The sequence below is a fragment of the Nocardia sp. bgisy118 genome (genome assembly GCF_057708605.1).
In genome coordinates this window covers 1-55,964 of record NZ_JBYISM010000008.1, presented here as the reverse complement: position 1 = coordinate 55,964, position 55,964 = coordinate 1, and the positions used below count along the sequence as shown (strand labels likewise).

Below are 55,964 nucleotides of genomic sequence, written 5' to 3'. Positions count from 1 at the left end.
GCCAGCGCGAGCAGAATGCCCCAGCCGCAGAAGATGAACCCGATCGCGTAGGTGCCCATGTCCAGCGGGAAAGGGGTGTAGGCGAGCAGGGTGAAGAAGCCGAAGTTGTAGAGCAGCGCGGTGATGCTGACGGTGAGCAGGCCGCGGTGGCGCAGCGCCTGGAACGGCGCGGCGAGCGACGTGCGGTGCGCGGGCTTCGGGCCCTCGGGCAGCAGGACGACGAGGCAGACGAACGCGATGGCCATCAGCACCGAGACGCCGAAGAACGGGCCGCGCCAGCTGATTCCGCCGAGCACGCCGCCGACCAGCGGGCCGGTCGCGATGCCGATGCCGAGCGCCGCCTCGTACAGGATGATGGCGCGTGCGACGCCGCCGCTGGCCGCGCCGACGATGGTGGCCAGCGCGGTGGCGATGAACAGCGCGTTGCCGAGGCCCCAGCCCGCGCGGAAGCCGACGATCTGCGCGACAGTGTCGGACATGCCCGCCAGCGCGGCGAACACCACGATGATGGCCAAGCCCGCCAGCAGTGTCTTCTTCGCGCCGAACCGGCTGGAGACCACGCCGGTCGTCAGCATCGCCACGCCCGTCACCAGCATGTAGCTGGTGAACAGCAGCGACACCTGCGACGGTGAGGCGTGCAGCTGTTCGCCGATCGGCTCGAGGATCGGGTCGACCAGGCCGATGCCCATGAAGGCGATGACGCTGGCGAAGGCGACCGCCCAGACCGCTTTGGGCTGTTTGGTCGACGCTGGCGCGCCGGTGGCGGCGCCGGTGTCCACTAGGGTGTTCATCGGTTTTCCCTCGACGGATAGTGCTGGGGCGCACTCTTTTTCAGCGCTTCCAGCAGTTCGTTCAGATCGGTTTCCATTCGCGCGAGTCGTTCGACGTCGAATTCGGCGAGCCGGGAGGCCATGGCCGTGCCGTAGGCGGCGCGCGCCTGTGCCAGTCGCTCGCGTCCGGCCGGGGTCAGGTCGACGACGACCGCCCTCGAGTCCTCGGGGTCCTTGGTCCTTGTCGCGAATCCGTCCTCGACGAGCCTGCCGAGCAGCGCCGTTGCCGCCGGTTGGGAGCATCGGTCGATCCTGGCGAATTCGCTGACCCGCACCGCGCCACGCTCGTCGAGAACGGCAAGGGCCCGCAGGACGGCGCGCGGCAGATCGTCGTCGCCGATCACCCCGGCCAGCCGGGTCAGCCTGCCCGCGGTGACGAGAAGATCGACCACGATGTCTGAAGTCGTCACGGGAGCATGCTGCACGGAAATATTATTACATAAGCTAACTATCTATTTCCCGTGAGATAGCCCACCGTCGCCGACACACCGGTCTCGCGCGGGTTTCGTACACGGACAGTGCCTGTGCGAACCGATGTGAGCAGCCACTGGGAATGACAAAGGCCCCGGCGGACAGCCGGGGCCTTCGGGATTGGTTCAGTTGCTGTGGGTGAGGGGGCGGTGGGGCGTGCCGAAGAGCTGGGCGTCGCCGTGCGCGCGTTTGAAGAACAGGTGCGCGTCGTGCTCCCAGGTGATGGCGATGCCGCCGTGCAATTGCACGGTCTCGGACACGATCTCGGTGAGCGCCTCCGAGCACTGCACCCGCGCGACCCACACGTCCTCGGCGGCCGATGGCAGGTCGGCGGCCACCGCGGCGGTGGCGGCGTAGGACGCGGACTTGGCCGACTCCAGCAGCACGTACATATCGGCCATCCGGTGCTTGAGCGCCTGGAAACTGCCGATCACTCGCCCGAACTGCACCCGGGACTTGGTGTATTCGACCGTCGTCTCCAGGCACTGCTCCGCCGCGCCGACCTGCTCGGCGGCCACTGCGGCCCACCCGATCTCGCGCAGCCGCGCCGCGACGGCATCCGGATCGTTCGTGCCGAGCTTGTGTGCGACCACACCGTCGAAGCCGATCTCGGTGAGCTTGCGCGTCGGGTCCATGGTCGCGACCGGACGCCGGGTAATGCCCGCCGCGGTGGCCTCGACCTCGAACAACCCGGTCGGCGTGAGCACGATCAGCGTGTCCGCGTGCGCGCCGTCGAGCACGTAATGCGCCGTGCCGGAAAGAGACTCGCCCTCGGCGTGGACGCCAGGCGTATCCCAGCCGGTCGCGTTCGCCCAGCAGACCGCCAGCGTGGTCGTGCCTTCCGCGACGCCGGGCAGCAACCGGGCGCAGGCTTCCTCGTCACCGGAGAGCAGCACGGCCTGCGCGCCGAGCACGGCCGAACCGAGCATCGGCACACCCGCCAGCGTCCGGCCCAATTCGCCCACCACGAGCAGGGATTCGACGAGCGACGCGCCGAAGCCGCCGTACTCCTCCGGCACGGCCAGCGCCGCGACGCCGATCTGCTCGCAGAGCAGCCGCCAGAGTTTCGGGTCATAGCCCAGTTCGGTGTCCATCGCGGCGCGCACCGCGTCGCGTCCCGCGTGCTTGGTGAGCAGCGCGCGTACCGAGGCGGCGAATTCCTGGTGTTCGGCGGCGGTCATGCGGTGCCTCGCAGCGCACGGTCGCGGACGGCCTCGTCGCGCAGGGCGCGGGCGATCCTGGCGCGGTGCAGATCCGGCGCTCCCCACGCGGCGCGCAGCGCGGTGACCTTGGTCAGCCACAGCGACAGGTCGTACTCGGCGGTGTAGCCGATCGCCCCGTGCACCTGCAACGCGGCGCGCGCGGCGGTGTGCGCGGCGTCGCCGCAGGCCAGTATCGCGGCGGACACGTCACGGCTGCGGGTCGGCTCGCCCATGGTGAGCGCGGCGCGGTAGAGCAGCGGCTCGGCCAGGTCGAGCGCGATGAGCACATCGGCGAGCTTCTGCTTCACGGCCTGGAATTCGCCGATCGGCTTGCCGAACTGCTTGCGCTGCTTGGCGTATTCGGTCGCCGCGTGCAGCAGCGCCCGGCCCGCGCCGAGCAGCTGGGCGGCGGCGGCGAGCGCGCCGGTGTCGAACGCGACCGCGCCCGCCTCCAGCACCCGGTCGTCGGTGGCGACGAGCTCGGCGGCCGTCACCGCGAACAACTTCCGCGCGGGGTCGACCGAGCGGATCGCCGCGCCGCGCTCACCGAGGAACACCTGCCCGCCGTCGACGAGCAGCGTCACATCGGCGGCGTCGGCGTCGAGCGCGACCGGATCGAGTCCAGGGGTGGCGAAGGCGACCGTGCCGAGCGCGGTGCCCTCGGCGAGCCCGGGCAGCCAGCGCTCGGCCGCGTCGGATTTCGGAAGCGACTGGAGCAGAACGGGAATCGCGGCGGCGGTCTCGACCAACGGTCCCGGCGCGGCGGACCGGCCGATCTCCACGAACGCGACCACGAGGTCGATCGGATCGGCGCCGACACCGCCGTACGCCTCGTCGACCGCGAGGCCGAGCACGCCCGCGCCCGCTAGCTGCCCGATCAGCGCGCGGCCTGGCCGCGAATCGCCGCTCGCCCAGGCGCGCACCGCGGTCGGCGTGCGCCCGGCGTCCAGCAGCTTGCGCAGGCTTGCGGCGAAATCGGTCTGTTCCGGACTCAGCGCGAATCTCATCGGCCGTTCCTGTGTTCGATGGCGCCGCCTTCGGCGGCGCGTCGTGGCCCTCGGGTGGCTCGGCGTTCGGCCACCGCCGCTTGCTCCTTCGTCGCGTACGCGGCGGCAGCCGAACGCCGAGCCGGGCCACGAACGGCGATGCTCGGTCTCGCTTCGCTCGAAACCAAACGTTGGGCGTACCCGCGGTGTCGCAATGCGAGGGATGTCACCTGCATGATCATGCTCATTTCTCCCGCCGGGCTTCGCGGGGTAGGCCGAGGATGCGCTCGGCGATGATGTTGCGCTGGATCTCGTTGGTGCCCGCGTAGATCGGGCCGGACAGCGAGAACAGGTAGCCGTCGGTCCACGGTCCGGACCGCTCGGCCGCCGGGCCGAGCACGTCGAGCGCGGTCTCGTGCATGGCGATGTCGAGTTCGGACCAGAACACCTTGGTGATCGAGGATTCCGCGCCGAGCTTGCCGCCCTCGTTCAACCGGGTGACGGTGCCGAAGGTGTGCAAGCGGTAGGCCTCGCTGCGGATCCACGCGTCGACCACGGCATCGCGCTGGGCGGTGTTGGTGCGATCGCCGCTGTCCAGCCACAGGTCGGCGAGCCGTCGCGCGGTCGCGGTGAACCGGCCGGGACTGCGCAGCGAGAGACCGCGTTCGTTGCTCGAGGTGCTCATGGCCACCCGCCAGCCCTCGCCGGGCGCGCCGATCACGTCGCGGTCCGGCACGAAGACGTCGTCGAGGAAGATCTCGGCGAAGCCGGGCTCACCGTCCAGCTGCGGGATCGGCCGCACCGAGACGCCGTCGGCGGTGAGCGGGAACATCACGTACGTGAGGCCCTTGTGCCGCTCCGCCTCGGGATCGCTGCGGAACAGGCCGAAGGCCCAGTCCGCGAACGCCGCTCGCGAGCTCCACGTCTTCTGGCCGCTCAGCAGCCAGCCGCCCTCGGTGCGGCGCGCCGTCGACCGGATGCCCGCCAGGTCGCTGCCCGCCTCGGGCTCCGACCAGGCCTGCGCCCAGATGTCGTCGCCGCGCGCCATCCGCGGCATGATGCGGTCGAGCTGCTCGGCGGTGCCGTGCTCGAACAACGTCGGCGCCAGCAGGAAGATGCCGTTCTGGCTGACCCGCCCCGGCGCACCTGCGGCGTAGTACTCCTCCTCGAACAGCACCCACTCCAGCAGCGAGGCGTCGCGCCCGCCGTACTCCTGCGGCCAGGAGACCACCGAAAGCCGCGCGTCGGCCAGGGTGCGCTCCCAGTCGCGGTGCGCCTCGAACCCGGCCTTCGTGTCCATCGAAGGCAGCGGCGCCGAGGGTTTCGCGGCGGCCAGGAATTCGCGGACCTCCCGCTGGAATTCCTGGGTCGCCTGGTCCAGATCCAGATCCACTACGTCGTCCCGTTCTGTTCGGCCGTGCTCGCACTGGCCTTCATCGTCTTGGCGTTCATGCCGCCCAGTGAGTCCGCGCCGACCTCGGCGTTGTGCGCGTGCGCGAAGTGGTGCAGCCCGAAGACCGAGTCCATGCCGGTGCGCATGCCCATCAGGTCCTCGGCCTGGTTGACCGCCTTCTTGGTGAGCGCGAGGCCGAAACGCGGCATGGCGGAGATCTTCTCGGCCAGCGCCATGGTCTCGGCCTCCAGTTCGGCGCGCGGGACCACCCGGTTGACCATGCCCCACTCCTTGGCCTGCGCCGCGCCGAAGCGATCGCCGGTGAAGAGGAACTCCTTGGCCGCGCGCGGGCCCATCACCCACGGGTGCGCGAAGTACTCGACGCCGGGAATGCCCATGCGCACCACGGGATCGGAGAAGAACGCGTCGTCGGAGGCGACGATCAGATCGCACACCCACGCCAGCATCAGCCCGCCCGCGATGCAGGCGCCCTGCACCATGGCGATGGTCGGCTTGGGGATCTCCCGCCAGCGACGGCACATGCCGAGGTACACCTCGGACTCCCTGGCGAACCGCTGGTCGCCGCCTTGCTTGTCGACGTGGTCCCACCACAGGACGGCCTTGTTGTCGTAGCGCACGTGGTGGTCGCGGCCCGGTGTGCCGATGTCGTGCCCGGCGCTGAAGTGTTTGCCGTTGCCCGCCAACACGATCACGCCGACCTCGTCGTCCTCGACGGCGCGTTGGAAGGCGGCGTCGAGCGCGTAGGTCATCACCGAGTTCTGCGCGTTGCGGTAGTCGGGCCGGTTCATCGTGACGATCGCGACCCGGCCGCGGCGCTCGTAGGTGACGACCTCGCCTTCGTCCGGCACGGCGCCGTTCTCCGGTTGGTCTGACATTACGACTTCTCCTCACGTAGTTGACGCTTGAGCACTTTCCCGGCGGCGCTGTAGGGCAGCTGGTCGCGGAATTCGACGAAGCGCGGCACCTTGAAGTTGGCCAGCACGGTGGTGGCGTGAGCGAGCACCTGGTCCTCGGTGAGCGACGAGCCCGACTTGCGCACCACGTAGGCCTTGCCCACCTCGCCCATCCTGGTATCGGGCACGCCGACGACCGCCGACTCGGCCACGCCGTCGAGCCGGGCGAGCGCCTGCTCGATCTCGGCCGGATAGACGTTGAAGCCGCCGGAGATGTACATGTCCTTGAGCCGGTCGGTGATCCTGAGGTATCCGCGTTCGTCGAGCGTGCCGATGTCGCCGGTGTGCAGCCAGCCCTCGGCATCGATGGTCTCGGCGGTGCTCTGCGGATCGTCGAGGTAGCCGAGCATGACGTTCGAGCCGCGCAGCAGTACCTCGCCCGCCTCGCTGAGCTTCAGCTCGAAGCCCGCGATGGGCCTGCCGCAGGTGTTGGCTACGGTCTCGGCGTCGTCGTCGGCGCGGCACATGGTGCCGAACCCGGCCGCCTCCGACAGGCCGTAACCGGTGATGACGACGGCGAATTCGAGCTCGGACCGCATCCGCTCGACCAGCACCACCGGCACCGTCGCGGCGCCGGTGACGGCCACCCGCAGCGTGCTCAGGTCGTAGGAGCCGCGGTCGGGGAAGTCCAGGATGGTCTGGTAGATCGTCGGCGGGCCGGGTAGCACGGTGATCTTCTCCCGGCCGACCAGCCGCATCGTCTGCGGCACGTCGAAGGTGGCCTGCGGGATGATCGCCGCGCCGGTGACCAGGCAGGCGAGGATGCCTGCCTTGTAGCCGAAGTTGTGGAAGAACGGGCTGACGACGAGGTAGCGGTCGTCGCTGTGCAAGGTGGTGCACTCGGCCCAGGCGCGCACCACCGACAGCGCCTGCCGGTGCGCGACGAGCGTGCCCTTGCTGCGGCCGGTGGTGCCCGAGGTGAACAGGATGTCGGAGATGTCCTCGGCGTCGACGGCGGCGGCGCGCTTCTCGGCGTCCTCGACCGGGACGGTCTCGGTGATCACCGCGAGATCCGACCAGTTCAGCACGCTCGGATCGGTGCTCGTCGTCTCGCCGCCCGGTTCGACGGGGATCACCACGATCGTCGGAATCGCCAATTCCGGCGCGGCGGCGCGCAGTTCGGCCAGCCGGTCGCGGCCGAGGAAGGCGCCCGCGATGAACAGCGCCTTCGCGTCGACTCTCGACAGCACGTCCGCGGCCTCGTCGGCGACGTAGCGGGTGTTCAGCGGTACCAGCGCCGCGCCGGCGTAGTGCGCGGCCAGCGCGGCGACCACCCAGTGGTGGGTGTTCGGCGCCCACATGGCCACCCGGTCGCCGGACTGCACGCCGCGGGCGATCAGCGCACGCGCCGTCTGCTGGACCACGGCCAGCAGCTGGGTCCAGTCGAGACGGACGTCGCCGTCGGCGAGCGCCGGGGCGGCACCGAACGTCCGAGCGGCATCGTGCAGGGCCATCGGTGTCGTTTGTGCAGGGGTTGTCACGGGCGTTCCTCACCGTTCACGCGAGTACTTATGCATGCACTCTACAAAGCAAGTGCTTGGTAGGTTATCCTACCGTCGTGGTTGCGATCCAGACCTCAGATTCCGACACTGCCGCGCAGGACGCACGGTTTTCCGCCGAAGTGCGGGAATGGCTGGCCGAGAATCTCGACGGAGAATTCCGCGAACTGCGCGGACTAGGCGGTCCAGGCCGCGAACACGAGGCGTTCGACGAGCGCCTGGCCTGGGACCGGCACCTGGCCGCCTCCGGGTGGACCTGCCTCGGCTGGCCCAAGGAGTACGGCGGTCGCGAGGCCACCGTGCGTCAGCAGGTGATCTTCCACGAGGAATACGCCAAGGCGAACGCGCCCGCGCGGGTCTCGCACGTGGGGGAGGAGCTGCTCGGCCCGACCCTGCTCGCCTTCGGCACCCAGGCACAGAAGGACCGTTTCCTGCCCGGCATCCGCAACGTCACCGAGCTGTGGTGCCAGGGCTACTCGGAACCGGGTGCGGGCTCGGACCTGGCCGCCATCAGCACCGCCGCGCACCTCGACGGCGACGAATGGTCCATCAACGGCCAGAAGATCTGGACCTCGCTGGCCCACGTGGCCGACTGGTGCTTCGTGGTGGCGCGCACCGAGAAGGGCTCGTCCCGCCACAAGGGCCTGTCGTACCTGCTCGTTCCCATGAAGCAGCCGGGTATCGAGGTGCGCCCGATCATCCAGCTCACCGGGACCTCGGAATTCAACGAGGTCTTCTTCGACGACGCGCGCACCGCCGCCGACCTGGTCGTCGGCGCGCCGGGCGACGGCTGGCGCATCGCGATGGGCACACTGACCTTCGAACGCGGCATCTCCACCCTCGGCCAGCAGATCCGCTTCGCCAGGGAACTGGCCGACATCGAGGCGCTGGCCCGCCGCATCGGCGTAGCCGACGACCCGCTCATCGCCGACCGGATCGACCGGGCCTGGGTGGGTCTGCGGGTGCTGCGCGCGCACGCGCTGCGCACCATGGAAGGCACCGGCGTCGACGACGGCGGACAGGCCTCGGTCGCCAAGCTGCTCTGGGCCAATTGGCACCGCGGCCTCGGCGAACTGGCCATGGCCGTGCTCGGCGCGCGCGGCCTGGTGGCCGACGAGGACGACGATCTCAACGAATGGCAGCGGCTGTATCTGTTCACCCGCGCCGACACCATCTACGGAGGTTCGAACGAAGTGCAGCGCAACATCATCTCCGAGCGCGTGCTCGGTCTGCCGCGCGAGGCCCGGCCGTGACGGCGCGGCCCCTTTCGGTCGCCCCTGAGCCCGTCGCCGGGCACGGCCTGCTGACCGGACGCGTCGCCGTCGTCACCGCGGCCGCCGGGACCGGCATCGGCTCGGCGACCGCGCGCAGGCTGCTCGCCGAGGGCGCCGACGTGGTCGTCTCCGATTGGCACGAGCGCAGGCTCGCCGAGACCGAGGTCGAGCTGAAGGGCGAGTTCCCGGATCGCCGGGTCGCCGCGATCGCCTGCGATGTGCAGAGCACCGAGCAGGTGGACGCGCTGGTGCGCGGCGCGGCGGAAGTGCTCGGCCGCATCGACATCATGGTCAACAACGCGGGCCTCGGCGGTGAGACGCCGGTGGTCGACATGACCGACGAGCAGTGGGACCGCGTCTTGGACATCACGCTCAACGGCACCTTCCGGTGCACCCGCGCCGCGCTGGCCTACTTCCGTTCGGCGGGCCACGGCGGCGTCATCGTGAACAACGCCAGCGTCCTCGGCTGGCGCGCGCAGTACGGGCAGGCGCACTACGCCGCGGCCAAGGCCGGTGTGATGGCGCTGACCCGGTGCAGCGCGGTCGAGGCCGCCGAGCTCGGCGTGCGGATCAACGCCGTCTCGCCGAGCATCGCGCGGCACGCGTTCCTCGACAAGGTCAGCTCGACGGAGCTGCTGGATCAGCTCTCCGAACAGGAGGCTTTCGGCCGCGCGGCCGAGCCGTGGGAGGTGGCCGCGACCATCGCCATGCTGGCCAGCGATTACACCAGCTACCTCACCGGCGAGGTCGTTTCGGTGAGCAGTCAGCGGGCCTGAGGCGCCCGATTGAGATCGCCTTCGGGCGTCCGCTTCCCTCCCCGGAAATGGGCGCCCGATCAGGTGAAAAAGGGTGGCGCGCGCGGGGCTGGGGTGTGCCATGCTGGGGAAGGACGGATCCCGCAATTTCGTAAGGGGCGTTGGCTATGGGCCCGGATCGCCCACCTGCCCGCGAACAACTAGAACTCGATGTCGTACGCGAGGTCGTGTTGGCCAGGCGCAGGCTGGACAGCATGGTTCTCGCTGCCCTGACGCTCGGCGCCGAGCTCATGAACCACGAGTCCGCGCGGGCGACGGCGTGCCGGGCCGCGCAGATTCTCGAGCGGTTCGCGATCGACGAGAGCGAAGTCGAACGAGACCCGAGAGCCGCGTTGCGCGCCGACATGGTGCGCGACAACGCTCGCGCCAGCCGGATCGGACTGCGGTCTCCCGCCGGGGTTCCCTCGGACCAGGATCGGCGGCGGCAGCGCCAGACCGCGCTGCTGCGCGAGGTCCGCGCCGATCTGATCGAGGTGCTGCGCCGCTGCCGCAAACATCACTTCGACCGCGGCGCCGTCGCCGACGAGATCGCGCAGGGTCTGTGCGCGGCCACCGACAAACTGGTGGTCGGCGCCGATATGGACGCCTACCACGCCTGGCAGCGCGGCATGGTGCTGAAGCTCATCGAGGAACCGGTCCCGTACGGCCCGCCCAGGGTGATGGCGACCGTCGACGCGGGCCCCGGCCGCGGGCCCCTGACCGTCGAATGGGACACGCCGGAGCGAAGATTGGCGCTAGTCGCCCGCATGGCCCGCGCCGGCATCTCCCCGGTCGTCATCTGCGACCGCCTCCTCGCCGACCTCTCGGTCTCCTCCCCGATCCGCTACTCCCTGCGCTAGCGCACCACCGAAACCCGCCGAATCAGGATGTGCCGTTGCCTACTACCACCAAGCAAATGCTTGGTTGTATTATGGCCTTCGTGACCGCACCTGACGCCTCGAAATCCGCACGACGCAACGAACTGCTCGCGCTGGCGGCCGACCTGTTCGCCCAGCGTGGACTGCGCGCGACCACGGTGCGCGATATCGCCGACGCGGCGGGGATTCTATCCGGGAGCCTCTACCACCACTTCGATTCCAAGGAGTCGATGGTGGACGAGATCCTGCGCGGCTTCCTGGACGACCTGTTCGGCCGCTACCGCGAGATCGTCGGCTCCGGCCTCAGCTCGCGAGACACCTTGGAAGCCTTGGTGATCGCGTCCTACGAGTCGTTCGACCGCTTCCACGCCGCGGTCGCGATCTACCAGGCCGAGGCCAAACGCCTGCGCGACGCGGAGCGTTTCGCCTACATCGCGGAGTACAACCGCGAGTTCCGCGAGCTCTGGCACCGGGTGCTGACCAACGGTGTCGAGGACGGCAGCTTCCGTCCCGAGCTCGACGTCGAACTGGCCTATCGCTTCCTGCGCGACACCGTCTGGGTCGCCGTGCGCTGGTACCAGCCGGGCGGCGCCATCACCGTCGAAAACCTCGCAAAGCAGTACCTCACCATCGTGCTCGACGGGCTCACCGCCTCGCAGCACACCGACTAGGAGACCCCATGTCTGCACCTTCCGCCCGCCGCGCTGGGCCTACCCGCCCCGCCGTCTCCGCAGGCTCCGACGACTACCGTCCCCCTTACACCCCGCTGCGGGACGCCTACGTGATCGACGCGGTGCGCACCCCCGTCGGCAAGCGCGGAGGTGCGCTGGCCGGTGTGCATCCGGCCGATCTGGGTGCGGCCGCGCTGCGCGGACTGCTCGACCGCAACCCGATCGACCCGATCAATGTCGATGACGTGATCGTCGGCTGCGTCGACAACGTCGGTCCGCAGGCGGGCAACATCGGCCGCACCATGTGGCTGGCCGCGGGCTACCCGGAGGAAGTCCCCGGCGTCACCGTCGACCGGCAGTGCGGATCTTCCCAGCAGGCCATCAATTTCGGCGCGCAGGCCATCATGAGCGGCACCGCCGAGGTGATCGTCGCAGGCGGCGTCCAGAACATGAGCGCCATCCCGATCTCGGCGGCCATGCTGGCGGGCAAGGAGTACGGCTTCGAGTCGCCGTTCGTCGGCGCGCAGGGCTGGGACCACCGGTACGGCACCGACGAGGTCTCCCAGTTCCGCGGCGCGCAGCTGATCGCCGAGAAGTGGGGTATCAGCCGCCAGGACATGGAGCAGTGGGCGCTGCGCAGCCACGAGCGCGCCCGCCAGGCCATCAAGGAAGGCAAGTTCGACAAGGAGATCGTCCCGGTCGGCGATTTCTGGATCGACCAGGGCCCGCGCGAGACCTCGCTGGAGAAGATGGCCTCGCTGCCCGCGCTCGCCGAGGGCAGCCCGCTCACCGCCGCGGTGGCCAGCCAGATCTCCGACGGCGCCAGCGCCACCCTGCTCGCCTCGGAGTGGGCGGTGCAGGAATACGGCCTGACCCCGCGCGCCCGCATCCACCACGTCAGCGCGCGCGGCGCCGACCCGATCTTCATGCTCACCGCGCCCATCCCGGCCACCAAGTGGGCGCTGGCGAAGACCGGTCTCACCATCGACGACATCGACGTGGTGGAGATCAACGAGGCCTTCGCTCCCGTCGTGCTCGCCTGGCTGAAGGAGACCGGCGCCGAGCCGGAGAAGGTCAACGTCAACGGCGGCGCCATCGCGCTGGGCCACCCGCTCGGCGCCACCGGAGCCAAGCTCTTCGCCACCCTGCTCAACGAGCTGGAGCGCCGCAACGGCCGCTACGGCCTGCTGACCATCTGCGAGGGCGGCGGCACCGCCAACGCCACCATCATCGAGCGCCTGTAAGCACCGATCGCGATCTGCGCCGGGCGAATGCCATTCGCCCGGAGCGGTTTTCGTGGTGATGCGCCCGTCGGTCGCGGGCAGCGGTTGGCTGGGCGGCCGAGGCAGACACCCGTGGGCACGGCTGTGATCGCTGTGGTCAGTCCTCCGCGGCGCGCATGCCAACTCCGATGCGTCTGCGGATTTTCGGCGTCGTCGTGATGATCGCCCAAACGGTGGAAGCCATAACGTCAGCGTAGGCGGCGCAACCCCACCGGCAGATAGTAGATCCACGCATATGCTCCACACGCCTCGCAGGGCGTATACCGGCTGCGGAGCGTGCGAAACCGCTGCGAGGTCCTTGTGCCGGCGGGCTCGGTCGCATCGCGCCGACGCGCCTGGCCCGCCGGTTCAGGGCATGACAAGGCCGCTCGATCGGGGATCGAGCGGCCTTGTAGGTCGATGCTGATCGGGGGTCAGTGAGTAGCCGTTCGACCGGCGAGCGCCGACATCGCCTCGATCCGCGCCAGCGCGTCGGCGACCACGTGATCGATGAGCTCCTTGCAGGTCGGCAGGTCGTCGATGATGCCGGTGACCTGACCCGCGGCCAGCACCCCCGCCTGGGTGTTGCCCTCGACGAGCCCGGCGCGCAACAGCATCGGGGTGTTGGCGGCCATGATCACCTGGGACCAGCTGAGGTCCTTGGTCTTTCGCATGGCGAGGCCATCCTTGACCATGGTCGACCACTTCATGCCGGTCATGCTCTTGAACCGCGCCGCGTTCGACACCGCCGCGGCCAAGCCACGCCAGCGGCCCGAATTCTCCAGCCGCTGCACCAGTTCGGTGTTCAGCACGCGATGCGGCATGCCGTCGACCTTCAACGAGACCACGGTGTCCTGTAACTGCCTGCGCAGGTATTCCTGTTTCACCGCGTCGGGCACGGAACTCTCCTGGGTCAGCAGGAAGCGGGTGCCCATCGCGACGCCCGCCGCGCCGTAGGCCAGCGCCGCCGCCAGGCCGCGCCCGTCGAAGAAACCGCCCGCCGCGACGACCGGGATGTCGACCGCGTCGAGCACCGAGGGCAGCAGCAGCGTGGTCGCGACGGGACCGGTGTGCCCGCCGCCCTCGCCGCCCTGCACGATCACCGCGTCGGCGCCCCAGGAGGCCACCTTCACCGCGTGCTTGGCCGCGCCGATCGACGGAATCACCACGACGCCTGCGTCTTTGAGCTTGGCGATGAGATCCTTCTTCGGCGCGAGCGCGAACGAGGCGACCGCCACCTTCTCCCTGATCAGCAGGTCGATGCGCTCGCCCGCGTCGGTGGCGTCGGCGCGGATGTTCACGCCGAACGGTTTGTCGGTCTGCGACTTGGTCTTCGCGATCGCCGCTTCCAGCTCCGCGAAGGTCATGGTCGCCGAGGCGAGAATGCCGAGGCCGCCCGCGTTGGCGGTGGCCGAGACCAGGCTCGGGCCGGCCACCCAGCCCATGCCGGTCTGTACGACGGGATGCTCGACGCCGACCAATTCGGTCAGCGGCGTGTGCAGGCGTCCGGTCATGCGGTGTCCTTTCGTGCATGCCCGAGGGGCCCTACGTGGTTACGCAGGCTGCCTCCTCCGGGCCCTGACTCGGTCATGCGGCCACTTCCTTGTCGCGAATGCCCTTGGGATCCAGCACCGTCCGGATGATCCGCAGTTCTTCCGCGCTCGGCAGCCGCGTCTCGCCCGCCTCGCCGAGCCCGGCGATCTCGAACGAGGTGTTCTCGGCGACCTCTTCCGGGCTCACCCCGGGGTGCAGCGAGAGGGCGCGCATCGTGTGGCCGGGCCCGCCGAAATCGAAGACGCCCAGATTGCTCACGACCCGGTGCAGGTGGTGGAAGCGGAAAGCCGGGTTGGCCGGGTCGATCTTGTCGTAGCCGACGCCGGAGACGATGTCGACCTGCTCGCAGAACACCCGGTTGGTGTGCCTGGGCACCCAATAGCTGGTGGCGTGGTTGATCGTGTTGCCCGGCGCGCCACGCACGCCGAACATCTGCCTGGTCGGCCGCTGGAGCGGGCCGAAGGCGGACAGGTTCTGGTTGCCGTACTTGTCGATCTGGTTGGCGCCCATGACCACGTGCCGTCGACCGGAGGCGACCACGTCGAAGACCTTGGAGAACGGAATCCAGCCCTCGATGGGGGCTTTCGCGCCGAGCGCGGGCGTTTCGGCCAGGTAGAGCGCCTCGCCGTCGGAGAGCAGCAGATCCGGTTCGAAGGTAAGCCGGGCCAGTCGCGCGCCGATCGTGGTGACCGGGGACATCGGGCTCGCCATGATCTCGCCCGCCCCGCGGAAGATCTCCGCGCAGGCGACGACGCACACTTCGGCGAGGGTGCTCGTGGTGGTGTCGGTCATCGGGTCAGCCCTCCTGCGTGGCGAAAGCGCGGACGGCCGCCTGGTATTCGTCCTCGGAGACGTCGAGGTACGTGGCCTTGAACTCGGCCCACGACTCGGGCGTCTTGGCGGCCGCCACGTAGTGACGCTGGAATTTCTCGTCCCGGCCGTAGCTGCCGGAGAATGTGAAGTGCGCGCCGCCCGGGGACTCGACCACGCCGTCGACCATCATCCGGTTGAGGATGATCGCCTGCTGCGGAACGGCTTTCACCAGCTCCTCGGTCTCGACCAGCCGATCCACCGACAGGTAGCGGCGCTCGGCGGACAGGCAGTACAGATCGTCGAAGTAGGGGTCGACGCCGGTGTAGGCGGCATTGCCGTGCTTGTCGCCGAGGTCCAGATGAACCAGCGCCGCATCGAGATTCAGCGCGGGCATGGCGACGAGCGTTTCGGTCCGTCCGTCGGCGGCCGGGTAGGGGGAGGCGACGGTCTTCAGCTCGCCCTCCCAGAAATCCATGACCGCGGAGCCGAGCCCGGCGCGGATCGGCAGGAACGGCAGCCGGGCCGCCGCGGCCTGTAGACCGCACTTGACCATGCCCTCGTCCATTTCGCGGACCGTGATCGCGCCCTCGGTGCGCGCCTTGGCGAACCACGGATCGTAGAAGGGCGCCGAATCCAGCGACACGAACCCGTAGTACGCCTTGCGCACCTTGCCCGCCGAGCAGAGCAGGCCCAGGTCGGGGCCGCCGTAGCTGACCACGGTCAGATCGGTGAGGTCCGAGCGCAGGATGGCCCGCACCAGCGCCATCGGCTTGCGCCGGGAACCCCAGCCGCCGATGCCGATGGTCATTCCGCTGCGCAGCTCGCCGACCACGTCGTCGAGCGACATTCGCTTGTCCCGCATGTGTTCTCCTGTATCCGTGGGCGGGCTACTCGCCGGCCTTGCGCGCCGCGAGGTCGTCTTCGAACCTGGCGCGGATCTCGTCGGCGACGCCCGCCAGGTTCAGTTCGAAGGTGAAGCCCTGCTCGTAGCGGTAGCTGCGGTGCACGTCCTGCACGTCGATGCCGTTGAGCGCGCGCTTGGCCGCCCGGATCACCCGGCCGTCCTTGGCCGCGATGTTCTTGGCGACTTCCATGGCGGCGGCGTCGAGTTCGGCGCGCGGCACCACCTGGTACACCGAGCCGTAGTGCTGCAGCTGCTGGGCGGTGATGGTGCTCGCGGTGTAGAACAGCGCGCGCATCAGGTGCTGGGGGACCAGCCGGGAGAGGTGCGTGGCCGCGCCGAGCGCGCCGCGGTCCACCTCGGGCAGGCCGAAGGTGGCGTCGTCGGAGGCGATGACGACGTCGGCGTTGCCGACCAGGCCGATGCCGCCGCCGAGGCAGAAGCCCTGCACCACCGCGATGACCGGCACCGGGCAGTCGTAGACCGCGGCGAACGCCTCGAAGCAGCCGTGGTTGGCGTCGATCAGCGCCTGGTGGCCCGGCTTGCTCTGGATCTCCTTGATGTCGACGCCCGCGTTGAAGCCGCGGTTCTCCGCGCGCAGTACCACGACCTTGGTCTCTGGGTCGCGCCCTGCCGCGCGGACGGCGTCGGCGATGGCGAACCAGCCGTCGGTCGGGATGGCATTGACCGGCGGGTAGTCGACCGTGACGACGGTGATGCCGGTTGATTCGGAGTGACGGTTGATCCCCATCGCATGTCCTTCGTTTCTGAGCTCGTGGTGCGTGCCGGATGTCGCCGGGCATTGGCAAAGCAAGCAGTTGCTTGGTAGGTTAGCACGGTGGGACTCGAAATCGATCTGACCGATCGCGTCGTTTTGGTCACCGGCGGAGTGCGCGGTGTAGGCGCGGGGATCAGCAGGACATTCCTGGCGGCGGGTGCGACGGTGGTCGCGTGCGCCCGGCGCCCGGCCGACGCCCCGGTGGTCCACGACGGCCGGGAGATCGAATACCTGCCGTGCGACGTCCGCGACGGCGACGCGGTCCAGGGCATGATCGACACGGTGCTCGCCCGCCACGGGCGGCTCGATCACCTGGTGAACAACGCGGGCGGCGCCCCCTTCGCGCTCGCCGCCACCGCGAGCAAGAACTTCCACGCCAAGATCGTGGAGCTGAATCTCCTCGCCCCGCTACTGGTTTCGCAGGCCGCCAACGCGGTCATGCAGGAACAGTCCGACGGCGGATCGATCGTGATGATCTCCAGCGTCAGCGGCCATCGGCCCTCCCCGGGCACCGCGGCCTACGGCGCGGCCAAGGCGGGCATCGACAACCTGACCCAATCCCTCGCCGTCGAGTGGGCCCCGAAGGTCAGGGTGAACTCGCTGGTGGTCGGCCTGGTCGAGACCGAGCTCACCGAAATGCACTACGGCGACCGCGAGGGCGTCGACGCCGTCGCCGCGACGGTTCCGCTCGGCCGGATGGCCCGTCCCGAGGACATCGGCCGCGCCGCCGCCTTCCTGGCCTCGCCCCTCGCCGCCTACGTCAGCGGCGCCTCGCTGCCGGTGCACGGTGGCGGCGAGCGCCCCGCCTTCCTTGCCGCGTCCACCGCGGAGCACGACCAGCAGCGGGCCTGATCCCGAACAGAACGAAAGAGGACAACAGGTAATGAGCGAGCAGATCTGTGCGGGGCGCACCGTCATCGTCACCGGCGCGGGCCGCGGTATCGGCCGGGCGCACGCGCTGGCCTTCGCGGCCGCGGGCGCGCGCGTGGTGGTCAACGACCTCGGCTCCGCCCTCGACGGCGCTGCCACCGTCGAGACGCCCGCCCAGCAGGTGGTCGCCGAAATCGAGGCGATGGGCGGCCAAGCCGTGGCCAACGGCGACGACATCGCGGACTGGGCGGGCGCGCGCAACCTGATCCGGCAGGCAGTCGATACCTTCGGCGGGCTGGACGTGTTGGTCAACAACGCGGGCTTCGTGCGCGACCGGATGCTGGTCAACCTGGGCGAGGACGAGTGGGACGCGGTGGTGCGAGTGCACCTCAAGGGCCATTTCGCCACCATGCGTCACGCCATCGAATACTGGCGCGGCGAGAGCAAGGCGGGCCGTCCGGTCGACGCCCGCATCATCAACACCAGCTCCGGCGCAGGCCTGCAGGGCAGCGTCGGCCAGGGCAACTACGGCGCCGCGAAGGCGGGTATCGCCGGGCTGACCCTGACCGCCGCCGCTGAATTCGCCCGGTACGGCGTGACCGTCAACGCCATCGCGCCCGCCGCGCGCACCAGGATGACCGAGACCGTGTTCGCCGAGACGATGGCCAAGCCCGAGGACGGGTTCGACGCGATGGCGCCGGAGAACATCTCGCCGCTGGTGGTCTGGCTCGGCAGCCCCCAGTCCGCCGGTGTCACCGGTCGCATGTTCGAGGTCGAGGGCGGCAAGGTCGCGCTGGCCGACGGCTGGCGGCACGGCGTCGCGGTGGATCGCGGCGCGCGCTGGGAGCCCGTCGAGCTCGGCCCGGTCGTCGCGGACCTCATCGCGAAGGCCGCGCCGCCGGAGCCGGTGTACGGAGCCTGATCGATCTGTTTGCTGGGCGGGCCCTGGGCTCGCCCAGTGAAATTCGAGCTAACGCCATGTGACGCGAGCCCTGTCCCCTCGGGGCGCCGCTGTGCGCTGCCATCCTTTCCCTGCGCCTTTCAGGGCGGGGGTTTACTATGGGCACCCGTCCGTCAAAAGTCCGGATGAGGTGTTGCGACCGGGCATATAGCTGCGCTGTACGAAGAGGGGAAGGCTGGCGCATGGCCGTTGGTCGCACGTTCCGTGCGGTGGCACTAGCCGGAGCTGTGACCGGTTTTGCGCTACTCGGTTCCGTTGCCGCCCTCGCGCAACCGGGTGGCATACCGCCCGAGGAGCCGGGTCAGCCGCGCGTCCCCGCGTCGAGCGCTTCCATCACGGGCCCCGGATTGCCGCTGGTGCCAATGACTCCCGAACCCACCGCCGAGGAGATCGGTTCGTCCGCTGTCGGCTCGGCAAGCGCCGCGGGTTCCGCTGGACTCGGTTCCGCCGCCGCCGCGGGTTCCGCCGGACTGGGCTCAGCCGGATTGGGCTCGGCCGGTGCGGCCGGTTCCGCCGGGTTGGCCGCTGTGCTCGGTACCGGGTCGGCCGGATTGGGTGCGTTGTTGGGCACCGGCTCAGCCGGATTGGCTGCGTTGCTCGGTACCGGTTCGGCGGGTCTGGGGGCAGCTGTCGGTTCGGTGGCCGTTGGTTCTGCCGCTGTCGGTTCGGCAGCCGTCGGCTCTGCCGCTGTCGGTTCCGCGGCTGTCGGTTCCGCCGGTGTCGGTTCGGCCGCTGTCGGTTCCGCGGGCGTTGGTTCCGCGGGTGTCGGTTCGGCGGGCGTTGGTTCCGCGGGTGTCGGTTCGGCGGCCGTCGGCTCTGCCGCTGTCGGTTCCGCGGCTGTCGGTTCGGCGGGCGTTGGTTCCGCCGGTGTCGGTTCGGCCGCGGTCGGCTCCGCCTCCCCACTGCTGCTCCTGCTGATCCCGCTGCCGACACTGCCCGTCCCGGCGACTCCTGCTGCGCCCCTCGTCATTCCGCCCGTCCCCGACGGCCCGGCTCCACAGCTCGCTCCGATCCCGGTCGCCGCACCGCCCGCCGCGAAGGCGGTTCCGGAGCAGACTCCGCCGCCCGCTCCCGCGCCGCAAGTGCCCGCGAATCCGAACCACGACGTACGCCCGACGAGCGCCGACAACGGACTGCCCGAACCGAACGTGCTCTCGGTCGTCGGCGGCCTCCTCGCCCTCGCGCTCGCCGGAACCGGTTCCGGCGTGGTCAGTTTCCAGAGCGCCTCCGCCGCGCAGGCCAGGGTGGACGCCGCCCGCGCCCAGTTCTTCGGCCCGAGGTTGTGAGGGGTCAGGCATGAGTGAGAGCAGGACGCAGAGCAGTTCCCGGTCCTACCGGCGGGTGGCGGCCGCGGTCGACGCGGTGTGCGCCGTGGCCGCCGACTACGACGCCACCACCCTGGACGAGGTGGTCGCCGCGATCGCCAACGAGCGTAAGCGGGAAATCGAGATCGCCAGTGCCCAACTGGGTCCCGGTGTCTGCGGCCAGCGCAGGTTCTATCCCGACCGGGACGTCATCGTGCTGGCGGCCACATTGCCCAGCCGCGATCACACGCTGGCCCACGAACTCGGCCACATCGTCTTCGACCACGAGGGCGCGCCCGCACCGGAGGTGACACTCGAGGCCGGCGACGACCTGATCGCCTACATGCTGAGCCAGCGCGCCCATCAGCAGATCGTCGACGACGGCGCCGACGAGCTGGCCGAATGGGAGGCCGAGACCTTCGCCGCCATGCTGATGACCCGGCTGCGCGTCTTCAACAGCCGAGGCGCGGGCGTCTCGGTCCTTCGATTCGATGAGGCACTCGGATGACGTTCTGGTTGACGGCCATGCTGGTCTGGGTGGCCGCGGGCGCGCGCGTGGGGCGCGTGCTGGTGAAACCCGCGACGACGGCGCGGGTGGCGATCGTCGTCGCGGTGGCCGCGGTAGCGCTCGGCGCGACGGTCGCGGTGCCCGAAATCGCCCTCGCCGTGGACAATCTGCGCCCGCACGGCCTGCGCTCCGGGCTGCTGTCCGACGGCGTCGTGCTCTCGGTGTGGCTCGCGTTCGTCACGGCCACCTCGGTGGTGGCCGCCGCGGCGTGGCCGGTGGTCTCGCGGCGCAACCTGCGCCAGATCGGCATGGTGATCTACGCGGCGGGCACGACCGCGGTGGCCATCGCGCTGTCGTGGTCGTACACGTTCGGCTGGCTGCTCGTCGTGCTCGGCGCGATCTTCATCGTCGTGACCGGATTGCGCAACCTGGACTGGACGACGCTCGGCCGCGGCATCGCCATCTACACCGGGGGAACCGCGTTGGTCGGCGTGCTCGCGGTGCTTCAGGTGCGGCGCGCGCTGACCGACGAGCCGAGCGCGCCCGCGGGTCAACCGGCGTGGGACTGGCCCGCGTGGGAAATCGCCGCGCTGCTGGTCGCTTTCGGCGCGGTGTGGATCGTGGTGGAGCTGTGGGTGCGAGCCAGAGTGCTGCTGCGCCAGATTCGGTCGCTGCACCGCCTGATGGTCGGCCGGTTCCCTGAAGTGGTGGCGCACGATCAGACCGGAACCTCCACGCAGCTGCGTGCCTCGGACCAGGTCGCCCAGATCATGGACGCCCTCTACCTGCAATCGGGTGGCGGTGTCGAGTTGGTGGCCGCGGGCACGCCGCCCGACGCCATCGCCGAGCGCGCCGACGAGGTGGCGGAGTGGGCGCGAAATCCGTTGGGCGACATCGTGATAGACGCTCGATGGATCGCGCCGTCGGAGGGTGTCGGTTCGCGCGGCTGGGTACAGGCGATCGCGCGCGCCTACGAGTCCACCGCAGGCGCGCACTCGGAGGAGCCGGTTTCTCGATGACCTGACGCGGGTGATCATCCATCGGTGTCGCCGTCGCATGTGGTGACGGCCGCCGTTCTCCGTGCCGCACCACGATTTTCGATGATCGGTGTTCCCGGTCACCCGTCGATGACATCGACTCGGATGGATGACTACACTGCTCACCGCGCGCACCGTCGACCTGTGAGGGCATCGTCACCGTGACGATAAGGCCGCGGGATCGAAGTTGGACCCGTGTCCATCAGTGGAATGTAATGCGCCCCTGGAAATCGGGGCTATCGACCGAACGAGGAACTTGCTCGCTCTGTCTTCTGTGGTGTGGCATGCGTTTGCACAATGGCGATCGCAACCCGCTCGGTATGGATCGAGCGGTGCACTTTCAAACGTTCTTGCACGGCGTGGAATCCGAATCGGCGCGCAATCCGCGGACGCTACAGAATGCGCGCACTCCGCCGAATTGGATTCGGCGGGAACCCGTGTGCCGCGGCGGCCTGCCCGTCCTCGGGAGCTGGTTCGCGCACAACGCAGCACAGTGCGACCGATGGCCGCACTGTGCTGCGCTGTGGGAGAACCTTATTCGGTTCCGTCCGGAGGAATTTCGGGCAAGCCCTCACTCGCCCGCAACTTCTCCGCCATGGAGGTGAGAAGGTTCTGCGATTCTTCGGAAAGATCGAACGCCCTACTCGACAGCCGACGCAGTCCGTAGCCCTGCAGCTGGGACAGCAGCTCAAGATCGTGATCGATCTTGGCGGCATAGATGTCGTTGAAGAAGTAGTCCGGCTTGACCTTGAAGAACTTGGCCAGTGCAGCCACCGTTTCGTCCGACGGGTTGGTCCGTTGGCCCGACCGCAACTGCGAGAGATACGGTTTCGAGATCGGATGCCCGGAGGCCGTCAGCGCAGCCGCAACCTCCGCGTTGGTGTGCGGCTTGCGCCCCGGGGGATGCACGGTTTCGAACAGCTTGTTCAGCCGCGCCGCGAAATCAGCCATTGTGAGCCGCCCAATTCCCTTCGCTGTACTAACAGTCGTTATCTCGGATACGTATCATTGATATTAGCGGCTCAGTAACTGAAAACCTACGCCTGATTCAGGATTTCCTTGAAGCTTCTAGGTGAGCGGTCGGCGAAGCTACTGGGACGGTTGCGTTTGCGGGTCGCGCCAACGTCTCTAGTGGAGGCGCGGTACGACCCGGTTCTGGCCCGTCGCGGGGGTCTTCCCGATCAGGGCGATGTTAGCGACAAGATAGCTGACATCTCATCTAGTCGGCCGTACTGGTCACTGTGTGGCGTACGACACGTTTTGCGGGCTCTGGGATGAACGTTCAACAAATGGGAGTGGAATTAGTTGAAGTTGCTACAACCTCTCGATGATCGTACCTGTCGCCAGTGCGCCACCGGCACACATGAGCACCATTGCCGTGCTGCCGCCGGTCCGCTCCAGTTCGTGCAAAGCCGTTGTGATGAGCCGGGATCCGGTGGACCCGACCGGATGGCCGAGAGCAATCGCGCCGCCGTTGACATTCACCCGGTCCATGTCCGGCTGGTGTACAGAAGCCCACGAAAGTGCGACCGAAGCGAATGCCTCATTGATCTCGAAAAGGTCGATGTCGCCGATACTCATCCCGGAACGCTCCAGTAGGCGAGTGCAAGCTTGCACCGGACCGTCGAGATGGAATTCCGGCTCGGCGCCGACCAGTGCCTGAGTCACGATCCGCGCGCGGGGGCGCAAACCCGCTCGCTGCGCGGCCTTTTCGTCCATCAGCAGCACCGCGGCCGCGCCGTCGGAGATCTGTGACGAACTGCCTGCGGTGTGCACGCCGCCCTCCAGGACCGGCTTCAGCTTGGCCAAGCCCTCCACGGTGGTCTCGCGCAGACCTTGATCCCGGGCCACGTCCAGCTTCTCGCCGGTGAGGTTGCCTTCCTTGTCCACCGCGGGCGCGGTGACCGACAGCACCTCGCGATCGAAGCGTCCTTCGGCCCACGCCTGCCCGGCCAGCCGCTGCGAGCGTGCGCCGAATTCGTCGACGTCCGCGCGAGAGATGCCGCGCCGCTTGGCAATTCGCTCGGCGGCCTCGAACTGGTTGGGCAGGTCGATGTTCCACGACGCCGGCCTGCGCGGACCGGCGTGCTCGCCGACGTTGGCGCCCAACGGAACTCGGCTCATCGCCTCAACGCCGCAGGCCATGCCGATATCGATCGCACCTGCGGCGATGAGGCCGGCCACCAGGTGGTTGGCCTGCTGTGCCGAACCGCACTGCGCGTCGATCGTGGTCGCGCCGACCTGCCACGGCAGTCCGGCGTGCAGCCACGCGACCCGGGTGACGTTGTTGGACTGCTCGCCCGCCTGGGTGACGCAGCCGCCGATGACCTGCTCCACCTGGGCCGGGTCCAGGTGAGCGCGCTCGAGCAGCCCGCGCTGGGCCAGGCCGAGGAGTTCGGCGGCGTGCAGGCCGGATAGCCAGCCGCCGCGCTTGCCGATCGGAGTGCGAGCGGCCTCGACGATGACGGGTGTGCCCATCTTGAACCTTCCTCTGGGGACCAAAACTGAAACGTGTGCCAGCCGGATGTACTGGGCTTCTTTACTAGTCCTTCCGGCTGTGCTGCAATTGATTGTAGAACGTGTTTCAGTTTGTCGAAGGAGACATCTGGTGGTTGAGACTCGGAACGCCCGCCCGAATCTGCCGGAAGGGTTCGACGTCACGGACCCGGACATCTACGCCGAGCGAGTTCCGGTCGAAGAATTCGCCGAACTGCGCCGCACCGCGCCGATCTGGTGGAACCCGCAGTCGCCCGAGACCGGTGGCTTCCAGGACGAGGGTTTCTGGGTGGTGAGCAAGCACGCCGACGTCAAGGAGGTGTCGCGGCGCAGCGAGGTGTTCTCCAGCTTCGAGAACACCGCGATCCCGCGCTTCAACGACGACATCACCCGCGAGCAGATCGAACTCCAGCGCATCGTGCTGCTCAACATGGACGCGCCCGAGCACACCAAGCTTCGCAAGATCATCTCGCGCGGCTTCACCCCGCGCGCCATCAACGGCCTGCGCGCCGAACTATCGGCGCGGGCCGAGGAGATCGTGAAGAGCGCGGCCGATTCGGGAGCGGGCGATTTCGTCACCCAGGTCGCGTGCGAGCTGCCGCTGCAAGCGATCGCAGAGCTGATCGGCGTTCCGCAGGAAGACCGGATGAAGGTCTTCACCTGGTCCAACCAGATGACCGGCTACGACGACCCGGAGAACGACGCCGACCCGGTGGCCGCGTCCGCCGAGATCCTCGGCTACGCCTACCAGATGGCCGCCGCCCGCAAGGCATGTCCCGCCGACGACATCGTGACCACGCTGATCGAGGCCGATATCGACGGTGACAAGCTCAGCGAGGAGGAGTTCGGCTTCTTCGTCATCATGCTCGCGGTCGCAGGCAACGAGACCACCCGCAACGCCATCACCCACGGCATGATGGCCTTCCTGGACAACCCCGACCAGTGGGAGCTGTTCAAGAAGGAGCGCCCGGCCACCGCGGCCGACGAGATCATCCGCTGGGCGACTCCGGTCACCTCCTTCCAGCGCACCGCGCTGGAGGACACCGAGCTCGGCGGCGTGCAGATCAAGAAGGGGCAGCGGCTGGTGATGCTGTACCGCTCGGCCAACTTCGACGAGGACGTCTTCGAGAACCCGGAGAAGTTCGACATCACCCGCAAGGACAACCAGCACCTGTCCTTCGGCGGCACCGGCGCGCACTTCTGCATCGGCGCGAACCTGGCCCGTCTGGAGATCGATCTGATCTTCAACGCGATCGCCGACCACCTGCCCGATATGACGAAGTTCGGCGACGCCAAGCGCCTGCGGTCCGGGTGGCTGAACGGTATCAAGGAATTCCCGGTCGACTACAAGACCAAGGGCGGCTGCCCGGTCGCGCACTGACCGAGCGAAAAGGGCCCTCGAACCGGAGTACCCAGCCGGTTCGAGGGCCCTTTCGTCTGCTGCCCGAGAGCAGGGGCAGCCGGAATCAGTCGACGCGCCGGGTAGTCGCGATCGCCCGGTCGACCTCCCAGAACGCGCGCAGGGCGGCGATCTTGCCCGCGTCGTCGACCTTGTAGGTGAACACGCCCTCGGCATCGATCTGATGCCCGCCGATGCGGGTGCGGATGGTGCCGGTGAAGGCCACCTCCTTGCCGCAGGCGAAGGAATCGTCGAAGAGGAACTCGATCGATTCGGTCTGCGCGATCGCCTTGTCCCAGAACGCCGCGATGGCGTCACGGCCGCGGTGACCCTTGCCCTCGGGGTCGAAACCCGAAGGGCCGATGGGATCTTCGACGATCCCGTCGGCGGCGAACAGATCCAGCCACGCGTCCTTGTCCCGTGCCCGCACCGCGGCCTGGGATGCGAGTCCGGCGAGGCGGGCGGGATGCTCGGTAGTGGTGGTCATAGGAGCTCCGTATCTGATGGCAGGTATCCGTCGATCGGGGAAGCGAAGCGCCCCCGATCGACCTCCAACGTCGGTCGGTGCGGAGTAAGCCGAGCGTCAGCGAGGCTTTTCCGCGCCGACAACCCACATCGAGAAGTACTGGGATCCACCGCCGTACGCATGGCCCATGGCCTTGCGCGCGCCGTCGACCTGGTAGTCGCCTGCCCGTCCCATCACCTGCTTGGCCGCCTCCGCGAACCGGATGAGGCCGGAAGCCCCGATCGGGTTGGAGGACAGCACGCCACCCGACGGGTTCACCGGGATGCGTCCGCCGATCTCGGTCTCGCCCTTCTCCGTGAGCTTCCAGCCGTCGCCCGGCGCGGCGAAACCGAGGTTCTCCAGCCACATCGGCTCGAACCAGGAGAACGGCACGTAGATCTCGGCGGCATCGATCTCCTCGAGCGGGTCGGTGATGCCCGCCGCCTTCCACAGCGCGGCAGCCGCGTCCTGGCCCGCCTGCGGGTTGACCTGGTCGCGCCCGGCGAAAGTGGTCGGCTCGGTGCGCATCGCGGTGCCGTGCACCCACGCCACCTTCTTGCCCTCGGCTTCCACCGCCGCGGCCGCGTCGGCATCGCCGAGCACGATCGCGCACGCGCCGTCCGAGGACGGGCAGGTCTCGTCGAAGCGGATCGGATCCCACAGCATCTGCGAGGCGAGCACCGATTCCAGCGTGATGTCGGGCTGCCGGAGGTGGGCGAGCGGGTTCTTGGCGCCATTGCGCCGATCCTTCACCGCGACCATCGCACCGATGTGGGACGGCGCATTGGACCTGCGGATGTAGGAACGCACGTGCGGGGCGAAGTAGCCGCCCGCGCCCGCGCCGACCGGCATGGTGAACGGCACCGGAATCGACAACGCCCACATGGCATTCGACTCCGACTGCTTCTCCCACGCCACCGCGAGCACCCGCTTGTGCACGCCGGCCTGCACCAGGTTGGCGGCCACCACGCCGGTGGAACCGCCCACCGAGCCTGCGGTGTGCACGCGCAGCAGCGGCTTCCCGGTCGCGCCGAGCGCGTCGGCCATATGCAGTTCGGGCATCATGACGCCCTCGAACAGGTCCGGCGCCTTACCGACCACCACCGCATCGATATCGGCGATGGTGAGCCCGGCGTCGGCGAGCGCGCGATCGATTGCTTCGCGGCACATGCCCGACATCGAGACGTCGGTTCGTTTCGTCACGTGATGGGTTTGTCCGGTGCCGAGCACCGCGGCCGGAACGCTCATGCCTGCACCTCGCTGGCGCTCGGCGCCGGCATGCGCGTGGCGCGCTGGCACATGATTCGCTCACTTCGTTCGCTCATACCTGCCCCTCCAAAACGGTCACAAGATTCTGTTGCAGCGCGGGGCCGCTGGTGGCGTGGGCGAGCGCGCGGTTCGCGGTGCCCGCCATGATGGCTTCGGCCGCGAAACCGATGCGCTCCAAGCCCGCCGCGAACATCGGGTTGGCGGCCAGTGCGCCACCCGACGGATTCAAGGTGGTCTCCGGCTTCAGCCCGATGGCCTCGGCGAGGATCAGCTGCTGGTGGCTGAACGGCGCGTGCAGTTCGGCGATGTCGAAGCCGCTCAGGTCGCCGCCGGTAACCGCCTGTGCCGCAGCGGAAGTCGAGGGCGAGGCGGTGAGATCGCGAGCGCCGAGCACCGGGGTGTCGACGCGGTGCGCCATGCCGGTGATCCAGGCGGGCCGCTCGCACAGCTCGCGGGCGCGATCGCCGACCGCGAGCACGATGGCGGCCGCGCCGTCGGTGATCGGCGCGCAGTCGTGGGCGCGCAGCGGATCGGCCACATACGGTGTGGCGAGCAAGCTTTCGACGTCACCGGAAGCGCCCGCCGCCACCGCGGCCATATCGCGCTCGGTCCAGCGGCCCGCGTCGAGTCCGGCCCGCGCTTGGAGACCGGCGATGGACAGCGCGTCCGGCCACAGGGGAGCGACCAGGTAGGGGTCGAGCTGCATGGTGAGCACCTGGCGCAGTGTGCCCGCGGACGACTTGCCGAATCCGTAGACCAGCGCGGTGCGCGCCTGCCCCGACTTCAGCTTCACGAACGCCTCGTACAGCGCCCACGCGGCGTCCATCTCGACGTGCGACTCGTTGATCGGCGGCACGGCGCCGATGGCGTCGATCGCCGAGATGAACGAGAAGGCGCGTCCGGCAAGGTAATCGGAGGAGCCCGAGCACCAGAAATCGATATCGGACTTGGTGATGCCCAGATCGGAGTAGAGCTGCTGGAAGCAGGGCACCAGCATCTCGACACCGTTGGTGGTGCCGAAGGTCTCCGGCACGTGCGGTGCGTGGGCGAAGCCCACGACCGCGATGTCGGTGGCGTTGTCAGTCAACGTAAGCGCCTCTCACAGGTGGTGCTTGTAGGTCTCGTAGTCGGCGTCCGGCTCGCCGCTCGGCTCGAAGTGGTCGACGTTCTCCAGACCGTGACCCCACTCCTCGCGCGGCTTCCACACCGCTTTCACGCGCATGCCCATCCGCACTTCGCTTGCGTCGCAGCCGAGTACGAGATGCAGTACCGGAATGTCGGCGCCGTCCAGCAGCACATAGGCCGCGACGTACGGCGGTTTGATGCGCTGTCCGAGGAACGGAACGTTCACAATGCAGAACGTGGTGACCGTGCCGTGATCGGAGAGTTCGATGTAATCGTCGGTCGGCCTGCCGTCGGTCGGGTTGGCCCCGCGCGGCGGGAAGTACACCTTGCCCGCGGCGTCGGTGCGCGCGCCGATCAGCTTGCCCTCGGCGAGTCCGCGCAGGTAGACGGTCTCCTGCGGGGAAGCGGTGTGCTTGTAGGACAGATCGATCGGCGTGACGATCATCGTGACCGGCTCGCCGCTTTCGGTGGCGGGCTCGGCGGTGGACTGCTCGCCCGGCTCGAAGCAGACGATGTCCTTGATGCTGCCTTCGGTCTGTGCGGCCCACCGCGCCCGCACTCGCATGCCGGTCCGCATCTCGTCCGGCGCGGTGACGTCGACGGCGTGCAGCATGCTGGTGTCCGCGCCGTCCAGCTGGATCAGCGCCCAGGCGAACGGCCGGTCGAAGGGCTGGCCGGGCAGCGGCTCGTGCACCCAGGTCCAGGAGGCGACCGTGCCGGTGTCGGCGACGTCGACGAACTCGGTCAGCGGCTGGCTGGTCACCGGGTCGTACTCGGGCGGCGGCACCAGAACCCGGCCGTCGGACCCGCGCACGCCGACCACCCTGCGGCTCCGCAGACCGGTCAGGAATCTGCCGATGGTCGGTCCCACCGACCGTGTGTAGTCGAATCGCGCCCGCAGCGGGGCGCTCAGCACATCGGGTGCCGTGCTGGTGTCCAATTCCGACCTTCTCTCAGCTCTTCATCACCCGCCGCGGTTCCGGCGGCCGTCCTCGCGCCACGCGGTGGGCCGGGTTCGTCCCGCCCAGCTCGCGGCGGTGCTCATCTCGTCGGGCCCCCACCCGTGAATACGCCGGACGCGGTATTCCCCTTAGTCACGCTATCGAGTAGAACAGGTTCTTATTCTGGTGGCAAGGGCGTGCCTCCGCCTTCGCTCCGGCCGTGCGCGTAAAAGTTGCCAAGGAAAGGGACGACCATGAAGTTCGGATTGCAACTCGGATATTGGATGGCGCAGCCGCCGCGGAACGCGGGGGAGTTGGTCGTGGCGGCCGAGAAGGCGGGCTTCGACGCCGTCTTCGCCGCCGAATCGTGGGGCTCGGACGCCTTCGGTCCGCTCACCTGGTGGGGTTCGTCGACCGAGCGGGTTCGGCTGGGGACCTCGGTGGTGCAGATGTCGGCGCGCACGCCCGCCGCGACCGCGATGCACGCGCTGACCCTCGATCACCTCAGCGGCGGTCGTGCGATCCTCGGGCTCGGGGTATCCGGTCCGCAGGTGGTGGAGGGCTGGTACGGGCAGCCGTTCGCCAAACCCTTGCAGCGCACCCGCGAGTACGTCGGCATCATCCGCCGCATCCTCGCGCGCGAGGCGCCGGTGACCAGCGACGGACCGCACTACCCGCTGCCGTACACCGGGCCGGGCGCGACCGGGCTCGGTAAGCCGCTCAAGCCGATCGTGCACCCGCTACGTGCGGATTTGCCGATCTGGCTGGGCGCGGAAGGTCCGAAGAACATGGCGCTCACCGCCGAGATCGCCGACGGCTGGCTGGCGATCTACTACGCGCCGCGGTTGGCGAACATGTACAACGACTGGCTCGACGAAGGCTTCGCCAGGGTGGGCGCGCGCCGATCGCGCGAGGACTTCGAGATCGCGGCCAGCTGCCAGGTGGTGATCACCGACGACCCCGGCGCCGAGCTGGAACGGATGCGCTGGATCATGGCGCTCTACATCGGCGGCATGGGTGCGCCGGAGCTGAACTTTCATGCCCAGGTCTACCGGCGGATGGGCTACGAGCGCGAGGTCGACGAGATCGGCAGGCTGTTCCAGGCGGGCAAGAAGGCCGAGGCGGCGGCCGTGGTCCCGGACGAGCTGATCCTGGACACCGCCATCATCGGTGACGAAGGTCATGTGCGTGAGCAATTGAAGGTCTGGGAGGCCGCGGGCGTCACCATGATGCTCGTGTCGGTTCCGGATATCGAGCAATTGCACCGGCTCGCACCCCTTGTCGATCAGTAGAACGCGTTCTAAATTCAATGGGGTGACTGCCTCACCCGCCCCGTCCGCTCCGCCTCCGCACAATCCCCCTGCGCAGGAGTCGGTGAACATTCTCGGCCTGTGGAACATCGCGAAAGCCGAACCCGATCGGATCGCCATGGTCGATCCCTCGGGCCGCGAGGTGACCTATCACGAACTGGCCACGCTCGCCGACCGCTACGCCACCGGGCTGCGCGCCCTCGGCCTGCGGACGGGCGACGTGCTGGTGAGCATGGTGCACAACTGCGTCGAGGCGGTCGCCGCCTACTTCGCGGCCTACCAGTCGGGGCTCTACATCGTGGCGGTGAACTGGCATCTCACCGGCCCCGAGGTGGCCTACATCCTCCAGGACAGCGAGGCGAAGGCGTTCTTCGCGAGCGACCGGTTCGCCGCCGCCGCGAAGGCCGCCGCCGACGAGGCGGGTCTGCCTCCGACGGTGCGCTTTTCGGTCGGTGAGATCGAGGGCTTCAAGTCGGTGGCCTGGCTCGGCGCGGCCGACACCGGTCGTCCGTCCGAGCGCAGTACGGGCGCGCCGATGCTCTACACCTCGGGAACCACGGGGCGTCCCAAGGGAGTTCGGCGTCCATTGACCGGCGCCGATCCCGACGTGGTCCCGCCGCACACCAACGCCTTCTTCGGCTTGTTCGAGCTGGCGCCCTACGACGATCACGTGCATATCTGCGGGTCGCCGCTGTATCACACCGCGGTGCTGAACTTCGCGACCATTTCGATCCAATTGGGGCACAAGCTCGTTCTCATGGACAAGTGGGAAGCCGAGGAGATGCTGCGCCTGATCGACAAGTACCAGGTCACCCACAGTCACATGGTGCCCACCCAATTCCACCGGCTGCTAGCGCTGCCGGACGCGGTGCGCGCGAAGTACGACGTGTCCTCGCTGCGCAGCATGGTGCACGGTGCGGCGCCGTGCCCACAGGAGACCAAGCGCCAGATGCTGGAGTGGTGGGGCCCGACGGTCACCGAGTACTACGCGGCGACCGAGGGCGGCGGCACGGTGATCAACGGCGCCGACTGGCTGCGTAAGCCCGGCTCGGTGGGCAAGGCGTGGCCGTGGTCGGTGATCAAGGTGCTCAGCGAGGAGGACGGCAGCGAGGTCCCCGTGGGTGAGACCGGCCTGGTGTACATGAAGATGGGCGCGTCGAGCTTCGAATACCACCACGACAAGGCCAAGACCGACGACGCCAGGGTCGGCGATCTGTTCACCGTCGGCGACATCGGCTATCTCGACGAGGACGGCTACCTCTACCTGTGCGACCGCCGCTCGGACCTGATCCTCTCCGGCGGCGTGAACATCTACCCCGCCGAGATCGAGGGCGTGCTCATCACCCACCCGAAGGTCGCCGACGTCGCGGTCTTCGGTATCCCGCACCCGGATTGGGGTCAGGAGGTGAAGGCCGTGGTCCAGCCGGTGGACGGCGTGGAGCCCAGCGAAGCGCTTACCGCCGACATACTCGCCTTCGCCGCAACGCGATTGGCGAAGTACAAGATGCCGCGCTCGATCGACTACCTGCCGGAGCTGCCCCGCGACCCGAACGGGAAGTTGTACAAGCGGAAGTTGCGGGACAGGTACGTGTCGGCGTCGTAGGGGTTCGGGGCGCGCGTCGTTGGGTTGTGTAGGTGCGATTGTGCCTTCGGGCGGGTGTCGTTGGCTCGCGTCGGTGGCGGGGTTGGTCTTCGCGGTGCGTCGTTGGCTTGCCTAGGCGGTAGATGGCCTTCGGGCGCGTCGCTGGTTCGCGTACGCCGTCGGGTTGTTTCGGGGCGCTTCGTTGGCCCGCGTACGTGGTAGGTGGCCTTCGGGCGCGTTCGGTTCGCGTACGTAGTGGGTTGGTCCGGGCGGATCGTCGGGTACGGCACTCGACGTGCCCAGCACCGCTTCGAGGCAAACGTTGGTAGGCAAGCTAATTGGACCAGCTCAACCTGGGTTCACGTCGCGCGATCGGCCGTTCGACTAACGCGCCGACAACGTGGGAACCCGGCCGCCGGTCCCACCGCCCGACCCTGGGCATCCACCGGAACCCAACTGTCGACCGGCGAAACCCAACTCTTGGCAAACTCCCTCACGCAACAGCTTCGCGCAACTCCATCGGCAACCCGAACATCGGGAACAGCCGCTCCGTGTCCAGGAAGAAGTTCAGTCCCGCGATCGTGTCGCCGTCCAGTTCCAGCACCGTGATCGACCACGGCACGAAGACGCCCGGCTCCTCGGTCGGCTTGTAGTGGCCGAAAGCCGGCAACCCGTTCGCGCCTTCCAGCCGGACCATCCGGGATCCCTCGCAGGCGCTGCCGGTGCCGAGCATGAACGCGGCCACGTTGTCCGGGCCGGAGATCCACAGCTCGAAGGGCGGCATGGACAGTGCCACATCGGCTTTCAGCAGGGTGGTGAGCGTGTCCATGTCGTAGGCCTCGAAGGCGGCGACGAAGTCGTCGATCAGTTTGCGCTGATTGTCGTCGGATTCGTCGTAGCCGTCGGTGCTGGTCGGCTGCACCTTGGACATGGTGGCCCTGGCGCGCTGCAAGGCGCTGTTCACCGACGCGGGTGACATGGTCAGCGCCTCGGCGGTCTCGTTCGCCGAGAAGCGCAGCACCTCGCGCATGATCAGGATGGCGCGCTGGGTCGCGGGCAGATGCTGACATGCCGCGACGAAGGCCAGGCGCAGGGTGTCCTTGGTGGCCGCGTGTTCGGCCGGATCCGCCCCGAAGGCAAGGGCATTCGGGATCGGCTCGATCCAGACGTAGTCCGGCTGCGGCGCGGGCAGCGGCGAATCCGGCCTACCCGGGCCGGACAGATCCATCGGCCTTGCCCGGCGCTGCGGACCGTCGAGCATGTCCAGGCAGACGTTGGTGGCGATGCGGTACAGCCAGGACCGCAGGCTGGCCCGGCCCTCGAAGGAGTCGTAGGACTTCCACGCCCTGGTGAAAGTCTCCTGCACCGCGTCCTCGGCCTCGAAGGAGGAACCGAGCATGCGGTACGCGTAGGCGCACAGCTCCCGCCGGTGGCTCTCGAACGACGCGAGTACGTCGGGGGAGAGGGTGGTGGACGGGCTCGACGAGTCGCTCATGGGTGCCACCATGCCACAGCCCACCGACACAAAACAGGCCTCGGAATCAAGCTCCAATCGACCAAGATCGGCCGAAATCCGAGTGACGACGATCACAGATCGCCGCTGCGATGAGTTCGCGCCGCGGGGTCCGTCTCTATGTGTGAACACGCCGATGCGCCCCGAGAGGACGAGAACATGAGCAGCAAGATGATCTTCATCAATCTTCCGGTCACCGACCTGGACCGGTCGAAGGCCTTCTACGAGGCACTGGGCTGGAAGGTGAACCAGGACTTCACCGACGTGAACGCCTCCTGCATAGTCATCGACGACAACATCTGTCTGATGCTGCTGACCAGGGAATACTTCAAGACCTTCAGCACGCGCCCGATCGCGGACACCGTCTCGACGGCGGCCGCAGGCTACGCCCTCTCGCTGTCCAGCGCGCAGGAGGTCGACCAGCTGACCGAGGCCGCGGTGGCCGCGGGCGCGACCGAGGAAGTCAACGAGGAGAAGCGCGCCCAGGAGGCCGAGGTCGGTATGCACGGCCGTACCTTCATCGACCCCGACGGCCACCAGTGGGAGCCGTTCTGGATGGACTACCCGGGCGCCAACTGACGCAGGAACACAACGCGGCCCCCGTGCGCGAACGCGCCGGGGGCCGAGCCGTATTCGCTCACCGACCGGTGAAAGTGGGCTTGCGCTTCTCCGCGAAGGCCTTCGGCCCTTCCTTGGCGTCGGCCGACTTGAAGACCTCGGCGCCGAGCTGGGCGTCGATCTTGAAGGCCTCTTCCTCGTGCATGGCCTCGGTGTCGCGGATGGTGCGCAGAATCGCCTGCACCGCGAGCGGGCCGTTGGCCGCGATCAGGTCGGCCAGTTCGAGCGCCTTGTCCAGCGCCGTGCCGTCCGGGACGACGTGCCCGATCAGGCCGATCTCCTTGGCCTCCGCCGCGGTGACGTGCCTGCCGGTGAGCAGGATGTCGGCGGCGACGGTGTAAGGAATCTGGCGCACCAGGCGCACCGCGGAGCCACCGAGCGGGAACAGGCCCCAGCGCGCCTCGGACACACCGAACTTCGCGCTCTGGCCCGCCACGCGGATGTCGGTGCCCTGGAGGATCTCGGTGCCGCCCGCGATGGCCGGGCCCTCGACCGCCGCGATCAGCGGCTTGGTGAGCCTGCGGCCCTTGAGCAGCGCCTCGATCTTGGACAGGTCCCAGCCGCCCCCCTTGAACGAATCGCCGGGGTGCTGAGTGGTCATCGCCTTGAGGTCCGCGCCCGCGCAGAAAGCGCCGCCCGCGCCGGTCAGGATCGCCACCCGGATGTCCGGATCGCTGTCCACCTGGTCCCAGGCGTCGCGCATGATCGCCATCATTTCGGCCGACAGCGCGTTGCGGGCCTCCGGCCGGTTCATGGTGACGATGAGAACGTGATCGCGCTTCTCGACGAGGCAGTGCGGCATTGCTGATCTCCTGACTTTCGAGCCTTGTCAAGAACAGTAACACGTTCTATTTTTAGCGTGTGAGCCACAACATAGCCGACCTCGTCGAACATGCCATCGACCTCATGCCCGATCGCGTCGCGCTGGCCGACGACGGCCGTGAGGTGACCTATGCACAGCTGGAGGAGCGCGCCAACAAATTGGCGCACTACCTGCTGGAACAAGGCGTACAGCCGGGCGACAAGGTGGGCATCTACTCGCGCAACACCATCGAGGCCGCCGAGGCCATGGTCGCGGTGTTCAAAGCGCGGGCCGTGATGATCAACGTGAACTACCGATACGTCGAGAACGAGTTGCAATACATCTTCGACAATTCGGACATGGTCGCGCTGATTCACGAGCGCCGCTACAGCGACAAGGTGGCCGCGGTCCGGCCCGCGATCTCGCAACTGCGCACCGTCATCGTTGTGGACGACGATACGACCGGCGCCATCCCCACCGCAGCGGATTCGGTGGAATACGAAGCGGCCCTCGCGCAGTCCTCCGGCGCGCGCGATTTCGGCGAACGCTCCCCGGACGACCTGTACATGCTCTACACCGGCGGCACCACCGGCATGCCCAAGGGCGTGATGTGGCGGCAGGAGGACGTGTGGCGCGTGCTCGGCGGCGGCATCAACTTCCTCACCGGCGAATACGTCGCCGACGAATGGGATCTGGCGAAGCTGGGCGCGGCCAACCCGCCGATGACCCGGTTCCCGATCCCGCCGATGATCCACGGCGGCTCCCAGTGGGCCACCTTCCAGAGCCTGTTCGGCGGCGGCAAGACCGTGATGATCCCCGAGTTCACCGGGCACGGCGTGTGGCAGCACATCGACCGCCACGGCATCAACCTCATCTTCATCACCGGCGACGCCATGGCCAGGCCGATGCTGGACGCGCTGATCGAGGGCAACCCGGAAACCGATGCGCCCTACGATCTCTCGACGCTGTTCGCGATCGCCAGTAGCGCGGCGCTGTTCTCGCCCGCCATCAAGGAGAAGCTGCTCGATCTGCTGCCGAACCGGATGATCACCGACTCGATCGGGTCGTCCGAGACCGGTTTCGGCGGGTTGAGCATGGTCGCGAAGGGCGCGGCGCACACCGGCGGGCCGCGGGTGAAGATCGACGCCTCCACCGAGGTGCTCGACGAGCAGGGCAATCCGGTGGCGGCCGGATCCGGCCAGATCGGCATCCTCGCGCGCAAGGGGCACATTCCGCTCGGCTACTACAAGGACGAGGCCAAGACGGCCGCGACGTTCAAGGAGTTCAACGGAACTCGCTACTCGATCCCCGGCGATTACGCGCGGGTCGAGGAAGACGGCACCGTCACGATGCTCGGCCGCGGTTCGGTCAGCATCAACAGCGGCGGCGAGAAGATCTTCCCGGAGGAGGTCGAGGGCGCGCTGAAATCGCACCCCGAGATCTTCGACGCGCTGGTGGTCGGCGTCGACGACGAGCGCTGGGGTCAGCGCGTCGTCGCGGTGGTGCAGTGTCGCGGCGACAACCGGCCCACCCTGGAGGACCTGCGTCCGGTGCTGACCAAGGAGATCGCGCCGTACAAGCTGCCGCGCAGCCTCTGGTTCGTCGAGGAGATCAAGCGTTCGCCCGCGGGTAAGCCGGACTACCGCTGGGCGAAGGCTCAGACCGAGGAGCGCCCGGCGGACGAGCAGGCCGAGGCGAGCGCCAAGTAGTCACGAGGGCAGGAAGGGGCCGCCGCGATCATCGCGGCGGCCCTTTGCCGTGTGCCGAATATCGAGGCCCGAGTGCGTCTTTCGGTCAGCGGTTCGTCAGCTCGGCCAAGCGGAAGGCGAGCCGGGTGCGAATCGCGGGGATTCGGCTCAGCGTCGAAAGCGCGGTGTTGCGCGCGAGCCTGGCGAGGCGGGGGCGCAGCGTGGCCATCTTCGTCATGCGGTCGGTGAACGCCACCACTTCCACGGCGACCGGACGGCGGGTGGCCTCGTACTCGTCCAGGAGGGTTTGCGGCTCGCCGGCCAGCACCCGCGCGAGCAACGGGCCGAGGGCGGCCGCGTCCTGGATACCGGTGTTCATGCCTTGCCCGCCCGCCGGGCTGTGCACGTGCGCGGCGTCGCCCGCCAGTAGGACGCGACCCGCGCGGTAGCGGTCGGCGACCCGGTGGTGCACGCGGAATCGCGAGCTCCAGAGCACTTCTCGCACCCGCACGTCGCCGCCGGGGCCGCGGGCGTCGAGGATCGCCTGGATGTCCTCGGCGGTGGGGTGTTCGGGCGCTTCGGCCACGGTGGCGACCACCCGGTAGCGATCGGGTTCGGCGTCGTCGGGCAGCGGCGCGACCACCGTGACGCCCTCCGGCGAAAGGTGCAGCGCCACTTCGTCCCTGGCGATCGGCCAGGCCATGCGGACGTCGGCCAGGACGAACGAGGCCGGGTAGGTGTCGCCGGTGAAGCCGATGCCCGCCTGTTCGCGCACGGTGCTGTGCATGCCGTCGGCGCCGATCACGTAGTCGGCGCGGATCGTGCCCGTGGTGTCCTCGGCGTCGGTGTATTCGACGGTGACGCCGTCGTTTTCCTGCACCACCCGGGTGACCACGTACGGCCGGTGCACCTGCCCGCCCGCCTTGTGCAGGCGCTCGAGGAGCACCGCCTCGGTGGTGTCCTGCGGGGTCATCAGGGTGTACGGGTACGGGGTCGGGAGCTTGCCGAAGTGGATGGTCGCGAGGGTGCGCGCGCCGTCGTGCACGGTGAAACGCGGAACCTGGATGCCGCGCAGGATCAGTTCGTCGGCGATGCCGAGCTCGGCGAGCACCTCGAGGGTGCGGGCGTGCACGACGGCGGCGCGGGAAGTGTTGGCGCCCTCGGCGAGCCGGTCCAGCACGACGACGTCGACGCCCGCGTCCGCGAGGGTGATGGCGGCGGTGAGTCCGGCGGGTCCGGCGCCGACGACGAGTACGGAGGTGGTGCGGGGGAGCGGGGCATTCATGGTGGCTCCTAGGTCAACATCTGTAGGCCAACGCTTGTTGTCATAACGATAGATCGGTACGCGCGCAGATGTCAACAGTTGTTGGCCTACAATTGTTGGCATGACAGAGTCGTCCGATCACGCCCCTGCCCGTCGCTCCGACGCGACCCGCGCCGCGATCCTCGACGCAGCGCGGGCGCGGTTCGCCGCCGAAGGGTTCCGCAAGGCCACCATTCGCGCCATCGCCGCCGACGCCGCCATCGATCCGTCCATGGTGATGCGCTATTTCGGCAGCAAGGACGGCCTGTTCGCGGCGGCCGTCGACATCGATCTGGAGCTGCCCGATCTGGCCGCCGCCGAGCCGGACACGCTGGGCGAGTTGCTGATCCGCCGCTTCCTCGCGATCTGGGAGGATCGGCAGAACACCGTCCTGTTGATCCTGCTTCGCTCGTCCATCACCGACGACGCCGTCTCCGACCGCTTCCGCGTGATCTTCGCCGAACAGGTACTGCCCGCGGTGCTGCGCTTCGGCGACCCGGCCGACGCCCCCCGCCGCGGCGGCCTCATCGTCACCCAACTCCTCGGCCTGGCCCTGTGCCGCTACGTCCTACAAATCCCCCCTGTCGTCGCCATGACCCCACCCCAGCTCATAGCCGACATCGCCCCCACCCTCCAGCGCTACCTGATCTCCACCCCACCCGCCGCATAGCCTGGGATAGTGGTCAAAGCCCTGCGTGGCAGCACTTTTCGCTCGCCGTGTTCGCTATGTCTAGCGGCGGCGGTCGGTCTGCCGGGGATGGCCGGTGCTTGCGAGTGTCAGGAACAACGTTCTGGTCTCGTCATCTATCGCGTACCAGATCCGCCCGCCGCTGGTGATCTCGTATTGCCACTGTTCGAGGACGGCGCCGCCCATCTTGATCGAACCGAGGTCGTACTTCAGTCGATGCTGGCGAGCCGGGTTGCCGACGCTGCGTGGGTCGGAGGTGATGTCGGTCCAGGCTCGGTCGAGATTGCTTGGTGCCTGGGCAAGCAATTCGGCCCAACCGCGTGCCGCATTGAGGTTGTGTACGACGACGCGCCACGGGCGGGGGCGCGGTACGTCGTCCCCTTTCCGCAGCTTCATTCGGCTGCTCCCGGTCGCGGAACTTCGCCGAAGTCCGACGGCGCGAAGGGGCCGGCGAGCCGGCGCGCCAATTCCGGCTGTGCATAGATCTCGGCCGTGTGCTGCCAGGCGATCAGGTCGCGCGCGAACGGCGTGAACAACCCCGTCTCGGCACCCGCGATGAGATGGTCGAGCAGTTCCGTGACCGCTTCGCTCCGGCCGGTCTCGGGTAGCCACTTCAGCCAGGGCAGTTCTTCGGCGAACACCTCCTCGGCGAGGCCGCGATTCGACCTGGCGATGATCGCGATCGTGCGCGCCAGCAGACGTACGGCCGTGTCCTTGGCCTCGAAACGTTCGGACCTGGACAACACGAGATTCTCCGCGTCGCGACGCTCCAGGATGACATCGGCGTTCTCCAGTGCTGGGAACACGGACGTCTGCTTGCGGATCAAGTCGCTGAACGGGAAATTCTTCGCGGTCATGAGCCCAGTGTAGCCACTTATCTGAAGTAGTTCAGTAATGTCGATCCGCCTGAAGGTGGTCCCGAAACGGCGATCGGCCCGTCGGTTGTGCCGACGGGCCGATGTCAGGGTGGTTCGGATCAGGATGGGTTGGCGAGGAGGGCGCCGAGGGCGCGGAGGTGGTCGGTGCCTGCGCCGAGGGCGAATTCGTTGTGCTTGGCGGCGGTGAAGTAGTTGTGCACGATGTGGTCGCGGTCGATGCCGACGCCGCCGTGCACGTGCACGACGGTGTGGGCGACGCGGTGGCCCGCGTCGGCGGCCCAGAACTTGGCGGTATGCACGGCCTCGGCGGCGGGCAGGTCCTCGGCCAGCCGCCAGGCGGCCTGGGTGACCGCGAGGCGCAGGCCCTGGACGTCGATGTAGGCGTCGGCCAGGCGCTGTGCGACGGCCTGGAAGCTGCCGACGGCCTTGCCGAACTGCTCGCGCTCGCGGGCGTAGTCGGCCACCAGGTCGAGCGCCTTCTCGACGGTGCCGAGCTGCTGGGCGCTGAGCCCGAGCCAGGCGCGGGTGAGGATCCAGTCCAGCAGATCCGCGCCGCCCTCCACCGTGCCGACCAATTCGGCCGGGGTGTCGGTGAATTCGACGCCGAATTCCGCGCTGAGGTCGACCACCTGCTGCGCGGTGACCTGCACCGACGCGTCGGCGGGGTCGACGAGGAAGACCGCGGGCACCCCGGAGACCGTGGCGGGCACCAGGATTCGCGCGGCGCGGTCGGCGTAGGGCACCGTGGTCTTGGCGCCGGTCAACCGCCAGGCGCCTCCGCTCTCGCGGGCGACGGTGGTCGGCTTGGCGGGCTCGTAGTTGTGCTCCTCGGCCAGTGCCGCGGTGAGGATCGCGCCGCCCTCGCCCGCCCGCGTCGCCAGCGCGCGCTGTTCCTCGGAACCGAACCGCGCCAGCGCGCCCGCGCCGACCACGATCGACCACAGGTACGGCACCGCGGCGACCGACTTGCCGAGTTCGCGCAGCACCGCGGTCTGCTCGAGCGCGTCGAGGCCGCTGCCGCCGACGTTCTCCGGCAGCACCGCGGCCAGCACGCCGGTCTCGGCCAGCGACTTCCACAGCGGCTCGTCGAACCGGCCCGCCACGTCGAGTGCGCGCAACCGGTCGGCGGTGACGAGCTTGCCGCACACCTCGCCGGTCAGGCGGGCCAGGTCGAGCTGGGCTTCGGTGGGGGTGAAATCCATGGTGGTCTCTCTGCTTTCTGCTCAGCGCGCCGCGGCAGGCTGGCGGAGGGCGGTCATGGCGATGATGTCGCGCTGCACCTCGTTGGTGCCGCCGCCGAAGGTCAGGATCAGCGCGGCCCGGTGGAAACGCTCCAGGCGTCCGCGCAGTTCGGCGCCGGGCGAGTCCTGGCGCAGATAGGCCTGCGGGCCGAGCACTTCCATCAGCAGCCGGTACGCCTCGGTGGCCAGCTCGGTGCCGTAGACCTTGCAGGTCGAGGCGTCCCACGGGCGCGGCGCCGCGTCGCCGCCCGCGTCGGCGCGGCTGGCGATCTCCCAGTTCAGCAGCTTGAGGTATTCGACCTTGGCGTGCACCTTGGCCAGGTTCAGCTGCACCCATTCCTTGTCGATGACGCGCGAGCCGTCCCCCGCCTTGGTGGTGCGGGCCCACTCGACGGTCTGGTTCAGCGCGACCGTCAGCGGGCCCGCCGAGGTGAGCGCGACGCGTTCGTGGTTGAGCTGGTTGGTGATCAGCGCCCAGCCGCCGTTCTCCTGGCCGACCAGCGAGCTCACCGGCACGCGCACGTCCTGGTAGTAGGTGGCGCTGGTGTCCGGCCCCGCCATCGTGTGCACCGGCGTCCAGGAGAAGCCCTCGGCCGTGGTCGGCACGATGAGCATGCTGATGCCCTTGTGCTTCTTGGCGGTCGGGTCGGTGCGCACCGCGAGCCAGACGTAGTCGGCGTAGGCGATCAGGCTGGTCCACATCTTCTGGCCGTTGATCACGTACTCGTCGCCGTCGCGCACCGCGGAGGTGCGCAGGCTGGCCAGGTCGGTGCCCGCGCCCGGCTCGGAGTAGCCGATGGAGAAGTGCAGCTCGCCCGCGGCGATCTTGGGCAGGAAGAACTTCTTCTGTTCCTCGCTGCCGTAGTGCATGATCGTCGGAGCCACCGAGTTGATGGTCAGGAACGGCACGGGCGCGCCGGCGATGGCGGCCTCGTCGGTGAAGATCAGCTGGTCCATGGTCGGCCGGTCCTGGCCGCCGTACTCCTTGGGCCAGGCCAGCGTCAGCCAGCCGTCGCGACCCATCTCCTGGACGACCTCGCGGTAGACATTGCCGTGCCCGTACTCACCGGTCGTCGCGCTCAGCGCGGCCCGGCGCTCCGGTGTGATCAGCCGAGCGAAGTAGTCGCGCAACTCGGCGCGGAGCTCTTCTTGCTGCGGCGTGTACGCAATGCGCATGGCAAAACCTCATGTCGTTAGATTCGCTTGTCCCGATGATTGCATATCGACTGAAACATGTTCCAGTATTGCCCAGGAATCCGGCCGATGGCGGCGCGTGTGACCGCGCAGGCTTGTAGGCTTTGAGATGAGTCGCAGATAAGGAGTTTCCATGAAGGTCAGTGTCGATCGGGATCTGTGCGAGGCGAACGGAATCTGTGTCGGAATCGCCCCCGACGTGTTCGAACTCGATGACGAGGACCAGCTGCACATCCTGACCGCCGAGGTGTCCGACGACCGCCTCGGCGATGTCGAGGATGCGGTGGCGCAGTGCCCGAAAGCCGCGCTGAAGCTTCTGTGAAAGTTTCTTGCCAGTAGGTTGGAACACGTTCTAAAGTCGGGCCGGTGAACGAAACTGATCTGAGCTTGGCGGGCCGTGTGGCGATCGTGACCGGCGCGGGCGCGGGACTCGGCAAGGCCGAGGCGCTCGCACTGGCGGGCGCGGGCGCGTCGGTGGTGGTCAACGACCTCGCGGAATCCGACGCGGTCGCCGAGACGCTGGCCGAGATCCGGGCGCTGGGAGCCAAGGCGGAGTTCGTCGCGGGCAGTATCGCGGAGCGCGCCACGGCCGACGCGCTGATTCGCACCGCCAACGAGGCGTTCGGCAGCGTGGACGTCGTGGTCAACAACGCGGGCATCACGCGTGACCGCATGCTGTTCAACATGTCCGACGAGGACTTCGACGCGGTGCTCGCGGTGCACCTGCGCGGGCATTTCCTCTTGTCCCGCAATGCCGCCGCCTACTGGCGTGTCAAGTCGAAGGAGGCGGGCGCGCCGGTCTACGGCCGCCTGATCAACACGTCCTCCGAGGCGGGTCTGCTCGGCCCGGAGGGGCAGGCCAACTACGGTGCGGCCAAGGCGGGCATCACCGCCCTTACTCTCTCGGCCGCGCGTGCGCTCTCGCGCTACGGCGTGCGGGCCAACGCGATCGCGCCCCGTGCGCGGACGGCGATGACTGAAGCCGTGTTCAGTGCGGCCCCCGAAGCCGGAATCGATCCACTCTCGCCCGATCATGTGGCGCGTCTGGTCGCCTACCTCGCCTCGCCCGCGGCCGATTCGGTCAACGGGCAGTTGTTCGTGGTCTACGGACCGATGGTGGCGCTGATGGCCGCGCCCGTCGTCGAGCGGCGCTTCGACGCCGCCGGGGCGGCGTGGGACTCCGCCGACCTCGCGGCCACGCTCTCCGGCTACTTCGCCGAGCGCCCGGCCGGGCAGACCTTCTCGGCTTCCTCGGTGACCGAACTCGGCTGATCGCCGGGCGATCGCCTCGGTCGTCGATGATTAACTGATCAACTGTCCAGCTGTTGATCATGAGTCCAGCACTTGGTAGACATGGGTGACCGGTGTGTGACGCCTCACAAAGGCGTCACCGCCTACGTATGACACACGTTTCATATTCGAGGTCCGTCATCTAGAAAACGTGCAGTTCAAATGTGACGAAAACGGCACGGCGACCATGTGAACATGTTCTAATCAATCCGGCGACGCGGCCATGGTGCCGTGTCGCGCCATGAGCAGTACGTGCAGTTGAGCTAGGAGGATCGCGGATGAACGAGGTCCTTGCTGTCCCGTTGCGGGCCGTCGGTGGGTTCTTCGAACTCACCGCCGAGGTAGCCCGCGCGAGCGTCCGCAGGCCCTTTCAAGCGCGTGAGTTCATCGATCAGTCCTGGTTCATCGCGCGCGTGTCCATCGTGCCGACCCTGCTGGTCGCGATCCCGTTCACCGTCTTGGTGAGCTTCACGCTGAACATTCTTTTGCGCGAGATCGGCGCGGCCGACCTCAGTGGTGCGGGCGCGGCTTTCGGCTCGGTCACCCAGGTCGGACCGATCGTCACCGTGCTCATCGTCGCGGGCGCCGGCGCCACCGCGATCTGCGCGGACCTGGGCGCGCGCACCATCCGAGAAGAGATCGACGCGATGCGCGTCCTCGGCATCAACCCCGTGCAGCGGCTGGTGGTGCCGCGGGTGCTGGCCTCGATGTTCGTCGCGCTCATGCTCAACAGCCTGGTGTGCACGATCGGCATCGTCGGCGGCTTCCTGTTCTCGGTCTATCTGCAGGACGTGAACCCGGGCGCCTTCGTCAACGGCATCACGCTGCTCACCCATCTGCCCGAGCTGATCATCTCCGAAGTGAAGGCCGGATTGTTCGGGCTGATCGCCGGACTGGTGGCCTGTTACCTCGGCCTGAACGTCAAAGGCGGTCCCAAGAGTGTCGGTGATGCGGTGAATCAGACCGTCGTCTTCGCCTTCATGGCCCTGTTCGTGGTGAACGTGGTGGTCACCGCCGTCGGCATCAAGTTCACGGTGCGGTGACGCGATGGCCTTCGTGATCCAGTCCCGGTTTCCCCGCACGGTGCGGCGGGCGCGCCGGATGTCGGACTCGCTGGACTCGGTGGGCAAGCACGCCGTGTTCTACGCGCAGGCGCTGGCCTCGATGCCGCGCGCCCTGACCCACTACCGAACCGAGACCATCCGGCTGATCGCCGAGATCAGCATGGGCACCGGCGCACTCGCCGTCATCGGCGGCACGGTGGTGATCGTCGGCTTCCTGACGCTGTTCGCGGGCGGCACCATCGCTGTGCAGGGCTACAGCTCGCTGGGCAATATCGGCGTCGAGGCGCTGACCGGCTTCTTCTCCGCGTTCATCAACGTGCGCATCGCGGCGCCGGTGATCTCGGGCATCGGTCTTGCGGCGACCATCGGCGCGGGGTCCACCGCGCAACTCGGCGCCATGCGGGTCTCGGAGGAGATCGACGCGCTCGAAACCATGGCGATCCGGCCGGTGCCGTTCCTCGTCGGCACCAGGGTGCTGGCCGGGATGATCGCGATCGTGCCGCTCTACGCGCTGGCCGTGATCGCCTCGTTCGTGGCGGCGCGGTTCGCCACCGTGGTGATCTACGGGCAGTCGGCGGGCGTCTACGACCATTACTTCTCGACGTTCCTCATCCCCAGCGACATTCTCTGGTCCTTCGCCCAGGCGATCTTCATGGCACTCGCGGTGATGATGATCCACACCTATTACGGCTATTTCGCCGCGGGCGGACCGGTCGGCGTGGGTGTGGCTGTCGGCAACGCGGTGCGGGCCTCGCTGGTCGCGGTGGTCACGGTGACCCTGCTGATCTCGCTGGCCATCTACGGCACCTCCGGCAACTTTCATCTTTCCGGGTAGGGCGGTATGGAGAAGATCAAATACAAACTCGCCGGCCTGGGAATGGTGCTCGTGCTGGTCGCCGTGGTGGCGATCGCGCTGACCATGTTCCTCGGCGGGTTCACCAAGACCGCGACGGTGCTGGTCGAGGCGCCGCGCAGCGGCCTGGTGCTCGACCCGGACGCCAAGGTGAAGCTGCGTGGGGTCGAGATCGGCCGGGTCTCCGAGGTGACCCAGCACGACGACGGCGCCGAGCTGAAGCTGGCGATAGACCCCGAACTGCTGAAGATGGTGCCCGCCAACGCGGGCGTCGACATCAGGTCCACCACCGTTTTCGGCGCGAAGTACGTCAACTTCGTTGTGCCGGAACAGGCATCGTCGAAATCGTTGCAGCCGGGCGCGACCGTCGTCGCCGAGCAGGTGACCGTCGAGTTCAACACGCTGTTCCAGCATCTGTCCGACGTGCTGGCCAAGGTGGAGCCGGAGAAGCTGAACGCGACGCTCTCCGCCCTCGGCACCGCGCTGCAGGGCCGCGGCGAGACCCTCGGCGAGCTGCTGGTGAACCTGGACGTCTACCTGCGCGAGATCAACCCGACGCTGCCGACACTGCAACAGGATTTCGCGGCCACCGCCGACGTGTCGAACCTGTACGCGGACACCGTGGGTGATTTGCTGCGGACCGTGGACAACGCGGTAGCCACCAGCCAGACGCTGGTCGACGAACAGCAGGGCCTCGACGACGTGCTCGCAAACCTGGTCGGCCTGGCCGACACCACGGGCTCGGTGCTGCGCGAGAACGAGAACAACCTCGGCACCGCGCTCGATCTGCTGCGCCCGACCACCGGCCTGCTCGAGGAGTACGCGCCCGGCCTGCACTGCATGATCAACGCGATCGGGCGGCTGATGCCGATTGCCAACATGATGTTCGGCGGTCTGCAGCCGGGCGTCACGATGAACACCAACTTCATGTTCGGCGCCGAGCCGTACAAGTTTCCGGAGGATCTGCCGAAGGTGAACGCGACCGGCGGCCCGCGCTGTGAGGGGCTGGACAACCGGGTGCCGGGCAGCCACGCGAACTACATCGTCACCGATACCAACGAGGGCGCGCCCTACGTGCCGTCGATGAAGCTCGAATTCAACGGCCCCAAGGTGTTCCAGCTGCTGTTCGCCGGGCTTCCGGGGGTGAGCGCGCCGTGAAGAACACCGCGACGACGGTGAAGCTGGCCATCTTCACCCTGGTGATGACGCTGGTCTTCGCCGGACTGGCCATCGTGTTCAGCCAGATGCGCTTCGCCAGGGAATACGGATACCACGCCGTGTTCACCAGCTCTTCGGGCATGTTGCCCGGGGCGAAGGTGCGCATCGCGGGCGTGCCGGTCGGCTCGGTCACCTCGGTGAAGGTGGGCAAGGACAACCTGGCGCACGTCGAGTTCGACGTCGACCGCAAGCACCAGCTGCTCACCAGCACCCGCGCGACGATCAAATACGAGAACCTGGTCGGCGACCGGTACATGGAGCTGCTCGACGGGCCGGGCTCGGCCGAAAAGCTGCGCCAGGGCGGCACCATCGGCACGGACAAGACCGCGCCCGCGCTGGACCTGGACATGCTGCTCGGCGGCTTCAAACCGCTGCTGCGCGGGCTCGATCCTGGCCAGGTGAACGACCTGACCAACGCGCTCTTGCAGATCTTCCAGGGCCAAGGCGGCACGCTGGTCTCGCTGCTCAACAGCGGCGGCTCGTTCGCCAAGACGCTCGGCGAGCGCGACGCGCTGATCGGCAGCGTCATCAACAACCTGAACGCCGTGCTCGCGACCATCGATGAGCGTGGCGAGCAGTTCGACACCACCCTCACCGAATTGCAGCGGTTGGTCAGCGGCCTCGCCGCCGACCGTGATCCGATCGGCGACGCGCTGCCGAGGATCGCGGGCGCCACCGGCGACCTCACCGACCTGCTCGCCCAGGCCCGCCCGGACCTGCGCGGCACGATCGAGCAGACCGGCAGGCTGGCCACCAACCTGGACAACGGCTCGGACACCGTCCAGTGGGTGCTGGAGCGGCTGCCGGAGACCTACCGGAAGCTGATCCGCATCGGTTCCTACGGCTCCTTCCTCGCGCTCTACATATGCAGCACGAACTTCATCGTCGACGGACCGAACGGACAACCGCTGCACATCAACATGCCCGGCGGACAGGAGACGGGAAGGTGCGCCCCCGAATGAACGAGCGATCCCCGGCCGTCACGATCGGTATCGTCGGCATCGTCGTCGCGATCGCGGTGGCGCTCTCGGCCTTGCAGTTCGACCGGCTGCCGTTCATCCGCGGCGGCGCGATCTACACCGCCTACTTCGCCGACGCGGGCGGGCTGGTGCCCGGCGACCCGGTGCAGGTCGCCGGCGTGCGCTCGGGCCGGGTCGACGATGTCGAGCTGGCGGGCGCCAAGGTACTGGTGAAGTTCACTCTCGACGAATCGATCGTCTTGGGTGACAAGACCTCCGCGGCCATCAAGACCAACACCGTGCTCGGGCGCAAATCCTTGGAGCTGCTGCCGCAGGGCCAGGGCGCGCTGCGCCGCGACGACACCATTCCGCTGGAGCGCACCACCTCGCCGTACTCGCTCAATGAAGCGCTCGGCGATCTGGCGGGCACGGTGCACGGCCTGGACATGGTGAAGGTCGACGAGACGCTGGACGCCCTCTCGGAGACCTTCGCCGACACCCCGGCCCCGCTGCGCGCGGCGCTGGACGGCGTCACTCAGCTCTCGCGCAGCATCAACGCGCGCGACGAGGCGCTCTCCGAACTGCTGCGGCGGGCGCAGAACGTCACCAAGATCCTGTCCGACCGCAGCGCCCAGATCAACGCGCTGCTGCTCGACGGCAACGAACTACTCGGCGAGCTGGACCGCCGCCGCACCGCGATCCAACAGCTGATCGTGTACGTGAACGGGCTCGCCCAGCAGCTTTCCGGCTTGGTCGCCGACAACGAGGCGCAGCTGAAACCCGCGCTGGACCGGCTCAATTCGGTGCTCGCCCTGCTTCAGCGCAACCGCGACAACCTCACCCAGGCGCTCGACGGGCTCGGCCCGTTCGCCGCCGCGCTCGGCGAGCAGGTCGGCAACGGTCCGTGGTTCAACGCCTACGTGGTGAACGCGACCTCCGTCGGTCTGCAGCCGTTGGTCGACGCGCTGGTGTGGCCGCAGCACCTGCCGGACGACCTGCGCAACTTCTTCTTGAACCCGCCCCCGTCGATCGGGCCTGCGGTCCAGGAGCCGCCGCGATGAAAATGCCGAAGGTTGTTCAGAAAGGCCCGCGCTGGGCGTGGGTGGTCGCGGGCGTGCTGGTCGCCGCACTGGTGGCGGTCGGCGCGTATCGCGGCATCACCAAGATCGGGACCACCACCGTCACCGCGTTCTTCCCGTCGACGACGGGCCTCTACGTCGGCGACGACGTGCGGGTGCTCGGCGTCGACGTCGGCGAGATCGACAAGGTCGAGCCGGGTCGCGATCAGGTCCGGGTCGAGTTCACCATCCGCCGCGGCATCGACATCCCCGCCGACGCGCGCGCGGTGATCATCTCGCCCTCGCTGGTCTCGGCCCGCTTCATCCAGCTGGCCCCGGCCTACACCGGCGGGCCCAAGCTGGCCGACGGCGCGACCATTCCGATCCAGCGCACCGCCGTACCGGTCGAGTGGGACGACATCAAGGCCGAGTTGTCCAAGCTGGCAACGACTCTGGGCCCGGTGGGCGACGACGAACAGGGCTCGTTCGGGCGCTTCATCGACACCGCCGCGAACAACCTGGACGGCAACGGCGACCGGATGCGCGAGACCCTCCGCGAGCTCTCCGCCACCCTGAACACCCTCTCCGATGGCCGCACCGACCTGTTCGGCACCATCCGCAATCTGCAGCAGTTCGTCGAGGTGCTCTCGGCGAGCAACGAGCAGATCGTGCAGTTCGGCGGCAGGCTCGCCTCGGTGTCCTCCGTGCTGGCCGGCGTCTCGGCGGATCTCGGTGCGGGACTGGACAATCTGGACCTCGCGATGGCGGACGTCAAGCGTTTCCTGGACGGCAGCGGAGCCGAGCTCACCGAGGGCGTGCAGCGGCTGTCCGACGCCACCCAGATCCTGGTGGACAAGCGCCCCGAACTGGAACGGGTGCTGCACTCGGGTCCCACGGCGCTGGTGAACTTCTACCAGCTCTACAAGCCGGCCCAGGGCACCATCACCGGCGCGGTCGCGCTGAACAACACGGCCGACCCGCTGAGCTTCCTGTGCGGCTCGGTGCGCGCGCTGGAGGAGAACGATTCGGATCGCTCCGCCGACCTGTGTGCCACCTACCTCGCGCCGGTGATCGACTCGCTGGCCATGAACTACGCGCCGATCATGCTGAACCCGGCCACCGGCGTGCACGCCTTCCCCAACCAGATCGTCTACAGCCCGCCCAGCCTGGAGGAGCGCGTTCCGGTGCAGACGCCGCAGCCCGCGCCGATCACCGTGCCGAACGGGCTTGCGGGCCTGGCCATTCCGGGAGGAGGTCGATGATGCGACCGATGCGCAAGACCGCCGTCCTCGCGATGGGCGTCGCGCTGACCCTCGGCGCCACCGGTTGCCAGTGGGACGGCCTGAACTCGTTGCCGATGCCGGGCGCCGAAGGCACCGGCGAGGGCTCGTACCAGGTCAGTATTCAGATGCCGAATGTCACCACGCTGACCCAGAATTCGCCGGTGCGCGTCGACGACGTCCCAGTGGGGACGGTGACCGGCATCGAGGTGCAGAGCTGGCACGCGCTGGTGACCGTCTCGCTGGACGGCAACGTGAAACTGCCCGCCAACGCGACCGCCAAGATCGGTCAGACCAGTCTGCTCGGCAGCAACCACATCGAGCTCGCCCCGCCGACGGACGTGCCGCCCGAAGGCCAGCTGAAGGCGGGCGACGTCATCCCGCTGGACCGTGCCGGGGCGTACCCGACCACCGAGCAGGTGCTCTCCTCGTTGTCGGTCGTGCTCAACGGCGGCGGCGTAGCACAGCTGGAAACCATTACCCGCGAACTGAATTCCGCGCTGAGCGGACGCGAGGACGCGATCCGCGACCTGCTGCCGCAGCTGAACGAGCTCACCACCAACCTGGAGGCGCAGACCGGTGACATCATCGCCGCGCTGAACGGGCTGGACCGGCTCGGCGGGCAGCTCGCCCAGCAGCGCGCCGTGCTCGGCTCGGCGATCGAGCGCATCCACCCGGCGCTGACGGTGCTCGCCGACCGGCGGGAGAACATCACCCACGCCCTCACCGCGCTCGGTGAGCTCAGCGACGTGACGCAGCGGGTGATCAGCACCAGCGGCGAGAACCTGAAGGCGAACCTGGCCAGTCTGGAGCCGGTGTTGCGGCAGCTGTCCGACACCGGAAACAACCTCATCGAGTCGCTGAAGATCCTGCTCACCTTCCCGTTCCCGATGGAGAACATCGACAAGGCGATCAAGGGCGACTACCTGAATCTGTTCATGACGGTGGACATGACGGGCAAGCGCCTGGACTCGAACTGGCTCACCGGCACCCCGCTCGGCGGCCGCTTCGGCGGCGTCGAGGGCATCGTCGGCAGCTTCGCGCCGCCCACCGCCAGCGACAGCGGCAACCCGGCGACCGGTCCGCTGCAGCCACCCGCCCAGGGCCAGCCGACGCCGACCATTCCCGGTCTGCCGCCGATCCCCGGTCTGCCCGCCATTCCCGGCCTGACCGTGCCGCTGCCGGGAGCGGGAGACACTGCGCCGCAAGGGAGTCCGGGCCGATGAAGCTCACCCGATTCGTCCGCGTCCAGCTCGGCATCTTCGCCGTGCTGACCGTCATCGGCCTGACCATCATGGCGGGCACCTACGTGCAGCTGCCCGCCATGTTCGGCATCGGGCGCTACGACGTCACCGTGCAGCTGGCCGCGACCGGCGGCCTCTACCCGCACGCCAACGTGGCCTATCGCGGCACCAATGTCGGCAAGGTGCAGGAGGTCCTGCTCACGCCGGAGGGCGTGGAGGCGAAGCTGTCCATCGACAGCGACTACAAGGTCCCGTCCGACGTCGACGCCTGGGTGCGCAGCGTCTCGGCGGTCGGCGAGCAGTACGTCGACCTGATTCCGGCGGAAAGCCCCAGGGGCGGCAATCTCGCGGCGGGCGCGGTGATCCCGCAGGAGCGCACCAAGCTGCCGCAGGACGTCGGCACGCTGCTCGATCAGACCGACCGCCTGCTCTCCAGCGTGGCCGATACCCGGCTGCGGCAGGTGATCGACGAGGCCTTCCGCGCGTTCAACGGCGCGGGACCCGACCTGCAGCGGTTCATCGACTCCGCTTCGTTGCTGGTGCAGGAGGCGCAGAACAGCAGCGAGCCGACCAAGAAACTGATCGAGCAGATCGGCCCGCTGCTCGACACCCAGATCCGCTCGGACGCGGCGATCCGGTCGTGGACCGCCGACCTGGCCACGGTGACCGATCAGCTGCGGGCGCACGATCCGGCGCTGACGAACATCCTGCGTGACGGCCCGGCCGCCTTGCAGCGCGTGTCCACGCAGTTCCAGGATCTGAAACCGACGCTGCCGCTGCTGCTTTCGAACCTGGTCAGCCTGGGGCAGGTCACCACGATCTACCACGCGGGCCTCGAGCAGATCCTGGTCGTGTACCCGCCATTGGTCGCCGCGCTGATGACCGCGGTGCGGGGACCGGTCGAGTACGGCGTGCTCGTCGACTTCATGATGACCATCAACGATCCGCCCGCCTGCACCACCGGCTTCCTGCCCGAAGACGAGCGCCGCTCGCCGAGCGAACTGAACTCCGTGCCGACCCCGCCCGGTCTCTACTGCAAGATTCCGCAGGACTCGCCCATCGAGGTGCGCGGTATCCGCAACACGCCGTGCATGGAGTACCCGGGCGTGCGCGCGCCGACGCCGGAGCTGTGCCGCACCGGTTACGTTCCCATCGGCGACAACCCGCCGTTCGGTCCGCCGCGGCCGGTGGCGCCCGCGAGCGGTCCCGCGCCCGAGGACACTCAGGTCGCTCCCGCGTCGTTCAGTACGCCCGCGGCCGCCAAGTCCTACGATCCGGCTACCGGCGTGTACATAGGCACCGACGGTCGCACCTACCGACAAGGTGATGTCGGGCCCGGCGGTTCCGGCACGGTACCGCCGAGCTGGCAGGCGATGCTCGAGGAGCAGCAACGATGAGTGAAATCAGCGGAGATGCACATCGCGCGCGCAGGCGGGCCGTTCGCTCGGCGGGCCCGCCCGTGGAGGGCGCCGACGCGGTGACGGAGGAGTCGGCGACGGATGCCGCTCGGCTCGGCGGCGAGGAGACCGCCGGGCGGGTGAAGGCTGCCGAGAGTGTCGGGCGGACTGCGGATGCCGAGGCCGCCGGGCAGGCGAAGGCCGGCGAGAGCGCCGGGCAGGCGAAAGCTGCCGAGAGCGCCGACCGCCCGAAGCCTGCCGACAGCGCGGAGCGAGCAAAGGATGCCGACAGCGCCGAGCAGGCAAAGGATGTCGACACCGCCGAGCTGGCGAAAGATGCTGACAGCGCGGGGCCGGCGAAAGATGCTGAGAGCGCCGGGCAGGCGAAGAATGCCGACAGCGCGGTGAAAGGTGCTGACAGTGCTGGGCAGGCGAAGATCGCCGAGATCGCCGAGGCTGTGGAAAACGCCGACACCGTCGCGCTGACGAAGGGCGAGCCGAAGGACAGCGGTGCTGCCGACCCGGTGCAGGTTTCGGCGGGTGTGGAATCCGCCGGTGCGCCGTCTGCCGACCTCGGTAAGGCCGAGGCCGAGACGGCGACGTCCTCGGATGAGACCTCCGGTTCCACCGACGGGGACGACACCGCCGAAGGCTTGCGCGGCGACCGGTCCGTCGTCGGAAGCATCGTGGCGGTGGCCGTCGCGGCGGTCCTCGTCCTCTCCCTCGTCGGGGGCGCGGTCGCCTCGGTCTTCGTCGCGAGGGCCGCCGGCGAGCGCGACGAGCGCCGCACCGCTTACGTGCAGACCGCGCGGCAGGCCATTCTGAATCTGACCACCATCAGGGCCGACTCCGCCAAGGAGGACATCGACCGGATCCTCTCGATGGCCTCCGGCCAGTTCAAGACCGAATTCGACGGCCGGGTCGATCCGTTCCTGAGCATCGTGCAGCAGGCCAAGGTCGTCTCCAACGGCGAGATCGTCGAGGCCGCGCTGGAAAGCGACGCCGACGATTCCGCGAAGGTGCTCGTCGCCGCCAAACAGACCCTGACCAACGCGGGCCAGGCCGAGCCGCAGACGCGGTTCTACCGGTTCCGGGTCACCGTGACCCGCACCGACTCCGGCCTGTCCGCCTCGAATGTGGAGTTCGTGGCATGAACGGAACACGGGGCTTGATCGCGGCGGGCGCCGCGGGCGCGGTGGCGCTGGCGGCGGTGATCGTCATGGCCATCAACGGATTCGGGTACTGGTCGGACCGGCAGGACGAGCAGGCCAGGCAGGACGCGGTCACCGCGGCCGACCGGACGGTCTCGGCCATGTTCAGCTATGACTACGGCAGCGTCGACACCGTGCTGCCGAAGGCCGCGGACAACCTGTCCGCCGACTTTCGCGAGGACTACCTGAAGCTGATCAGCCAGGCCATCGCGCCGGGCGCCAAGGAGAAGCAGCTCACCGTGCGGGCCACCACCCAGGCGAGCGGCGTGGTCTCCGCCGACCGCGACCACGCGGTGGTGCTGCTGTACCTGAATCAGGTGACCACCAGCAAGGAGTCGCCGCAGGGGACCACCACCGGCAGCCGGGTGCGGGTCGCGCTGGACAAGACCGACGACCGCTGGCTCGTCGACTCCGTGACGCCGATCTAGGAGTCGCTCGATCCAGGAGTCGCCGCTCTAGGAGTCTCGGGGCAGCCGCACGGTGAATGTGGCGCCCGCGCCCGGGGTGCTGGTGACCCGCACGTCGCCGCCGTGCGCGGTGACCAGCGCCTGCACGATGGACAGACCCAGACCGGTGCCGCCGCTGGCGCGGGCGCGCGAGATGTCGGTGCGATAGAAGCGCTCGAAGATCCGCTCGGCCTCCTCGGACGGCAGGCCGGGACCGGTGTCGGCCACCTCGAGCAGCACCTCGTCGTCGCCGGGCGTGAGACGAACGGTCACCGAGGCGTCCGGCGGGGTGTGCGTGAGGGCGTTGTTCAGCAGATTCGCCAGCACTTGGCGCAGCCTGGCCTCGTCGCCGTTGATTTCCAAAGTTCCCGAACCGGAACACACTTCGAGGGCGATCGGGCGGCGCGGGCCGTCCGGATCGGCGGCCGCGGCGACCGCGCGGGCGTTGTGCACCGCATCGCTGGCGACCGCGAGCAGGTCCACCGTGCCGCTCTCCAGCGGGCGCTGCGCGTCCAACCGGGCCAGCATCAGCAGATCCTCCACCAGCAGACCCATCCGCTGCGCCTCGCGTTCGATCCGGTCCATGAACATCCCGGGATCGGTGGCCGCGCCCTGCCGGTACAGCTCGGCGAAACCGCGAATGGTGGTGATCGGGGTTCGTAATTCGTGGCTGGCGTCGGCGATGAAGCGGCGCATCTTCGCCTCGGAGCTCTTCGCCGCCGCCTCCGAGGCCTCGGTCGCCGCGAACGCGGATTGGATCTGCGCCAGCATGCCGTTCAGCGAACGGGACAGCCGATCCACCTCGGTGTTGGTGCCGCGCACCGGAACCCGGCGGTGCAGATCCCCCCTGGCGATGGCCGCCGCGATGTTCTCCACCCGGCGCAGCGGGCGCAGGCTGCTCCTGATCACGAAATACGCGGCCAGCGCGAGCGCGGCGAGAACGGCGAGGCCGATCACCAGCTGGAGTGTCACCAGCCGCTGGACGGTCTGCTGATTGTGGGTGAGCGGCAACGCGATCGTGGTGATCGTGTCCTGGTGGTGCACGGTCACCACGCGCCATTGGACGTCGGAATCACCGACCGAACCCACCGTCACCGGCTCGAGAGAAGGCGGATTCGGCAAATCGGGGGTGGCGTCGACATTGAACGGCTGCAACACGAAAGTGCCCGTGCCGTTCTTGTTCTCGGTGACGATGTAGAACGGGCTCGGCGCGGTGCGCTGATCCGGCGGCGGAGTCGGCGGCGGCAGCGGCGGGCGCGCGGTCCTGGCGCGGGTCATCGCGGCATCGTGCAACTGCTGATCGGTGCGGTTCAGCAGCGACACCTCCAGCGACGACGTGACCGCCCAGCCGGAAGCCAGCAGGCCCAGCGCCGCCAACACCACCAGGGCCACCACCAGCGTCACCCGCAAGGGGATGGCGCCGAGCCGCTGCGCGAACGCTTCCCGCGCCCGGCGCGCCCGGCCTGCTTCGCGGGCGGCGCGCCGCTGCGCCGAAGGGCGAGTTCGCTTGGCGGCGGGCGCTTTCCGATCGGCGTCTGCGCGCACCGAGCCGATGCTCACGGGCCCAGCGGGCGGCCGCGCTGCGGCGCCCGCATCACGTAGCCGACACCACGCAAGGTGTGGATCAGTCGCTGCTCGCCGGTGTCCACCTTCTTGCGCAGATACGACACGTAGGTCTCCACAACACCGACCTCGCCGCCGAAGTCGTAGCGCCATACGTGATCCAGGATGCGCGGCTTGCTCAGCACGGTGCCCGCGTTGACCATGAAATACCGCAGCAGGGTGAACTCGGTGGGGGAAAGGGTGACCGGCTCGCCCGCCTTCCACACCTCGTGGGTGTCGTCGTCGAGCTCGATGTCCTCGAAGCGAATGCGCGAACTCTCCTTCGCGGATTCGCAGGGCCCGGCGCGGCGCAGCACCACCCGCAGCCGGGCCACCACCTCCTCCAGGCTGAACGGCTTGGTGATGTAGTCGTCGGCGCCCAAGGTCAGGCCCGCCACTTTGTCCTGCACGTCGTCGCGGGCGGTCAGGAAGAGCACGGGCGCGTCGATGCCGTCGGCGCGCAGCCTCGGCAGCAGGCCGAAGCCATCGATGCCAGGCATCATCACGTCGACGATCAAGGCCTGCGGCCGGAAGCTGCGGGCACGGTCCAGCGCCTGCGCGCCGTCGCTCGCGGTCTCCACCTCGAAGCCCTGGTAGCGCAGGCTCACCGAGAGCAGTTCGAGGATCATCGGCTCGTCGTCCACCACCAGCACTCTGGCCTCGGGGGACTGATCCGCGGGCGCACCAGTCATGAGTTCATGGTGCGCCAGGTATCTGCGAGGATGCTGGACCTTTCCTGGGAACTAGCTGTGTTGATGGTTCGGTGATCCGGGGCGGGTTTGCGGGAAGTGTCTGTTGGCGCGCTGGCGCGCGCGTGTTCGCGGCCCCCT

The 55,964-nt window shown here is 68.5% G+C and carries 54 protein-coding genes (1 of these 54 running past the window's edge); 28 read left to right on the top strand and 26 right to left on the bottom strand.

The genetic code is table 11. The features are described from left to right. The 7 genes from AC3EO7_RS12410 to AC3EO7_RS12380 all read right to left on the bottom strand — a co-directional run. Positions 1-791, bottom strand: partial view of an MFS transporter gene (locus AC3EO7_RS12410; RefSeq protein WP_435591239.1) — the 5' portion only. The gene continues 454 nt to the left of window position 1, outside the view; the window shows 791 of its 1,245 coding nt (coding positions 1-791); it begins with the start codon at positions 789-791; its stop codon lies off the left edge, out of view. Next, complete coding sequence (locus tag AC3EO7_RS12405; protein WP_435591238.1) at positions 788-1,240, bottom strand: MarR family winged helix-turn-helix transcriptional regulator; 453 nt, start codon at positions 1,238-1,240, stop codon at positions 788-790. Before AC3EO7_RS12405 ends, AC3EO7_RS12410 begins: the two co-directional genes overlap by 4 nt. 186 nt (positions 1,241-1,426) lie before the next feature. Next, the gene (locus AC3EO7_RS12400) at positions 1,427-2,482 is read right to left on the bottom strand and encodes an acyl-CoA dehydrogenase family protein (protein WP_431967130.1); all 1,056 of its coding nucleotides are present in this window, start codon (positions 2,480-2,482) and stop codon (positions 1,427-1,429) included. Then, entirely contained in the window at positions 2,479-3,510 is a 1,032-nt protein-coding gene (locus tag AC3EO7_RS12395; protein ID WP_431967128.1) for an acyl-CoA dehydrogenase family protein, read from the bottom strand. Before AC3EO7_RS12395 ends, AC3EO7_RS12400 begins: the two co-directional genes overlap by 4 nt. A 223-nt stretch (positions 3,511-3,733) precedes the next feature. Beyond that, the gene (locus tag AC3EO7_RS12390; protein ID WP_431967126.1) at positions 3,734-4,882 is read right to left on the bottom strand and encodes an acyl-CoA dehydrogenase family protein; all 1,149 of its coding nucleotides are present in this window, start codon (positions 4,880-4,882) and stop codon (positions 3,734-3,736) included. Further along, positions 4,882-5,778, bottom strand: a complete 897-nt coding sequence (locus AC3EO7_RS12385; RefSeq protein WP_435591237.1) for an enoyl-CoA hydratase — start codon at positions 5,776-5,778, stop codon at positions 4,882-4,884. Before AC3EO7_RS12385 ends, AC3EO7_RS12390 begins: the two co-directional genes overlap by 1 nt. Beyond that, positions 5,778-7,337: a FadD3 family acyl-CoA ligase gene (locus AC3EO7_RS12380; protein WP_435591236.1), complete on the bottom strand. Its 1,560-nt coding sequence runs from the start codon at positions 7,335-7,337 to the stop codon at positions 5,778-5,780. Before AC3EO7_RS12380 ends, AC3EO7_RS12385 begins: the two co-directional genes overlap by 1 nt. A gap of 77 nt (positions 7,338-7,414) precedes the next feature. Here AC3EO7_RS12380 and AC3EO7_RS12375 point away from each other — a divergent pair, with 77 nt between their 5' ends. The 5 genes from AC3EO7_RS12375 to AC3EO7_RS12355 all read left to right on the top strand — a co-directional run bounded on the left by AC3EO7_RS12375 (position 7,415) and on the right by AC3EO7_RS12355 (position 12,216). Continuing rightward, positions 7,415-8,608 (top strand): acyl-CoA dehydrogenase family protein, encoded by a 1,194-nt coding sequence (locus AC3EO7_RS12375; protein WP_431967120.1) that lies wholly within the window; start codon positions 7,415-7,417, stop codon positions 8,606-8,608. Then, positions 8,605-9,405 (top strand): SDR family oxidoreductase, encoded by an 801-nt coding sequence (locus tag AC3EO7_RS12370; RefSeq protein ID WP_435591235.1) that lies wholly within the window; start codon positions 8,605-8,607, stop codon positions 9,403-9,405. Before AC3EO7_RS12375 ends, AC3EO7_RS12370 begins: the two co-directional genes overlap by 4 nt. Before the next feature lie 233 nt (positions 9,406-9,638). Further along, on the top strand, positions 9,639-10,283 hold the full coding sequence (locus AC3EO7_RS12365; protein WP_488186270.1) for a hypothetical protein: 645 nt from the start codon (positions 9,639-9,641) through the stop codon (positions 10,281-10,283). A gap of 71 nt (positions 10,284-10,354) precedes the next feature. Further along, entirely contained in the window at positions 10,355-10,972 is a 618-nt protein-coding gene (locus AC3EO7_RS12360; RefSeq protein WP_431967114.1) for a TetR/AcrR family transcriptional regulator, read from the top strand. Positions 10,973-11,067: 95 nt separating this feature from the next. Further along, a complete protein-coding gene (locus tag AC3EO7_RS12355; RefSeq protein WP_435591315.1) occupies positions 11,068-12,216 on the top strand; it encodes an acetyl-CoA C-acetyltransferase in 1,149 nt (382 codons plus the stop codon). A 452-nt stretch (positions 12,217-12,668) separates the two neighbouring features. Here AC3EO7_RS12355 and AC3EO7_RS12350 read toward each other — a convergent pair whose 3' ends face one another. The 4 genes from AC3EO7_RS12350 to AC3EO7_RS12335 form a co-directional block, all read right to left on the bottom strand. Further along, a complete protein-coding gene (locus AC3EO7_RS12350) occupies positions 12,669-13,748 on the bottom strand; it encodes an NAD(P)H-dependent flavin oxidoreductase (RefSeq protein ID WP_431967112.1) in 1,080 nt (359 codons plus the stop codon). Positions 13,749-13,821: 73 nt separating this feature from the next. Then, the gene (locus AC3EO7_RS12345) at positions 13,822-14,580 is read right to left on the bottom strand and encodes a CoA-transferase subunit beta (RefSeq protein ID WP_431967110.1); all 759 of its coding nucleotides are present in this window, start codon (positions 14,578-14,580) and stop codon (positions 13,822-13,824) included. A gap of 4 nt (positions 14,581-14,584) precedes the next feature. Continuing rightward, entirely contained in the window at positions 14,585-15,463 is an 879-nt protein-coding gene (locus AC3EO7_RS12340; protein ID WP_435591234.1) for a CoA transferase subunit A, read from the bottom strand. Positions 15,464-15,488: 25 nt separating this feature from the next. Then, complete coding sequence (locus AC3EO7_RS12335) at positions 15,489-16,253, bottom strand: enoyl-CoA hydratase family protein (RefSeq protein WP_431967106.1); 765 nt, start codon at positions 16,251-16,253, stop codon at positions 15,489-15,491. An 87-nt stretch (positions 16,254-16,340) separates the two neighbouring features. Here AC3EO7_RS12335 and AC3EO7_RS12330 point away from each other — a divergent pair, with 87 nt between their 5' ends. The 5 genes from AC3EO7_RS12330 to AC3EO7_RS12310 all read left to right on the top strand — a co-directional run bounded on the left by AC3EO7_RS12330 (position 16,341) and on the right by AC3EO7_RS12310 (position 20,942). Further along, positions 16,341-17,132, top strand: a complete 792-nt coding sequence (locus AC3EO7_RS12330) for an SDR family oxidoreductase (RefSeq protein ID WP_431967104.1) — start codon at positions 16,341-16,343, stop codon at positions 17,130-17,132. A 31-nt stretch (positions 17,133-17,163) separates the two neighbouring features. After that, positions 17,164-18,072, top strand: a complete 909-nt coding sequence (locus AC3EO7_RS12325; RefSeq protein WP_431967102.1) for an SDR family oxidoreductase — start codon at positions 17,164-17,166, stop codon at positions 18,070-18,072. 190 nt (positions 18,073-18,262) lie between these two features. After that, on the top strand, positions 18,263-19,411 hold the full coding sequence (locus tag AC3EO7_RS12320; protein WP_435591314.1) for a pentapeptide repeat-containing protein: 1,149 nt from the start codon (positions 18,263-18,265) through the stop codon (positions 19,409-19,411). Next, positions 19,408-19,923, top strand: a complete 516-nt coding sequence (locus AC3EO7_RS12315; RefSeq protein WP_431967100.1) for an ImmA/IrrE family metallo-endopeptidase — start codon at positions 19,408-19,410, stop codon at positions 19,921-19,923. The genes AC3EO7_RS12320 and AC3EO7_RS12315 overlap by 4 nt, the downstream gene beginning before the upstream one ends. Continuing rightward, on the top strand, positions 19,920-20,942 hold the full coding sequence (locus AC3EO7_RS12310) for a hypothetical protein (protein ID WP_435591233.1): 1,023 nt from the start codon (positions 19,920-19,922) through the stop codon (positions 20,940-20,942). Before AC3EO7_RS12315 ends, AC3EO7_RS12310 begins: the two co-directional genes overlap by 4 nt. Positions 20,943-21,494: 552 nt before the next feature. Here AC3EO7_RS12310 and AC3EO7_RS12305 read toward each other — a convergent pair. Together AC3EO7_RS12305 and AC3EO7_RS12300 are read right to left on the bottom strand one after the other, a co-directional pair. After that, the gene (locus tag AC3EO7_RS12305; RefSeq protein WP_011207048.1) at positions 21,495-21,911 is read right to left on the bottom strand and encodes a helix-turn-helix domain-containing protein; all 417 of its coding nucleotides are present in this window, start codon (positions 21,909-21,911) and stop codon (positions 21,495-21,497) included. Between the two features lie 363 nt (positions 21,912-22,274). After that, a complete protein-coding gene (locus AC3EO7_RS12300; RefSeq protein WP_435591232.1) occupies positions 22,275-23,438 on the bottom strand; it encodes a steroid 3-ketoacyl-CoA thiolase in 1,164 nt (387 codons plus the stop codon). Between the two features lie 130 nt (positions 23,439-23,568). Here AC3EO7_RS12300 and AC3EO7_RS12295 point away from each other — a divergent pair, with 130 nt between their 5' ends. Further along, positions 23,569-24,837, top strand: a complete 1,269-nt coding sequence (locus tag AC3EO7_RS12295; RefSeq protein ID WP_435591231.1) for a cytochrome P450 — start codon at positions 23,569-23,571, stop codon at positions 24,835-24,837. Positions 24,838-24,922: 85 nt separating this feature from the next. On the opposite strand, the gene AC3EO7_RS12290 is transcribed toward AC3EO7_RS12295, so the two are convergent. From AC3EO7_RS12290 to AC3EO7_RS12275, 4 genes are all read right to left on the bottom strand, one after another. Further along, positions 24,923-25,342 carry a nuclear transport factor 2 family protein gene (locus tag AC3EO7_RS12290; RefSeq protein WP_431967092.1) on the bottom strand — a complete coding sequence of 140 codons (420 nt, stop codon included), beginning with the start codon at positions 25,340-25,342 and terminating at the stop codon, positions 24,923-24,925. 96 nt (positions 25,343-25,438) lie between these two features. Beyond that, positions 25,439-26,608, bottom strand: a complete 1,170-nt coding sequence (locus AC3EO7_RS12285) for a thiolase domain-containing protein (protein ID WP_435591230.1) — start codon at positions 26,606-26,608, stop codon at positions 25,439-25,441. A 73-nt stretch (positions 26,609-26,681) separates the two neighbouring features. Further along, the gene (locus tag AC3EO7_RS12280; protein ID WP_431967088.1) at positions 26,682-27,716 is read right to left on the bottom strand and encodes a thiolase domain-containing protein; all 1,035 of its coding nucleotides are present in this window, start codon (positions 27,714-27,716) and stop codon (positions 26,682-26,684) included. A gap of 12 nt (positions 27,717-27,728) precedes the next feature. Further along, positions 27,729-28,694 (bottom strand): Zn-ribbon domain-containing OB-fold protein, encoded by a 966-nt coding sequence (locus AC3EO7_RS12275; RefSeq protein ID WP_431967086.1) that lies wholly within the window; start codon positions 28,692-28,694, stop codon positions 27,729-27,731. Between the two features lie 255 nt (positions 28,695-28,949). Here AC3EO7_RS12275 and AC3EO7_RS12270 point away from each other — a divergent pair, with 255 nt between their 5' ends. Further along, positions 28,950-29,987 (top strand): LLM class F420-dependent oxidoreductase, encoded by a 1,038-nt coding sequence (locus tag AC3EO7_RS12270; RefSeq protein WP_435591229.1) that lies wholly within the window; start codon positions 28,950-28,952, stop codon positions 29,985-29,987. A 22-nt stretch (positions 29,988-30,009) separates the two neighbouring features. After that, on the top strand, positions 30,010-31,608 hold the full coding sequence (locus tag AC3EO7_RS12265; protein WP_435591228.1) for an acyl-CoA synthetase: 1,599 nt from the start codon (positions 30,010-30,012) through the stop codon (positions 31,606-31,608). A gap of 472 nt (positions 31,609-32,080) precedes the next feature. Here the strand turns inward: AC3EO7_RS12265 and AC3EO7_RS12260 are convergent, their stop codons facing one another. Beyond that, complete coding sequence (locus AC3EO7_RS12260; protein ID WP_431967080.1) at positions 32,081-33,082, bottom strand: sigma-70 family RNA polymerase sigma factor; 1,002 nt, start codon at positions 33,080-33,082, stop codon at positions 32,081-32,083. Positions 33,083-33,259: 177 nt separating this feature from the next. Between AC3EO7_RS12260 and AC3EO7_RS12255 the strand changes: the two genes are divergently transcribed. Next, positions 33,260-33,679, top strand: coding sequence for a VOC family protein (locus tag AC3EO7_RS12255; RefSeq protein WP_431967078.1), 420 nt, complete (start codon positions 33,260-33,262; stop codon positions 33,677-33,679). A 58-nt stretch (positions 33,680-33,737) separates the two neighbouring features. Here the strand turns inward: AC3EO7_RS12255 and AC3EO7_RS12250 are convergent, their stop codons facing one another. Next, positions 33,738-34,520 carry a crotonase/enoyl-CoA hydratase family protein gene (locus AC3EO7_RS12250; RefSeq protein ID WP_431967076.1) on the bottom strand — a complete coding sequence of 261 codons (783 nt, stop codon included), beginning with the start codon at positions 34,518-34,520 and terminating at the stop codon, positions 33,738-33,740. Positions 34,521-34,579: 59 nt separating this feature from the next. Here AC3EO7_RS12250 and AC3EO7_RS12245 point away from each other — a divergent pair, with 59 nt between their 5' ends. Then, on the top strand, positions 34,580-36,229 hold the full coding sequence (locus AC3EO7_RS12245; RefSeq protein WP_431967074.1) for an acyl-CoA synthetase: 1,650 nt from the start codon (positions 34,580-34,582) through the stop codon (positions 36,227-36,229). Positions 36,230-36,314: 85 nt separating this feature from the next. On the opposite strand, the gene AC3EO7_RS12240 is transcribed toward AC3EO7_RS12245, so the two are convergent. After that, positions 36,315-37,493, bottom strand: a complete 1,179-nt coding sequence (locus tag AC3EO7_RS12240) for an FAD-dependent monooxygenase (RefSeq protein ID WP_431967072.1) — start codon at positions 37,491-37,493, stop codon at positions 36,315-36,317. 100 nt (positions 37,494-37,593) lie between these two features. Between AC3EO7_RS12240 and AC3EO7_RS12235 the strand changes: the two genes are divergently transcribed. Beyond that, entirely contained in the window at positions 37,594-38,181 is a 588-nt protein-coding gene (locus tag AC3EO7_RS12235; RefSeq protein ID WP_435591227.1) for a TetR/AcrR family transcriptional regulator, read from the top strand. Between the two features lie 60 nt (positions 38,182-38,241). Here AC3EO7_RS12235 and AC3EO7_RS12230 read toward each other — a convergent pair whose 3' ends face one another. The 4 genes from AC3EO7_RS12230 to AC3EO7_RS12215 form a co-directional block, all read right to left on the bottom strand. Then, the gene (locus AC3EO7_RS12230; RefSeq protein ID WP_435591226.1) at positions 38,242-38,595 is read right to left on the bottom strand and encodes a hypothetical protein; all 354 of its coding nucleotides are present in this window, start codon (positions 38,593-38,595) and stop codon (positions 38,242-38,244) included. Next, positions 38,592-39,056, bottom strand: a complete 465-nt coding sequence (locus AC3EO7_RS12225) for a hypothetical protein (protein ID WP_435591225.1) — start codon at positions 39,054-39,056, stop codon at positions 38,592-38,594. The genes AC3EO7_RS12230 and AC3EO7_RS12225 overlap by 4 nt, the downstream gene beginning before the upstream one ends. A 119-nt stretch (positions 39,057-39,175) precedes the next feature. Continuing rightward, positions 39,176-40,279 (bottom strand): acyl-CoA dehydrogenase family protein, encoded by a 1,104-nt coding sequence (locus AC3EO7_RS12220; RefSeq protein ID WP_435591224.1) that lies wholly within the window; start codon positions 40,277-40,279, stop codon positions 39,176-39,178. A gap of 21 nt (positions 40,280-40,300) precedes the next feature. Continuing rightward, a complete protein-coding gene (locus AC3EO7_RS12215; RefSeq protein WP_431967066.1) occupies positions 40,301-41,494 on the bottom strand; it encodes an acyl-CoA dehydrogenase family protein in 1,194 nt (397 codons plus the stop codon). Between the two features lie 151 nt (positions 41,495-41,645). On the opposite strand from AC3EO7_RS12215, the gene AC3EO7_RS12210 reads away from it, so the two are divergent. The 12 genes from AC3EO7_RS12210 to AC3EO7_RS12155 all read left to right on the top strand — a co-directional run bounded on the left by AC3EO7_RS12210 (position 41,646) and on the right by AC3EO7_RS12155 (position 53,514). Next, a complete protein-coding gene (locus AC3EO7_RS12210; RefSeq protein WP_435591223.1) occupies positions 41,646-41,834 on the top strand; it encodes a ferredoxin in 189 nt (62 codons plus the stop codon). Between the two features lie 44 nt (positions 41,835-41,878). Next, the gene (locus AC3EO7_RS12205; protein ID WP_431967063.1) at positions 41,879-42,784 is read left to right on the top strand and encodes a 3-oxoacyl-ACP reductase; all 906 of its coding nucleotides are present in this window, start codon (positions 41,879-41,881) and stop codon (positions 42,782-42,784) included. A 296-nt stretch (positions 42,785-43,080) separates the two neighbouring features. Beyond that, the gene (locus AC3EO7_RS12200) at positions 43,081-43,845 is read left to right on the top strand and encodes an MlaE family ABC transporter permease (protein WP_431967061.1); all 765 of its coding nucleotides are present in this window, start codon (positions 43,081-43,083) and stop codon (positions 43,843-43,845) included. A 4-nt stretch (positions 43,846-43,849) separates the two neighbouring features. Then, positions 43,850-44,701, top strand: coding sequence for an MlaE family ABC transporter permease (locus AC3EO7_RS12195; protein WP_431967059.1), 852 nt, complete (start codon positions 43,850-43,852; stop codon positions 44,699-44,701). 6 nt (positions 44,702-44,707) lie between these two features. After that, complete coding sequence (locus tag AC3EO7_RS12190; protein WP_435591222.1) at positions 44,708-45,877, top strand: MCE family protein; 1,170 nt, start codon at positions 44,708-44,710, stop codon at positions 45,875-45,877. Then, positions 45,874-46,899 carry an MCE family protein gene (locus tag AC3EO7_RS12185; RefSeq protein ID WP_431967055.1) on the top strand — a complete coding sequence of 342 codons (1,026 nt, stop codon included), beginning with the start codon at positions 45,874-45,876 and terminating at the stop codon, positions 46,897-46,899. The genes AC3EO7_RS12190 and AC3EO7_RS12185 overlap by 4 nt, the downstream gene beginning before the upstream one ends. Beyond that, entirely contained in the window at positions 46,896-47,957 is a 1,062-nt protein-coding gene (locus tag AC3EO7_RS12180; protein ID WP_435591221.1) for an MCE family protein, read from the top strand. The genes AC3EO7_RS12185 and AC3EO7_RS12180 overlap by 4 nt, the downstream gene beginning before the upstream one ends. Next, complete coding sequence (locus AC3EO7_RS12175) at positions 47,954-49,216, top strand: MCE family protein (protein WP_431967051.1); 1,263 nt, start codon at positions 47,954-47,956, stop codon at positions 49,214-49,216. The genes AC3EO7_RS12180 and AC3EO7_RS12175 overlap by 4 nt, the downstream gene beginning before the upstream one ends. Continuing rightward, positions 49,216-50,460 carry an MCE family protein gene (locus AC3EO7_RS12170; RefSeq protein ID WP_435591313.1) on the top strand — a complete coding sequence of 415 codons (1,245 nt, stop codon included), beginning with the start codon at positions 49,216-49,218 and terminating at the stop codon, positions 50,458-50,460. The genes AC3EO7_RS12175 and AC3EO7_RS12170 overlap by 1 nt, the downstream gene beginning before the upstream one ends. Beyond that, entirely contained in the window at positions 50,457-51,875 is a 1,419-nt protein-coding gene (locus AC3EO7_RS12165; protein WP_431967049.1) for an MCE family protein, read from the top strand. Before AC3EO7_RS12170 ends, AC3EO7_RS12165 begins: the two co-directional genes overlap by 4 nt. After that, positions 51,872-53,029 carry a hypothetical protein gene (locus tag AC3EO7_RS12160; protein WP_435591220.1) on the top strand — a complete coding sequence of 386 codons (1,158 nt, stop codon included), beginning with the start codon at positions 51,872-51,874 and terminating at the stop codon, positions 53,027-53,029. The genes AC3EO7_RS12165 and AC3EO7_RS12160 overlap by 4 nt, the downstream gene beginning before the upstream one ends. After that, the gene (locus AC3EO7_RS12155) at positions 53,026-53,514 is read left to right on the top strand and encodes a h domain protein (protein ID WP_431967045.1); all 489 of its coding nucleotides are present in this window, start codon (positions 53,026-53,028) and stop codon (positions 53,512-53,514) included. Before AC3EO7_RS12160 ends, AC3EO7_RS12155 begins: the two co-directional genes overlap by 4 nt. 27 nt (positions 53,515-53,541) lie before the next feature. Here the strand turns inward: AC3EO7_RS12155 and AC3EO7_RS12150 are convergent, their stop codons facing one another. Together AC3EO7_RS12150 and AC3EO7_RS12145 are read right to left on the bottom strand one after the other, a co-directional pair. Then, on the bottom strand, positions 53,542-54,948 hold the full coding sequence (locus AC3EO7_RS12150; protein ID WP_435591312.1) for a sensor histidine kinase: 1,407 nt from the start codon (positions 54,946-54,948) through the stop codon (positions 53,542-53,544). A 140-nt stretch (positions 54,949-55,088) separates the two neighbouring features. Continuing rightward, positions 55,089-55,826, bottom strand: coding sequence for a response regulator transcription factor (locus AC3EO7_RS12145; RefSeq protein ID WP_431967043.1), 738 nt, complete (start codon positions 55,824-55,826; stop codon positions 55,089-55,091). Positions 55,827-55,964: the final 138 nt, after the last annotated feature.

What these genes read in the sequence shown, in the direction of transcription:
- AC3EO7_RS12145 (WP_431967043.1), bottom strand. Translation starts at nt 55,826, where the DNA reads ATGACTGGTGCGCCCGCGGATCAGTCCCCCGAGGCCAGAGTGCTGGTG.
- AC3EO7_RS12385 (WP_435591237.1), bottom strand. Translation starts at nt 5,778, where the DNA reads ATGTCAGACCAACCGGAGAACGGCGCCGTGCCGGACGAAGGCGAGGTC.
- AC3EO7_RS12260 (WP_431967080.1), bottom strand. Translation starts at nt 33,082, where the DNA reads ATGAGCGACTCGTCGAGCCCGTCCACCACCCTCTCCCCCGACGTACTC.
- AC3EO7_RS12220 (WP_435591224.1), bottom strand. Translation starts at nt 40,279, where the DNA reads ATGGATTTCACCCCCACCGAAGCCCAGCTCGACCTGGCCCGCCTGACC.
- AC3EO7_RS12240 (WP_431967072.1), bottom strand. Translation starts at nt 37,493, where the DNA reads ATGAATGCCCCGCTCCCCCGCACCACCTCCGTACTCGTCGTCGGCGCC.
- AC3EO7_RS12270 (WP_435591229.1), top strand. Translation starts at nt 28,950, where the DNA reads ATGAAGTTCGGATTGCAACTCGGATATTGGATGGCGCAGCCGCCGCGG.
- AC3EO7_RS12195 (WP_431967059.1), top strand. Translation starts at nt 43,850, where the DNA reads ATGGCCTTCGTGATCCAGTCCCGGTTTCCCCGCACGGTGCGGCGGGCG.
- AC3EO7_RS12395 (WP_431967128.1), bottom strand. Translation starts at nt 3,510, where the DNA reads ATGAGATTCGCGCTGAGTCCGGAACAGACCGATTTCGCCGCAAGCCTG.
- AC3EO7_RS12210 (WP_435591223.1), top strand. Translation starts at nt 41,646, where the DNA reads ATGAAGGTCAGTGTCGATCGGGATCTGTGCGAGGCGAACGGAATCTGT.
- AC3EO7_RS12360 (WP_431967114.1), top strand. Translation starts at nt 10,355, where the DNA reads ATGGCCTTCGTGACCGCACCTGACGCCTCGAAATCCGCACGACGCAAC.
- AC3EO7_RS12225 (WP_435591225.1), bottom strand. Translation starts at nt 39,056, where the DNA reads ATGACCGCGAAGAATTTCCCGTTCAGCGACTTGATCCGCAAGCAGACG.
- AC3EO7_RS12400 (WP_431967130.1), bottom strand. Translation starts at nt 2,482, where the DNA reads ATGACCGCCGCCGAACACCAGGAATTCGCCGCCTCGGTACGCGCGCTG.
- AC3EO7_RS12335 (WP_431967106.1), bottom strand. Translation starts at nt 16,253, where the DNA reads ATGGGGATCAACCGTCACTCCGAATCAACCGGCATCACCGTCGTCACG.
- AC3EO7_RS12230 (WP_435591226.1), bottom strand. Translation starts at nt 38,595, where the DNA reads ATGAAGCTGCGGAAAGGGGACGACGTACCGCGCCCCCGCCCGTGGCGC.
- AC3EO7_RS12325 (WP_431967102.1), top strand. Translation starts at nt 17,164, where the DNA reads ATGAGCGAGCAGATCTGTGCGGGGCGCACCGTCATCGTCACCGGCGCG.
- AC3EO7_RS12160 (WP_435591220.1), top strand. Translation starts at nt 51,872, where the DNA reads ATGAGTGAAATCAGCGGAGATGCACATCGCGCGCGCAGGCGGGCCGTT.
- AC3EO7_RS12165 (WP_431967049.1), top strand. Translation starts at nt 50,457, where the DNA reads ATGAAGCTCACCCGATTCGTCCGCGTCCAGCTCGGCATCTTCGCCGTG.
- AC3EO7_RS12200 (WP_431967061.1), top strand. Translation starts at nt 43,081, where the DNA reads ATGAACGAGGTCCTTGCTGTCCCGTTGCGGGCCGTCGGTGGGTTCTTC.
- AC3EO7_RS12250 (WP_431967076.1), bottom strand. Translation starts at nt 34,520, where the DNA reads ATGCCGCACTGCCTCGTCGAGAAGCGCGATCACGTTCTCATCGTCACC.
- AC3EO7_RS12285 (WP_435591230.1), bottom strand. Translation starts at nt 26,608, where the DNA reads ATGAGCGTTCCGGCCGCGGTGCTCGGCACCGGACAAACCCATCACGTG.
- AC3EO7_RS12310 (WP_435591233.1), top strand. Translation starts at nt 19,920, where the DNA reads ATGACGTTCTGGTTGACGGCCATGCTGGTCTGGGTGGCCGCGGGCGCG.
- AC3EO7_RS12290 (WP_431967092.1), bottom strand. Translation starts at nt 25,342, where the DNA reads ATGACCACCACTACCGAGCATCCCGCCCGCCTCGCCGGACTCGCATCC.
- AC3EO7_RS12365 (WP_488186270.1), top strand. Translation starts at nt 9,639, where the DNA reads ATGGTTCTCGCTGCCCTGACGCTCGGCGCCGAGCTCATGAACCACGAG.
- AC3EO7_RS12170 (WP_435591313.1), top strand. Translation starts at nt 49,216, where the DNA reads ATGCGACCGATGCGCAAGACCGCCGTCCTCGCGATGGGCGTCGCGCTG.
- AC3EO7_RS12305 (WP_011207048.1), bottom strand. Translation starts at nt 21,911, where the DNA reads ATGGCTGATTTCGCGGCGCGGCTGAACAAGCTGTTCGAAACCGTGCAT.
- AC3EO7_RS12315 (WP_431967100.1), top strand. Translation starts at nt 19,408, where the DNA reads ATGAGTGAGAGCAGGACGCAGAGCAGTTCCCGGTCCTACCGGCGGGTG.
- AC3EO7_RS12175 (WP_431967051.1), top strand. Translation starts at nt 47,954, where the DNA reads ATGAAAATGCCGAAGGTTGTTCAGAAAGGCCCGCGCTGGGCGTGGGTG.
- AC3EO7_RS12255 (WP_431967078.1), top strand. Translation starts at nt 33,260, where the DNA reads ATGAGCAGCAAGATGATCTTCATCAATCTTCCGGTCACCGACCTGGAC.
- AC3EO7_RS12340 (WP_435591234.1), bottom strand. Translation starts at nt 15,463, where the DNA reads ATGCGGGACAAGCGAATGTCGCTCGACGACGTGGTCGGCGAGCTGCGC.
- AC3EO7_RS12180 (WP_435591221.1), top strand. Translation starts at nt 46,896, where the DNA reads ATGAACGAGCGATCCCCGGCCGTCACGATCGGTATCGTCGGCATCGTC.
- AC3EO7_RS12345 (WP_431967110.1), bottom strand. Translation starts at nt 14,580, where the DNA reads ATGACCGACACCACCACGAGCACCCTCGCCGAAGTGTGCGTCGTCGCC.
- AC3EO7_RS12300 (WP_435591232.1), bottom strand. Translation starts at nt 23,438, where the DNA reads ATGGGCACACCCGTCATCGTCGAGGCCGCTCGCACTCCGATCGGCAAG.
- AC3EO7_RS12235 (WP_435591227.1), top strand. Translation starts at nt 37,594, where the DNA reads ATGACAGAGTCGTCCGATCACGCCCCTGCCCGTCGCTCCGACGCGACC.
- AC3EO7_RS12155 (WP_431967045.1), top strand. Translation starts at nt 53,026, where the DNA reads ATGAACGGAACACGGGGCTTGATCGCGGCGGGCGCCGCGGGCGCGGTG.
- AC3EO7_RS12215 (WP_431967066.1), bottom strand. Translation starts at nt 41,494, where the DNA reads ATGCGCATTGCGTACACGCCGCAGCAAGAAGAGCTCCGCGCCGAGTTG.
- AC3EO7_RS12190 (WP_435591222.1), top strand. Translation starts at nt 44,708, where the DNA reads ATGGAGAAGATCAAATACAAACTCGCCGGCCTGGGAATGGTGCTCGTG.
- AC3EO7_RS12350 (WP_431967112.1), bottom strand. Translation starts at nt 13,748, where the DNA reads ATGACCGGACGCCTGCACACGCCGCTGACCGAATTGGTCGGCGTCGAG.